Annotated in this window: 49 protein-coding genes and 1 other annotated feature (1 of these 50 only partly in view); of the genes, 23 read left to right on the forward strand and 26 right to left on the reverse strand. The window is 48.1% G+C overall.

Annotated features, from left to right (window positions below):
* A partial coding sequence (gene mutY, locus PSHG_RS27300; RefSeq protein WP_010272725.1) for an A/G-specific adenine glycosylase occupies window positions 1-985 on the reverse strand: 985 nt, incomplete at its 3' end.
* Window positions 986-1,605: 620 nt separating this feature from the next.
* On the opposite strand from mutY, the gene PSHG_RS10995 reads away from it, so the two are divergent.
* Together PSHG_RS10995 and PSHG_RS11000 are read left to right on the forward strand one after the other, a co-directional pair.
* Complete coding sequence (locus PSHG_RS10995; protein ID WP_392391987.1) at window positions 1,606-2,502, forward strand: AraC family transcriptional regulator; 897 nt, start codon at window positions 1,606-1,608, stop codon at window positions 2,500-2,502.
* A gap of 588 nt (window positions 2,503-3,090) precedes the next feature.
* The gene (locus PSHG_RS11000; RefSeq protein ID WP_010272728.1) at window positions 3,091-3,672 is read left to right on the forward strand and encodes a hypothetical protein; all 582 of its coding nucleotides are present in this window, start codon (window positions 3,091-3,093) and stop codon (window positions 3,670-3,672) included.
* A 320-nt stretch (window positions 3,673-3,992) separates the two neighbouring features.
* Here PSHG_RS11000 and PSHG_RS11005 read toward each other — a convergent pair whose 3' ends face one another.
* From PSHG_RS11005 to PSHG_RS11025, 5 genes are all read right to left on the reverse strand, one after another.
* On the reverse strand, window positions 3,993-5,567 hold the full coding sequence (locus PSHG_RS11005; RefSeq protein WP_010272729.1) for a BCCT family transporter: 1,575 nt from the start codon (window positions 5,565-5,567) through the stop codon (window positions 3,993-3,995).
* Between the two features lie 936 nt (window positions 5,568-6,503).
* Window positions 6,504-7,982 (reverse strand): glycerol kinase GlpK, encoded by a 1,479-nt coding sequence (gene glpK / locus PSHG_RS11010; protein ID WP_010272730.1) that lies wholly within the window; start codon window positions 7,980-7,982, stop codon window positions 6,504-6,506.
* Between the two features lie 357 nt (window positions 7,983-8,339).
* A complete protein-coding gene (locus PSHG_RS11015; RefSeq protein ID WP_010272731.1) occupies window positions 8,340-10,004 on the reverse strand; it encodes a glycerol-3-phosphate dehydrogenase/oxidase in 1,665 nt (554 codons plus the stop codon).
* A gap of 213 nt (window positions 10,005-10,217) precedes the next feature.
* Window positions 10,218-10,790, reverse strand: coding sequence for a glycerol-3-phosphate responsive antiterminator (locus PSHG_RS11020; RefSeq protein WP_010272732.1), 573 nt, complete (start codon window positions 10,788-10,790; stop codon window positions 10,218-10,220).
* A gap of 208 nt (window positions 10,791-10,998) precedes the next feature.
* A complete protein-coding gene (locus tag PSHG_RS11025) occupies window positions 10,999-12,483 on the reverse strand; it encodes a vWA domain-containing protein (protein WP_010272733.1) in 1,485 nt (494 codons plus the stop codon).
* 187 nt (window positions 12,484-12,670) lie between these two features.
* Between PSHG_RS11025 and PSHG_RS11030 the strand changes: the two genes are divergently transcribed.
* The gene (locus PSHG_RS11030; protein ID WP_010272735.1) at window positions 12,671-13,054 is read left to right on the forward strand and encodes a c-type cytochrome; all 384 of its coding nucleotides are present in this window, start codon (window positions 12,671-12,673) and stop codon (window positions 13,052-13,054) included.
* A 73-nt stretch (window positions 13,055-13,127) separates the two neighbouring features.
* Here PSHG_RS11030 and acpS read toward each other — a convergent pair whose 3' ends face one another.
* The 5 genes from acpS to PSHG_RS30520 all read right to left on the reverse strand — a co-directional run bounded on the left by acpS (window position 13,128) and on the right by PSHG_RS30520 (window position 16,160).
* Window positions 13,128-13,544 (reverse strand): holo-ACP synthase, encoded by a 417-nt coding sequence (gene acpS / locus PSHG_RS11035; protein WP_010272736.1) that lies wholly within the window; start codon window positions 13,542-13,544, stop codon window positions 13,128-13,130.
* Window positions 13,545-13,609: 65 nt separating this feature from the next.
* Window positions 13,610-14,422 carry an ammonia-dependent NAD(+) synthetase gene (nadE, locus tag PSHG_RS11040; protein ID WP_010272737.1) on the reverse strand — a complete coding sequence of 271 codons (813 nt, stop codon included), beginning with the start codon at window positions 14,420-14,422 and terminating at the stop codon, window positions 13,610-13,612.
* A 186-nt stretch (window positions 14,423-14,608) separates the two neighbouring features.
* On the reverse strand, window positions 14,609-15,046 hold the full coding sequence (locus PSHG_RS11045; protein ID WP_010272738.1) for a BrxA/BrxB family bacilliredoxin: 438 nt from the start codon (window positions 15,044-15,046) through the stop codon (window positions 14,609-14,611).
* Window positions 15,047-15,281: 235 nt separating this feature from the next.
* Window positions 15,282-15,971 carry a DUF3905 domain-containing protein gene (locus PSHG_RS31855; protein WP_010272739.1) on the reverse strand — a complete coding sequence of 230 codons (690 nt, stop codon included), beginning with the start codon at window positions 15,969-15,971 and terminating at the stop codon, window positions 15,282-15,284.
* Between the two features lie 18 nt (window positions 15,972-15,989).
* Window positions 15,990-16,160, reverse strand: a complete 171-nt coding sequence (locus PSHG_RS30520; RefSeq protein WP_157213447.1) for a hypothetical protein — start codon at window positions 16,158-16,160, stop codon at window positions 15,990-15,992.
* A 253-nt stretch (window positions 16,161-16,413) separates the two neighbouring features.
* Here PSHG_RS30520 and PSHG_RS11060 point away from each other — a divergent pair, with 253 nt between their 5' ends.
* Window positions 16,414-17,694, forward strand: a complete 1,281-nt coding sequence (locus PSHG_RS11060) for a BaiN/RdsA family NAD(P)/FAD-dependent oxidoreductase (RefSeq protein ID WP_010272740.1) — start codon at window positions 16,414-16,416, stop codon at window positions 17,692-17,694.
* A 301-nt stretch (window positions 17,695-17,995) separates the two neighbouring features.
* On the opposite strand, the gene PSHG_RS11065 is transcribed toward PSHG_RS11060, so the two are convergent.
* Window positions 17,996-18,541, reverse strand: a complete 546-nt coding sequence (locus tag PSHG_RS11065) for an AAA family ATPase (protein ID WP_010272742.1) — start codon at window positions 18,539-18,541, stop codon at window positions 17,996-17,998.
* A gap of 116 nt (window positions 18,542-18,657) precedes the next feature.
* Entirely contained in the window at window positions 18,658-20,298 is a 1,641-nt protein-coding gene (locus tag PSHG_RS11070) for a copper resistance CopC/CopD family protein (protein ID WP_010272743.1), read from the reverse strand.
* 476 nt (window positions 20,299-20,774) lie between these two features.
* Here PSHG_RS11070 and PSHG_RS11075 point away from each other — a divergent pair, with 476 nt between their 5' ends.
* The 8 genes from PSHG_RS11075 to PSHG_RS11110 all read left to right on the forward strand — a co-directional run bounded on the left by PSHG_RS11075 (window position 20,775) and on the right by PSHG_RS11110 (window position 30,252).
* Window positions 20,775-23,039: a helix-turn-helix domain-containing protein gene (locus PSHG_RS11075; protein ID WP_010272744.1), complete on the forward strand. Its 2,265-nt coding sequence runs from the start codon at window positions 20,775-20,777 to the stop codon at window positions 23,037-23,039.
* A 308-nt stretch (window positions 23,040-23,347) separates the two neighbouring features.
* Complete coding sequence (locus PSHG_RS11080; protein WP_010272745.1) at window positions 23,348-24,700, forward strand: ABC transporter substrate-binding protein; 1,353 nt, start codon at window positions 23,348-23,350, stop codon at window positions 24,698-24,700.
* A gap of 85 nt (window positions 24,701-24,785) precedes the next feature.
* Window positions 24,786-25,721 (forward strand): carbohydrate ABC transporter permease, encoded by a 936-nt coding sequence (locus tag PSHG_RS11085; RefSeq protein ID WP_010272746.1) that lies wholly within the window; start codon window positions 24,786-24,788, stop codon window positions 25,719-25,721.
* Entirely contained in the window at window positions 25,718-26,554 is an 837-nt protein-coding gene (locus tag PSHG_RS11090) for a carbohydrate ABC transporter permease (RefSeq protein ID WP_010272747.1), read from the forward strand. The genes PSHG_RS11085 and PSHG_RS11090 overlap by 4 nt, the downstream gene beginning before the upstream one ends.
* A gap of 140 nt (window positions 26,555-26,694) precedes the next feature.
* Complete coding sequence (locus PSHG_RS11095; protein WP_010272749.1) at window positions 26,695-27,699, forward strand: Gfo/Idh/MocA family protein; 1,005 nt, start codon at window positions 26,695-26,697, stop codon at window positions 27,697-27,699.
* 410 nt (window positions 27,700-28,109) lie between these two features.
* The gene (locus tag PSHG_RS11100; RefSeq protein WP_010272751.1) at window positions 28,110-29,261 is read left to right on the forward strand and encodes a metallophosphoesterase; all 1,152 of its coding nucleotides are present in this window, start codon (window positions 28,110-28,112) and stop codon (window positions 29,259-29,261) included.
* Window positions 29,262-29,559: 298 nt separating this feature from the next.
* On the forward strand, window positions 29,560-29,793 hold the full coding sequence (tlp, locus tag PSHG_RS11105; protein ID WP_010272752.1) for a small acid-soluble spore protein Tlp: 234 nt from the start codon (window positions 29,560-29,562) through the stop codon (window positions 29,791-29,793).
* A 27-nt stretch (window positions 29,794-29,820) separates the two neighbouring features.
* Window positions 29,821-30,252: a CBS domain-containing protein gene (locus tag PSHG_RS11110; RefSeq protein WP_010272753.1), complete on the forward strand. Its 432-nt coding sequence runs from the start codon at window positions 29,821-29,823 to the stop codon at window positions 30,250-30,252.
* A gap of 277 nt (window positions 30,253-30,529) precedes the next feature.
* Here PSHG_RS11110 and PSHG_RS11115 read toward each other — a convergent pair whose 3' ends face one another.
* The 8 genes from PSHG_RS11115 to cls form a co-directional block, all read right to left on the reverse strand.
* Entirely contained in the window at window positions 30,530-30,886 is a 357-nt protein-coding gene (locus PSHG_RS11115; protein WP_148497548.1) for a hypothetical protein, read from the reverse strand.
* A gap of 428 nt (window positions 30,887-31,314) precedes the next feature.
* A complete protein-coding gene (locus PSHG_RS11120) occupies window positions 31,315-32,124 on the reverse strand; it encodes a type II toxin-antitoxin system PemK/MazF family toxin (protein WP_010272756.1) in 810 nt (269 codons plus the stop codon).
* 70 nt (window positions 32,125-32,194) lie between these two features.
* Window positions 32,195-33,460: a threonine ammonia-lyase IlvA gene (ilvA, locus tag PSHG_RS11125; protein WP_010272757.1), complete on the reverse strand. Its 1,266-nt coding sequence runs from the start codon at window positions 33,458-33,460 to the stop codon at window positions 32,195-32,197.
* A 139-nt stretch (window positions 33,461-33,599) separates the two neighbouring features.
* Window positions 33,600-33,857, reverse strand: a binding site (T-box leader).
* Between the two features lie 55 nt (window positions 33,858-33,912).
* Window positions 33,913-34,284, reverse strand: a complete 372-nt coding sequence (locus PSHG_RS11130; protein ID WP_010272759.1) for a hypothetical protein — start codon at window positions 34,282-34,284, stop codon at window positions 33,913-33,915.
* Between the two features lie 72 nt (window positions 34,285-34,356).
* Window positions 34,357-35,595, reverse strand: a complete 1,239-nt coding sequence (locus PSHG_RS11135) for an ABC transporter permease (protein ID WP_157213448.1) — start codon at window positions 35,593-35,595, stop codon at window positions 34,357-34,359.
* Window positions 35,596-35,611: 16 nt separating this feature from the next.
* Window positions 35,612-36,394 (reverse strand): ABC transporter ATP-binding protein, encoded by a 783-nt coding sequence (locus tag PSHG_RS11140; RefSeq protein ID WP_010272761.1) that lies wholly within the window; start codon window positions 36,392-36,394, stop codon window positions 35,612-35,614.
* 106 nt (window positions 36,395-36,500) lie between these two features.
* Window positions 36,501-36,704 (reverse strand): hypothetical protein, encoded by a 204-nt coding sequence (locus PSHG_RS11145; protein ID WP_010272762.1) that lies wholly within the window; start codon window positions 36,702-36,704, stop codon window positions 36,501-36,503.
* A 120-nt stretch (window positions 36,705-36,824) separates the two neighbouring features.
* Entirely contained in the window at window positions 36,825-38,243 is a 1,419-nt protein-coding gene (cls, locus tag PSHG_RS11150; protein ID WP_010272763.1) for a cardiolipin synthase, read from the reverse strand.
* Between the two features lie 188 nt (window positions 38,244-38,431).
* Between cls and PSHG_RS27310 the strand changes: the two genes are divergently transcribed.
* The 9 genes from PSHG_RS27310 (at window position 38,432) to PSHG_RS11195 (ending at window position 47,750) form a co-directional block, all read left to right on the forward strand.
* Window positions 38,432-39,997, forward strand: coding sequence for a spore germination protein (locus PSHG_RS27310; protein WP_010272764.1), 1,566 nt, complete (start codon window positions 38,432-38,434; stop codon window positions 39,995-39,997).
* Complete coding sequence (locus PSHG_RS29330; RefSeq protein ID WP_010272765.1) at window positions 39,994-41,172, forward strand: Ger(x)C family spore germination protein; 1,179 nt, start codon at window positions 39,994-39,996, stop codon at window positions 41,170-41,172. Before PSHG_RS27310 ends, PSHG_RS29330 begins: the two co-directional genes overlap by 4 nt.
* A gap of 3 nt (window positions 41,173-41,175) precedes the next feature.
* Entirely contained in the window at window positions 41,176-41,427 is a 252-nt protein-coding gene (locus tag PSHG_RS11165; RefSeq protein WP_010272766.1) for a hypothetical protein, read from the forward strand.
* A complete protein-coding gene (locus PSHG_RS27320; RefSeq protein WP_052310061.1) occupies window positions 41,408-42,760 on the forward strand; it encodes a GerAB/ArcD/ProY family transporter in 1,353 nt (450 codons plus the stop codon). The genes PSHG_RS11165 and PSHG_RS27320 overlap by 20 nt, the downstream gene beginning before the upstream one ends.
* A gap of 122 nt (window positions 42,761-42,882) precedes the next feature.
* Window positions 42,883-44,106: a sensor histidine kinase gene (locus PSHG_RS11175; protein ID WP_026021317.1), complete on the forward strand. Its 1,224-nt coding sequence runs from the start codon at window positions 42,883-42,885 to the stop codon at window positions 44,104-44,106.
* A 4-nt stretch (window positions 44,107-44,110) separates the two neighbouring features.
* Window positions 44,111-44,782 carry a response regulator transcription factor gene (locus tag PSHG_RS11180; RefSeq protein ID WP_026021318.1) on the forward strand — a complete coding sequence of 224 codons (672 nt, stop codon included), beginning with the start codon at window positions 44,111-44,113 and terminating at the stop codon, window positions 44,780-44,782.
* A 344-nt stretch (window positions 44,783-45,126) separates the two neighbouring features.
* Window positions 45,127-46,146: an ABC transporter substrate-binding protein gene (locus PSHG_RS11185; protein WP_010272768.1), complete on the forward strand. Its 1,020-nt coding sequence runs from the start codon at window positions 45,127-45,129 to the stop codon at window positions 46,144-46,146.
* A gap of 12 nt (window positions 46,147-46,158) precedes the next feature.
* On the forward strand, window positions 46,159-47,004 hold the full coding sequence (locus PSHG_RS11190; protein WP_010272769.1) for an ABC transporter permease: 846 nt from the start codon (window positions 46,159-46,161) through the stop codon (window positions 47,002-47,004).
* Window positions 47,004-47,750: an ABC transporter ATP-binding protein gene (locus tag PSHG_RS11195; protein WP_010272770.1), complete on the forward strand. Its 747-nt coding sequence runs from the start codon at window positions 47,004-47,006 to the stop codon at window positions 47,748-47,750. The genes PSHG_RS11190 and PSHG_RS11195 overlap by 1 nt, the downstream gene beginning before the upstream one ends.
* 64 nt (window positions 47,751-47,814) lie before the next feature.
* On the opposite strand, the gene PSHG_RS11200 is transcribed toward PSHG_RS11195, so the two are convergent.
* A complete protein-coding gene (locus PSHG_RS11200; protein ID WP_010272771.1) occupies window positions 47,815-48,546 on the reverse strand; it encodes a YhcN/YlaJ family sporulation lipoprotein in 732 nt (243 codons plus the stop codon).
* 188 nt (window positions 48,547-48,734) lie between these two features.
* Window positions 48,735-49,808, reverse strand: coding sequence for a glycoside hydrolase family 15 protein (locus tag PSHG_RS11205; RefSeq protein ID WP_010272772.1), 1,074 nt, complete (start codon window positions 49,806-49,808; stop codon window positions 48,735-48,737).
* Window positions 49,809-50,305: 497 nt separating this feature from the next.
* On the opposite strand from PSHG_RS11205, the gene PSHG_RS11210 reads away from it, so the two are divergent.
* Complete coding sequence (locus tag PSHG_RS11210; RefSeq protein ID WP_010272773.1) at window positions 50,306-51,427, forward strand: MGDG synthase family glycosyltransferase; 1,122 nt, start codon at window positions 50,306-50,308, stop codon at window positions 51,425-51,427.
* Between the two features lie 274 nt (window positions 51,428-51,701).
* On the opposite strand, the gene PSHG_RS11215 is transcribed toward PSHG_RS11210, so the two are convergent.
* A complete protein-coding gene (locus tag PSHG_RS11215) occupies window positions 51,702-52,862 on the reverse strand; it encodes a Gfo/Idh/MocA family protein (protein WP_010272774.1) in 1,161 nt (386 codons plus the stop codon).
* A 390-nt stretch (window positions 52,863-53,252) separates the two neighbouring features.
* Between PSHG_RS11215 and PSHG_RS11220 the strand changes: the two genes are divergently transcribed.
* Window positions 53,253-54,440: an MGDG synthase family glycosyltransferase gene (locus tag PSHG_RS11220; protein ID WP_010272775.1), complete on the forward strand. Its 1,188-nt coding sequence runs from the start codon at window positions 53,253-53,255 to the stop codon at window positions 54,438-54,440.
* A gap of 134 nt (window positions 54,441-54,574) precedes the next feature.
* Here PSHG_RS11220 and PSHG_RS29335 read toward each other — a convergent pair whose 3' ends face one another.
* Together PSHG_RS29335 and PSHG_RS11230 are read right to left on the reverse strand one after the other, a co-directional pair.
* On the reverse strand, window positions 54,575-56,359 hold the full coding sequence (locus PSHG_RS29335; RefSeq protein ID WP_010272776.1) for an ATP-binding protein: 1,785 nt from the start codon (window positions 56,357-56,359) through the stop codon (window positions 54,575-54,577).
* A gap of 481 nt (window positions 56,360-56,840) precedes the next feature.
* Window positions 56,841-57,671, reverse strand: partial view of a flotillin family protein gene (locus PSHG_RS11230; RefSeq protein ID WP_010272777.1) — the 3' portion only. 753 nt of this gene lie beyond the right edge of the window; the window shows 831 of its 1,584 coding nt (coding positions 754-1,584); its start codon lies off the right edge, out of view; the stop codon is at window positions 56,841-56,843.

A 57,671-nucleotide genomic window follows, 5' to 3' on the forward strand; every position in this document is an offset into this window, starting at 1 on the left:
CTGCCGCGCTGCCCGCTGCTGCGCCGCCCGCCGCTGCTGCGCCGCCGCTGGCTGAGCTGTCGGTGTGGGACACCGACAGCTCAGCCATGTAGGCGGCAGCCGCTTCCGCCGCAGCCAGGTTGTCCGCTCCCACGCGGACAACCTGGCCTTTGGCGGACGGCGAAGCGGCGCTTTGCGGCACAAGCACATGCGGCAGCTCCCACATCCCAGCCAGCAGCCCTTGCTGCGGCCGGCGGCGGATGAGAAGCTTGCCGGCATGCTTTCCGGTGCCGATAATGACCGCTGCAGCCCGCGGCTCCAGCCGTGGCGGTTTAGCTTTCGCTTTGACTGGCAGCTCTGTCTCCATGCCGTTAAGCCTCGCCTGGCAGCCCTCCATAACCGGGCAGGTCAAGCAATGAGGAGAGCGCGGGGTACATAATGTCGCCCCGAATTCCATCAGCGCTTGGTTGAAATCCCCTGCGGCCCCTTCAGGAATTAGTGAGCCAGCCAGCTTTTCCATTGCCTTGCGGGTGGACGGCTTGGCAATATCATCAGTGATCAGGAAAAACCGGGACAATACCCTCATAACATTGCCGTCTACAGCTGGTTCAGGCACGTTATAGGCGATGCTGAGTATCGCACCTGCCGTGTAAGGCCCTACTCCCCTCAAGGTAGAGATGTCCTCCTTCCGTGCAGGCACTATCCCGCCGTAGCGGGCAATTACTTCTTTTGCTCCCGCTTGCAAATTCCTTGCCCGTGAATAATAACCAAGCCCCTCCCACGCTTTGACCACTTCTTCCTCCGGAGCAGCCGCCAATGCTTCCAGAGTCGGAAATTTTTCAATAAACCGATGGAAATAAGGAATGACTGTTTCTACCCGGGTTTGCTGCAGCATCACCTCTGACACCCAAATATAATAAGGGTCGCGGCTTCTTCTCCAGGGAAGATCCCGTTTAACCCGTCTATACCAAGCCAATAACTCTGCGGCAAATAAAGATTTTTCCATACCGTACCCCTTCCCTTTCAGCTGCTCACAGTACTTGACCGTTGTCCCCTTGTTATTTTTATCCTATGCCTGACAGCCGACCGGTAAAAAGGCATTCCGGATCGAACGTTCCATGCAAAACCTCAAGCCATAAACTACTATCATTTCAAAAAACGAATTAGTATCCATTTGTTCATTCAAATCTGTTTCATAATGCTGCCACGAGTGTTGTCAAAACTCCTCCACGAGGACTGCAAGGAGTCCATTTGTACGATATTCCATGCAACTAAGGAAATTTTCGCCGGGATGTTAAGTCATCACTAAATACTGCTGCTTTCGCTAACAAGCTGGTTGAAATCTTTTGACCTGAAGTGGTTGACCGTCGGTTGATTACAACTGGCTGATCACGTACTAGTATACTATAATCGGAGATACAGTCTACTTTTACGGATTTCTGCGGATATAATCAGCCGTACAGGTGAGCTTATTGGCAGCAAGCAAGAGACACAAAACGTTTTGAGCTAAACTTGTTCACAAAAAGCGTTTAAGCCTTCAAGCAAAATGCTGAAGATATGGCGGTAATTTTTTTACTGGAATTATCTATGAAACACTGCCTTTGCGTGACTTTTTAGATTCTGGAGGTGTTTACCTTGTTGACCCCAGGCGAGCTCGCCGCTTCCCTTAATAAACTCATAATTTCGCCTCTTATGATCGGCCATCAGCAAGTGGCCCCAGAATGGAAACGCGCACTTGGCCGCATACGCTATCCCTCGCTGTGGCTCATCGTCAAAGGGAAAGGCAAATTCACTATTAACGGCAGCGTCTACCCTGCCGAGCCCGGAAAGCTGTTCTTCTTCACTCCCGACATGATGGTTTCGCGGACTACCGACCCGGAGCATACTTTGGAGTATTATTTTTTGCGCTTTCAATATGCAGAATGCTATCAGGATAAGGAGGACTGGAAATTCAGCCTGGAGCCTTCCTTCCCTCTCCAAGGCATGTATACGATCCATAACCCCCCTCAATTAATTTACATTTGGGAACAGCTAGTTTCTTTATGGAAACGTAGAGGACAAATTACGGCGATGCGGCGCAAGCTATTGATTCAGGAGCTGATGCTCACTATTCTGCTCGATTTGCGTTCACAAAAAATTACGGGAGATACCAATGCCGCCATCGACAAGACCCAGGATTATATCAGCTGGCATTACCGGGAGCCGCTTACCCTTGAACTGCTTGCCCAAATGGCCGGATTAAGCGTAAGCCACTACTCCCGTTTATTCAAGAAGTCGACTGGCTACAGTCCGATTGATTACTTAACTCACATCCGGATAGACCGTGCCAAGGAGCTGCTTGTTTTGTCCGGTTACCGGTTGAAATCAATTGCCGATAGTGTCGGATACAGCGACGAGTTTTATTTCAGCCGGATTTTCAAAAAAATAGAAGGCGTATCTCCAAGAGATTACGCGAAAAAGCATCGAGCTGATGATTTAAACCAAAGCAAAGCCAAGAACGCAAATTCTACACCTTCCGAATGATGAATCCCGCTCCAAACTGAATAACCAAACACTATTATCACGCAAGTTGATAAGCCGCCACACCCGCGAGCAGGCAAATTCACTAGCCGCCAAGCAGCGAAACACCGCATGCGGGAAAAATGCAATCCTTTTAGCCAAAGTGCGGCATTTATTTTTAATCGCAATGAACCTAAAACGTTGCACCGCGGCGGATAAGAACGCTCGCAGTTGCTGTCGATTAATGTGAATAAGAGTTTACAGCAGGCAGGAAGGTCATTTGCAGCTCACTGCAAATTCTAACGCTTGCCACAGTCCCTTTTTTTTCAGAATCGCGTTTTTCGGAACTCCTCCCGTTACACCTCGGCTTGACATCTCAACCGGGGCTACCCATCCCTCTCATGAACAAAAATAGCGAACCCTTCAGTACGAAGCTCACACCTCTGGTACCTTTTTATAAGATCTCTAGAAAATACGGTTTGACTTCGATTCCGGGGAATAGTAAGCTATCGCATAGATCAATGGTTCAGAGCCAAAACAATCCCCACAAAAGGGCGATGGCATATTGTCTAACCCTATGCTTTGCGAGGACCGTAAAAAGGAGAGAGTGAATTGCAGCAAACATGGGCGGAGCTACGAACACAACTTAACCAAGCGCTGCCGGCGGTACGCCCTTACATTCCCTTACTGTATATATGGGGAATTCAATGGATATTCCAGGCCTTCATAGGCTTGCTGGATGATGGCAGCTTTCCTGCCTGGCTGTCCTTCGCCTTAGTTGCGATTGCCGCCGCCCTAAGCGCCCTAGTTATAGCTTTCGCTGGCAAACCAGAGAAACCCCTATCATTGAGCTGGACAAACATACGGCGTTTTGCCCTTCCGTATTTGCTTTTTGCCGCGATCGCGCTTTTGTTATTTAGCCTGGAAGTGGTGGAGCGGTATTTCTTTCCGCTATTTCAAGGACTGGTCCTTTCCCTGTTCTATATGAAGCTCGGCCTTGTATTCCGCAGGGTATTCCTTTATTTAGGATTGTGGCTTCTTACCTTGAGCATCGTTATTGCCTGGGCTTACTTGGGCTTCTTGCCCTTTGTCATCAGCTCGATGGGCGGCTGCAGCTTGATTGTCTGCGGCTTGTTGCTGAGACTGGACTGCCGGATCGCTGCCCGGCAAGCTAATAACAGTTCTATACGTTAATAGTTATCCGATACCCCTAAGCAAACAAAACGCCTCACATGAACACGCATGAAGGGGCCTCGGGTAATTTCGATAATCTCGGTTTCCGATAACTCGGGTAACTCCGGTAATCTCCGGTAATCTCCGGTAATCTCAAATTAAATCACATGCTTTGTACGACATTCGTTCAAAACACCAGAATACTAGCCCTCCATCTCCTTCCAAAACTTTGGCTTTTTCCATGCTGGAGTGTGCCGAAACACTACGCTTGTTTACGCGGGAGAAGTATAGGTCAAGGATGCCCCCGCCAAATCATTTGCAGGAGCATCCTTTTTTTCAACCTACCTCGCTTTGTTCCCGTCCTTTTTCTCCACCTGCTGGCTCGCCGCCTCTTCCAATTTACGAAAACGATTCAAGTCTTTTTTGCGAATGGGCAGCGACTCTTTACCGAAAAGCTTAATCACAGAAATAATTAGCAACAATAGAATTACGGTAAACGGCAGGGCTGCAATTAAGGACGCAGTCTGCAGAGCTTCCAGGCCTCCTGTATAAAGGAGGACTCCTGCGATAGCCGCCATCAGTCCTCCCCATACCATCTTGATTACGACGGTTGGATTCAAGTTTCCGGAGGTGGTCATGCTCGCTAAAATGTAAGTGGCCGAATCTGAAGATGTCACCAGAAATGTTAAAATCAGCAGGATGGAGAGGCCGGACATCAGAACCGGGAACGGCAGTTGATTAAACAGCTCGAACAAAGCGGACGTTACATCTGCGTTGACAGCCCCAGCGATGCCAGCATTTTGCTGCAAATCGTGCCATAATGCCGTTCCTCCGAAAGCAGCAATCCACAAACATGCGATGAAAGGGGGCACGACCATAACCCCGAAAATAAACTCCCGCACCGTTCTTCCCCGCGATACTCGGGCTACAAAAGCTCCGACATAAGGCGACCAAGCTATGGCCCACGCCCAATAGAAAATCGTCCAGTCCCGAACCCATGTGCCGCCGGCATAGGGCTGCAAGCGAAGGCTATATGAGATGAAGCTCGATATATAATCCCCCAATCCAAGAGTAAAAGACTCCAGAATAAAAACGGTCGGCCCGACCGCAAAAACATAAATTAGAAAAATAAGCGCAACCGCTAAATTAAAATTGCTTAAATATTTGATCCCCTTATTAATTCCAGTAAACGTTGAGGTCATATATGCGGCAAATACAAAAACTAAAATGATCATCTGAATACTGATCCGATTACCTGTTTGAAATACGCTGTTCAAGCCGCCGTTCATTTGCATCACACCAAGTCCCAGCGATGTAGCGATCCCCATAACAGTTGCTATAACAGCCAATATGTCGATGGTATTCTTAAGCGTACGCATCTCCCCGGTCACCGGCTCCAATGCCTTGGAAACAAGGCCTTCCTTTTTCTTGCGAAATTGCAAAAAAGCGATCACCAGACCAAGAATAGCAAATACTGACCACTGGCTAATGCCCCAATGGAAAAATGCGTAACCCATAGCGATTCTTGCCGCCTCTTGGGTTTCGCCAGCCAGTCCGTTAAATGGCGGTGTAAAGAAGTGACTCATCGGCTCGGCTACGCCCCAGAATACAAGTCCAACGCCGAATCCCGCAGAGAATAGCATACCTATCCAAGTAAAAAACGGATATTCAGGCTTCTCATCTTCCCGTCCTAACCGGATAGCTCCGTATTTGCTTACAGCCAGTCCAAATAAAAACACAATAATAATAAAGACAGCCAGCAAATAAAACCATCCAAAGTTAATTGTTGTAATATCATATAGTCGGTTAGCTGCTCTTTCAAAGCTTCCGGGTAAGACTGCCCCCAGTATTACTAACACCAGAACCAGCAGGCTGGAAACTATAAAAACCGGATTTTTCCAAGAGTTGTCCTTCATGCTGCTCCTCCTCGCCTTCACTTGCTGTAATCCTCTATTTTTAATTCGTCTCAGGTTTTTTCAGTATTCCTAATTACCCTCTTTTTGATGTACCGTATCAAAAAAAAGAAGGGCTGTCCGAAAAGTGGCCGTTCAGCCCGATAGCTAGAATAAGCACCCCCCAAGCAGCGGTCCCGAGACGAATTGTATGCGAAATTGTGTGCGAAAGTGTATGTGAATTGTGTGCAAAATTGTATGCCAATTGTGTGCGAAGGTGTATGTGAAAACAGTCATGCCATTGAATTCTCAGGCACAACTTCCGGCATGAAAATAGCCAAGGTTGGCGGGTTCGCGGGGTTGTCGCCTGCCTTTGTATGAAATGTTGTACAAATTCATGCGGTTGAAGAGCGAATACCGGAGATTTGTATGAAACGTCGTACAAATACAGGGGGTTGAAGGGCAATTACCCAAGATTTGTATGACAAATCGTACAAATGCATGGGATTAAGGTGCGATGACCCGAGATTTGTATGACAAATCGTACAAAAGTACCAAATGCAGGGCTTAAGCTATTAAGGAAGGAGCTCCAGCCAGTGTTTCAGACGCAATTTCGTACAAGCTCGTAATCACGTGATTAAAGGTGCGATTACCCGAGATTGATCATCATGCGGGGAGTTTACTCGGAAGGTTATTTTCACAGAAAAAGCGCACACAATCACCGCTGCAGCGGGGCCCGAGGCGGATTAAAAATAGGGATTTCAAAGACTGGATACACATCATCTTCAGTTACAAACTGAAATGCTGTTTACGCAAAACGCCTTAACACTATGTAAAAAACGCTGCCGGGTCTAATGACCATCGCAGCGTTTTCCATTCTAATATTCTCTTTAGCTTCAACCTATCTTCATTTTGTATCAGATAAACCTAAACAAGGCCATACACCGCTCAATCTAAAAACTAGCTCAATTGAAAAGACACCGCTTGTTTCCAGCCATCGTATCTGGCCTTTCGTTCTTGCTCCGTCATGGCCGGCTTGTAATGCCCGTCCTCTGACCATATATTCTGGATTTCCTCTTTGCTATTCCATATGCCTACAGCCAGCCCGGCCAAAAAAGCCGCCCCCAATGCGGTCGTTTCCTGGACCTTTGGACGGGATACTTCCGTGCCGATCAGATCGGCCTGGAACTGCATCAAAAATTCGTTCTTGACGGCTCCTCCATCTACACGAAGCTCCTGCATTGGAATACCGGATTCCTCTTCCATAACCTTAAGCACATCCACTGACTGGTAAGCAATCGCCTCCAGTGCCGCACGGACAACATGCGCCTTGGTTGTGCCCCGGCTAAGACCGGTAATCATGCCTCTTGCATGCGGATTCCAGTATGGGGTGCCCAGTCCGGTGAAGGCCGGTACAAAGTATACTCCATTCGTATCCTCCACAGACAGAGCGATACCTTCAGTTTCCTGTGCGGAATCAATAACGCCCAGCCCGTCCCGCAGCCACTGGATCACCGCGCCGGCCGTAAATACACTCCCTTCCAGGGCGTACTCGATCTGTCCGTCCAACTCCCAGGCTATCGTGGTCAGCAGTCCTTTATTCGACTCTATCGGCTGTTCTCCGGTGTTCATAAGCATGAAACAACCGGTCCCATAAGTATTTTTGGCCATCCCCTTCTTGAAGCATCCTTGGCCGAACAAGGCCGCATGCTGATCACCCGCAGATCCTGCAATCGCCAGCTCCGGCTGTTCCGGAACAAGCGAGGTGCGGCCATAAACCTCACTGCAGGAGCGGACTTCCGGCAGCATGGAACGGGGAATGCCAAACTTCTGCAGCAGCTCGTCATCCCAGTCTCGTGTATGAATGTTAAACATCATCGTGCGCGACGCATTGGAAATGTCCGTGACATGTACTTGTCCCCCGGTCAAATTCCATATCAGCCAGCTGTCGATCGTTCCGAAGAGCGCATCCCCTTGTTCCGCTTTGTCACGAATATCAGGATGATTCTCAAGAATCCATTTCAACTTGGTTGCTGAGAAGTAAGCATCGGTTACGAGCCCGGTTTTTTTCCGGATGGTCTCTCCCCATCCCTCCTGTACCAGCTGCTCGCACAGCTCCGCGGTTCTGCGGCACTGCCAAACGATAGCATGATGTAAGGGCTTTCCAGTCTGACGATCCCAAACAACCGTTGTCTCCCGCTGATTTGTAATCCCGATCCCGGCGATTTCGCCTTCACCTGCCGCGGCTGCCGCTTCCAGCATAACTTTTTTCTGCACTTCCCAAATTTCCGTGGCATCATGCTCTACCCAACCTGTCTGTGGAAAATGCTGAGTGAATTCCTGCTGCGCCAGAGACACTACTTTTCCGCTCTTATCAAACAAAATCGCCCGGCAGCTTGTTGTTCCCTGATCCAAAGAAAGAATAAATTGCTCGGCCATACTGAACCTCCCGCTAATAGTAATTCATCGTTTCTTTATCATAACACAGCACCGCCCTGAATAGGCTGTGCATATCGCTTGCTTACATTTTTTGTGAGGTTGCGGCTAAAAGCAGCCCCACAAAGCAAAGCTGCCTGACTGCCTGCTTATACACTTTGTGGGGAGCCAAAAAATCTATGAGCTATTATCCGCCCGCTCGTATTACTCGGTTTTAGTGGATGGCAAATCCGTTTGCCTTACAGCTTTATTTTGTTTGCTGCAAACCTCATTCTTTTGCCTTATAGCCTCATCTTGTTTGCTGCAGCTTCATCTTATTTGCTGCATCTTCATTCTTTTACCTATATCACTCTTTCGCAATCAAGAAGCACTGGACGGTAATGCAACCTGCGCTGCTTCAAACGCTTTAATCAATTCTTCCTCCTGCTTTGCCTTCTGCTTCTCATCCCATTGCAGCCGGTCCGCCATTAGATGGAAGACCGCTTCGGAAATTTCCTTCGCTTTGTGAATATTAAAGAACATAAGACCCGTGCGGCGAACCAGGAAGTCAACTGCAGATACCGTCATTTCATGCTCAATACAGTAATCCACTTCAGCCATTAGCGCTTTTTGCTCCACATTAAGAGCCTGCTCTTCCTTCCATTCAGCAATCCGCTTGTAGATCCACCTGGTATTAGAACCATAGCGGGAATAGAAATATTCGCCTGTCTCGAGAGAGAGTCCAACACGTTCAGCCTCATCAACGATCAGCTGCTTATATTCATTATAGCTCTTACCCTCGGTATCTCCGCCGCTCAAAACCTCCTGGTCTGTAGTGCAGCCTGGATAACTGACGTTTTCTTCATTCTGCAGCTGTTTTGCCACCAGGTCGACGACTTTCTCTGCCATTTTGCGGAAACCGGTGAGTTTACCGCCAGCAATCGTGATTAATCCGGAATCCGCAATAAAAATTTCATCCTTGCGTGATACCTCTGAAGGCGCCTTGCCTTCCTCATGAATGAGCGGACGAAGACCAGACCACATCGACTCCACATCTTCCTTTGTCAGATTAACTCCGTTAAAGGCCGCATTTACCGCATCGATCAAGTAGTCTCTATCCTTTTCCGTTATTCTCGGATCCTCAATCGCTTCCTTATAGAACGTATCCGTAGTTCCAATGTACGTCTTGCCATCACGCGGGATGACAAAGATCATTCTGCCATCTGGAACATCGAAATAGGCGGCCTGCTTAATCGGCAGACGGCTGTAATCAACCACGAGGTGAACCCCTTTGGTCAATAGCAGCTTCTTGCCTTTGACCTCATGATCCTTGGAGCGGACCCGGTCCACCCATGGTCCTGCGGCGTTCACGATTTTTTTGGCATAAATCTTGTAGGTTTGGCCGCTTACCCGGTCAAGCACTTCCACTCCAGCGACCCGCTTGCCTTCATAGATAAATCCAGTTACCTCCGCGTAATTAACAAGCTTGGCGCCATTGCGGTGAGCGCATTTGGCCACCTCAATCGTCAGCCGGGCGTCATCTGTCCGGTATTCGTAATAATAGCCTGAGCCTTTTAGATCCTTAGTTTTGAATAGCGGCTCAATCTGCATCGTTTTTTCACGGTTGAACATTTTGCGCCGCTCTTTCCGTTCTACTCCGGCCAGCCAATCATACACGTATAAGCCTACTGAAGAAGCCAAATAGCCATAGGTTCCGCCTTTGTACACAGGAAGCAGCATCGGTGCGGGAATAACAATATGAGGAGCATTGCGATGCAGCAGCGCTCTTTCCCTCCCTACCTCCATAACGAGCTTGACTTCCCCCTGTTTAAGATAACGCAGCCCGCCGTGGACAAGCTTTGTGGAACGGCTGCTTGTGCCCCAGGCGAAATCCTTCATTTCCAGCAATGCTGTTTTCATTCCCCGGCGACTGGCATCCCATGCTGTCCCGACACCAGTAATCCCCCCGCCGATAACCAGCACATCATGCTTTTGCTCCTGCATTTCTGTCAGTAATTCCTGCCGGCGTTTAGCTGAAAATTCCATGACTTAATCTCCCCTTTTATTAAATAAAGTGCGGTACATTTTTTGAATATTGCACTCTGTTTGGCTGTATAACGGAAAAAGAAAAAGAGAACCTTGAGCTGAAGGACACACCTTAAAAAAGGTGCCATCAGCAAAGGGTTCTCTTAGTATCTCCGCCCATATGCATTAGCATCATTAATTATTAATAGTATACCTCAAATCAAGCCAGAGTGTCTACAGTTGCATTTGCCACAGCGTTTCACTTCCGACGGATACGGCAAGCGCACCTGCTTCCAGCGCCTCCATCACTTCCTCTTCCGAACGAATCAGCCCCCCGGCGATAATCGGCAGATCGGTTTTTTCCGTAAGCTCATGAATGACTTTGGGCATCACTCCCGGCATAATTTCTACAGCATCGGCTCCAGAAGAGTTGACTGCCTTAAGACCGTTGCGTATAGCCGTACTATCAATAAGGAAAAGGCGTTGAATCGCCATTAGGCCGTTTTCCTTGGCCATTCCAATCAAATGACTCCTGGTAGTCAGGATCCCGTCTGGCTTCAGCTCCGTTGCTATATAATGCACACCGCTGCGGTCTGACGCTATGCCTTCAATGAAATCCATATGAATGAACACCCGCCGGCCGCTGTCTTTAATCTGATTGACCAACAGATGCAAATTGCCGATAGTTCCTGTCATTAGAAAAACGACATTAACCCGGCTGGCTGCTACCTTGCCCAGCTCCTCTTCATGCCTGACTGCCGCTATGACCTGATGCTCCACCATATCTACCATCTTATTCAATGCCATCCCCCGCTTCCTAGCGGAATTTTTGTGAACTTATGACTGCCGTGTTGCGGTGCTGCCATGCGCTGTGCTGCCGTGCGCGTGCTGCCGTGCGCTGTGCTGCCATACCTTGAACGCTGCTTCGCAGCTATTGTAACTTGCCCGCCAACGGTACTACAAGCGTTGTCATCTGTACCACCGTCATTAAATCTGATAAAAAATGTTTGTGTTTCTAATCTCTAGGTACATTCTCGTGAAACTTCTGATTTATTGCATCGATTGTTTCTTTATACGTCTTTTCATTCAGCTCGCGGAGATATTCTTCCAATTCTCTGCCATGTTCCCGAATCCTTTTCTCTTGTTCATCTTCAATACTCTCCAGTTCTAAGACCGTCTGCCTATCCAATATTTTCATTCTTTTTAAGTCCATAAAAGCATTGAGGAAATTGTGGCTTTCCGCCCGTCTTTTATCATTCCAGTCATAAGCGTACTCACGAATATCTAAAGAATGTTGAATTTTGGTTCCTAAGGATTCATGGTTGACCTGGCTTTTCCAATCCTTCCACTTGCGCGCAATTTCCTTGGCCTGCTCAAATTCCTTCTCCAGTTCCTCCTGATCCTGGATCAGCACGTAACGGCCTCCTGCAGTTTCGGCTACCTGCTTGAGCTGCCGCTGGGCATTCCCGTCCACTCCAAATCCGATGATATTTACAATCGGTGTTAGGTCAGAGTCTGCCAGCTGTTTTGCCACCTCTACCGGATCTCCTCCGCACGTCTCGATCCCGTCACTGACCAGGTAAATAATATTCGTGTTTTGCTCCCCTTTGAACGCCTGCAAATCCTGCTGCGCCTGCTCAAGGGCAAGGCCAATGGGCGTCCAGCCTGCTGGTTTGAATTGATCCAGCGCTTCGTCCAGCTTCTGCTCATCATACGCCTGGAGAGGATACATCAAATCGCTTTTGCTGCAGGAAAGCTCCTTGTCTGCTTCTGATCCCGTCCCTTCATGTCCGTATACACGCAATCCGACCTGTGCCTCAGCAGGAAGAGATGCGGCAAAAGAGCGAATTGCATCCTTCGCTGCTTCCATTCTCGTCTTGCTTCCCGTCGTGTGACCCATGCTGCCGCTAGCGTCCAGCAGGATCATTACGTTGTACTGTTCCTTGAACTGAAAGCGCGGATCGTCCATTTCCGGATCGCCAAACGAAGCCAGCTTTATCTTGTTAATCATTTCACTCGGTTCCGGATAATCTTCTGCGAACAGCCCGAGCAGGGCGAGGTAGTATAACTCCAGTATTTCCGCTTCAGGATTCTCGATGTCGGGGAATTGCTCCAGCGCCTGGATAATTTCATCACTTTGTTTATCGTAGGAGATACCGGAAAAGCGCCCCGGTTGCAGATTAAAAAACTCCGCCGCCGTTTCCGGGCGTTTGCTCAACCCTTCCGGAATGAGCGCTTTGAGCTCTTCGATTTGCTGTTCCCGGTCCACGTTTTGTTCCCCTGTCTTTTCTATCGTATCGCTGTCTTTCCTTTCAGCTCCTTCACTGTCTCCTTCCGTATTGCTGTCAGCCCCTTCCACTCCTTCACTGCCCATTGTCTGGAAAGCATCCGACGGTTCCGGTTCGGTAGAAGGCTCTTCTGCGGAACAGGCTGACAAACCAATGAAGCATACAAGAAGGATAGTCATCAGCATGTGCCTCTTTTTTATCTTTCTGTTCATCTCCATTCCTCCAATAAACCCATGTCTTCTCTGTTAATCTTAAACCTGCAGCGGATACATCACACCGCTTTTGCTGCGCATATCGCTTTGTCTGCTTCTGATCCCGTCCCTTCATGTTAGATGTATATTTGAAGTTCCTTTAGAAACACTATAATCGAGGATCATTAAGAAAGGAAGAATTTGCCTTATGAAAAAAGCGATTATGTTACTCTTCTGCCTTCTTCTGGCCGCTGCTTTGACAGCCTGCGGCAATGCCAATGATAACAAGGGAGGCAATGTACAAACACCGGCACCTCCTGGAGAAACGAATGGCGGCGAAAATGCGAACAACGGCTCCGTAACAGCTGAAGAGGCGGAAACTCTTTATCGTCAGCACTGCCTCGCCTGTCATGGAGATAACAGAGAGGGCCGCGGGGGAAATACCAATATTAGCAATGTCGGCTCGAGATTGTCCCAGGAAGAAATTGCTGCTAAAATTACGAACGGCGGAAACGGAATGCCCGCATTCGGAGGACAGCTTAGCGATGGCGAAATCAACACCTTGTCCGAATGGCTCGCGGCAATGAAATAACTTCTCTGTGGTAACAGGAAAAGCCAGGCTCTTGACAAAGTCAGAGCTTGGCTTTTTGTATTCAGACCCCAGTTTACCCGGCCTGCTTCCCATCACTGGCGGTATCCACAGCCTCCGCCACAGCAAATGCGGAAGCCATAACGTCACTGTGGGAAATACTCAAGTGGATCCGAATTGGTTTCCCTAGATTCAGCCTGCCAATCGAATCCGCAGATAAGGTACACTCCGGTTTGCCATGCAGATCAGGTAAAATTTCAATATCCTGGAATCCAACCTCGCGGCCGATTCCACAAGCTAAGGCCTTGGCCACCGCTTCCTTCGCAGCGAAGCGCCCTGACACGTACTCATACATTCTTCCGCTGCGGTTGGCTGCGAGCTCCCGTTCCTTCACGGTGAGAACTCTCGCTACAAACCGTTCTCCGGACGGTTGCTCCATCAATTTTTTGACACGGGCAATCTCAATAATATCCGTACCTACACCTATTATCATATCTCACATCCGCCTCTCCCAATTTGACGTTAATCTCGCAGGCTCTTAAGCATGTGCTTCGTCGTTTAGATTCGTGGAATCGGCTCTCTCTTGTGACGCGTCAACTCATAGCGGCTTTCGAGCTTTCGGCTTATTTCTTCGCTAATTTTTTTGCCTTCGAGATAATCACTGTTGTCTTCATAAGTGATGCCTAGTTCCTTCTCATCTGTTTGGCCAGGCCACAGCCCGGCACTTGGAGCCTTATTCAGGATCGCCTCCGGCACACCGAGTTCCTTCGCCAGCAGCCTCACCTGACGCTTGGTCAGCGTGCTGAGCGGAGTAATGTCAACAGCGCCATCCCCGTACTTCGTAAAAAAACCGGTTATCGCTTCAGAAGCGTGGTCTGTACCTACAACAAGCAGGTTCAGTTCAAAAGCAAGCGCATACTGCAGCACCATGCGTGTTCTTGCTTTGACGTTTCCTTTGCCCCCAACGCTTAAATGCTTATGAATACCGATCGACTTCAAGCCGTATTCCGCTTCCAGGCACAGTTCATCCACTGCATCCTCAATGTCGGTCTCTACCTTGTGAGTAAGCTGGAAAGCTTCCGCTACAGCATAGCTGTCTTCAATGTCCTCTTGCTCGCCAAAAGGCTGAAAAACCCCGAGCGTTATGTAATCTTGTCCGCTTTCCCGGCTCAATTCATCCGTGGCCAGCTTGCACAGCCCGGCGGCAACCGCGCTGTCTACCCCGCCGCTAATAGCGATAAGCAGCCCCTTGGCAAATGGATTCGCCTTGAGATAATCCTTTAAAAAATCGACACGCTTGCGGATTTCAGCCGGTGCATCGATAGTCGGCTGGACACCTAGCTCTTGTATAATTTGACTTTGCTTATCCAAAGTGCAGCAACCTTTCTTTTACATGGTTATTGTTAGCCAATTCTGTGGCGCAGATGCTTTCTAACGCCATCCACAACTCGTTATAGTGCTGTTGCCAACTCGCCATCCGCACCTCGTTATAGCGCAGAAGCCCCTTAGCAAAAATCCTGTTACGGCTGAAGGCCTAACAGGATTTTTATTAATATCTTATTTGCTGCAGTGCTGATTGAAGGCCTGCTTCAAGTCAGCTGCAATCATCTCAGCAGAGCGGTCTTCAATTTGATGGCGCTGAATAAAGTGAACCAGCTCGCCATCCATAAACAACGCTATGGAAGGAGATGAAGGCGGGTAGCCGGTGATGTACTCACGAGCTTTAGCCGTTGCCTCCTTGTCCTGGCCGGCAAATACGGTAAACAAGTGATCTGGAACAATCTCATTTTCTAAAGCTAGCCCCACTCCCGGCCGGCATTGTCCTGCAGCACAGCCGCAGACGGAGTTGACAACTAGCAGTGCGGTGCCTTTAGCATTTTCCAGCTTCTCCACAACCTCCTCCGGTGTGCGAAGCTCGGTAATTCCCAACTGTGTCAGCTGATCTCTCATCGGCTGAATAACATCCATCATATATGACTCAAAAGACATAGACATTCCTTAATCACTCCTGACAGGTTTGTATAAATAGTTCCTACCCCTATTATACAGTCCCGTACTTTGATTGCAAAGCTGTAATACCACAGCGGGGGAGCAGAGCCATCTCGCAGTTACATGGCAATTGCATCGCAGTTACACGGCATTTATTACGGCGATTGTGCGGCGGTTGCAGGACATTTCAGGCAATTATGCGGCGGTTGCACAACATTTTAGGACAACCATTGCCGCTTCTCTAGCGCTGGGTATCCCCTTTATTTTCCTTGGATGACCCTGTTTCTTCACCTGCAGAACCTTCATCGTTCTCACTGACTCGTCTATATTCGGTATTTTGCTCGGGATGCATAAACACTCCACCCTTTGGAAGAATGCCCTTTTCGAAAAGGTCTCGATTCTCACTTGTCAAAAATCCTACATCCTTAAAAGGATGAACCCATTGATCGCCAGCCATTACCGCAGGATCTGTGTCCTCGCTCCACTGCTCCAATGGAGAGTTCGGAGACTCATAATGATAATCGCCGATAACCACTCCGTATTGATTGATAAATGGCGCCGCCGGCCCCCGGTTCTCACGAAACTCGGGGAGAAATTCGATCTCGAAAGGGTCCAGCGCCGGATCATCATTCGTGATGGCCGGGTTATCGGCAACCGTTTCGCTGTACCGCCCCTGTGAAGGGCTGGCCGGCTGCTCGGATGCAGCTTCCCTTCCTTGCTCCTGCGAATAGTTGCCCTGCCGCTCGGATGCAGCTTCCTTTCCCTTCTCCTGCGAATAGTTGCCCTGCCGCTCGGATACAGCTTCCTTTCCCTTCTCCTGCGAATAGTTGCCCTGCCGCTCGGATGCAGCTTCCCTTCCTTGCTCCTGCTCCGGTCCCTGCTGAGGTAAAAATGCGCCTGACCTTGCAGTAGGCCGCTTATCCCTATCCATTCTAAATTCCCTTCTCATTCAAACGGATGGCCGGTTAGGCCCATCTAATTTTTTGTCTATGCTTATTCCATCATTTTTCCCGTCAGCCTCAGCCTCCACAGCTTGCTGCTCCTGCATCCGCTGCTCCAGAGAATCCGACTCTTGAGCGTTAGCGGAAGCTTGTTGGTTTTTGTTAGATTCTTGGTTCATCGTCACTAACCTCCTTGTTTTTTGCTAGTATGTGTAAAAAGGGTCATTCCTATCATAGACAAGCTTTTCATAAGTGCAGGAAATGGCTACAATATTAAGGATACAGACGGATTACTATACTTAGGAAATGAATGATCAATTAGCCGGCGGTAACGACTGAATAAATAAGACCGGGAGAGCACGATCGATTAAATTAACTATGGCCTGGTTTACGATTAATCTCACGCACAAGCAAAAAAGGAGTCTGTCCATCTTGAAAGCTGACGTAATCATTATTGGAGGCGGCCCCTCTGGTCTCATGGCTGCCATTGCCGCGAGCTCCCATGGAGCCAATGTTATTCTTCTAGATAAGGGAGACAAACTAGGAAGAAAGCTGGGAATTTCCGGGGGCGGCCGCTGTAACGTAACGAATGCCAAAGAAACCGACGAGCTGATCCGGAACATTCCAGGAAACGGGAAATTTCTGCACAGCGCTTTATCCCAATTTGGCAACCGGGATATCATCCGTTTTTTTGAAGGTTTGGGGATTCGCTTAAAGGAGGAAGACCGCGGCCGCATGTTTCCGGTGAGTGATAAAGCTCAGACTGTGGTTCAAGCCTTGCTGTCTCAAGTTCAAAAGCAGGGGGTAGACATTCGCGCCCATCACAGCGTTCAAGCAGTGCTGTACGAGAACGGTCACGTTGACGGTGTTAAGTTGAGCGATGGAAGGAAACTGAGAGCTTCAGCGGTTGTTGTTGCTACCGGGGGCAAATCCGTTCCGCATACTGGCTCTACAGGTGATGGATACATTTGGGCCAAACAAGCCGGCCATACGATTACTGAACTATACCCGACTGAGGTACCTATTACTTCCGGTGAAGCCTTAATCCAGACTCGCGAGCTGCAGGGCTTGTCCCTGCGTTCAATCGAGCTGACCGTATGGAACGCCAAGGGAAAAAAGCTGGTCACCCATGAAGGCGACATGATTTTTACGCATTTCGGAATTTCCGGTCCGGCCGCTCTGCGGTGCAGTCAATTTGTCGTGAAGGAATTGAAAAAGAGTGGACAACCAGGCGTCCTCTTAACGATAGATTTATTTCCGGAACAGGCGGCCCCTACTTTGCTGGAAAAGCTGCGGGCCAAGGCTAGAGCAGAAGCTAAGAAAGCAATTAAAAATATATTAAAGGGCATCCTTCCGGAGCGTTTGATTCCTGTTCTGCTCAGAAAAGCCGAGGTAGCGGAAGATGTGACCTATGACCATATTTCACACCAGACCTGGGAGCAGCTGGTAAAATGGATGAAGGCCTTCCCGCTGACCGCTAACGGCACGCTATCTTTGAAGGAAGCCTTCGTAACCGGGGGAGGCGTTCATCTCAAAGAGATCGATCCGAAAACGATGGCCTCCAAAAAAATGCCGGGGCTGTATTTTTGCGGAGAAATTCTTGATATCCATGGTTACACCGGAGGCTATAATATTACTGCCGCTTTCTCCACCGGATATGTCGCCGGCAAGAACGCTGCCCAGTACAGCCAAAGCTTAACTTCACTGCGCTAGTTTGCTCAGCTTCAATGCCCCCTGCGTGGTGGGCCCGAGCGTGGGCCCCTTGCGCGAAGTGCTGCGCGATGCTTGGGGAGCGATGTTCAAGCGCAAAGGCTAAAGCGCTGCACTTAGAGCGGCGCTGCTCATACACTTGCATGCTAGCGTTGATGAAAGGGAAATGATGTCGGCAGCTGCTCGCACCTCGTTTGCACTCTGCCGCAGGACGTTGCAGCCTGCGAGCGTTACTTTTATGCCAAATAAGAGCGAGGGCGAGCGTTAGAGCAGCAACCCATGCGCGGCACAGCGTGCGGTACTCTTACATTCTAACCGAAGCTTCCGGGTGCATTCGCGCAAGCAGCTCATTTACGGTATCATCTGGCGTCATATTAGTGGTGTCAAGCCACAAGCCGAGCCTCGGCGTTTCCGTTTGCAGCAGATGATTTAAATCCGCAATTTCCCATGCCCCATAGCCCTTTTTGGCGCGCACTTGCTCCCTCTCAGCAACGGCCGCTACACTTGGAGACAGTACGATAACATACAACGGTCTGCTCTGAATTAACCCAACCATCGTCTGTAAATCGGCCCCTAGAATGACATCCTGCATCACAACGTGAAAACCTGCTTCATAGTACTGATCGGCTACCATCGCAGCGGTCTTGTAACGGAGCTGCAGCTGCTTGATCGCTTCTTCTGACGGATTCGGCAGCATTTCTTCTCTGCCCGAAACGATCATCCTCCGAAAAGCATCTCCACGCAAATGAATGCTCTTTGGCTGCAATCTTTCAGCCAACCTCTGGGCAATCGTCGACTTCCCTGCTGCCATAATCCCCGTAATCAAGGTTATTCCTCTGATCGGCTGCATAGTGTAATCTCCTTTTCCCGCATTAAAAGGATGAGGGAAACTGTACGGCTATTTGATCGGCGTAACGTTATACTGTCGCCTTGTCCCATTCACACATTCACCCTTCAAATGGCAGCCTAATACACGTGCATTACTTGTCTGGCGACCGTTTCGTAATCTTCCGCATCCATCACTCTAACTTCTATTTCCCAGCGGCCTGCCATAGCAAGAGCGGAGCCTTCGTATGTGTAAACGGATTGGATATATCCAGGAAACCAGTCCTGCCCTTCTCCGGGGTCCGCTGGAGTAAGAGGAATTTCGAGCCGTTCGATCGTCTCGTCATCCAAGTAATGCATGTAAAGCTGTACCCGTTTCGGTTCGGGCTGATCGTCCGGCAGCCAGGTTTTAACGATAAATTCATTTTGGGCCCCGGGAATTTTGGGATCGATTATCACCGTAACATGTGCGCGTTCTCCCATCTCATGCCAGTTGAAGGCCTGGTTAGGCGGTAAGGGGCTCAGGTAAGTCATGACCCCGACGACAAGTAGAATGGCAGCCATTAGAGCGAAATCGACTTTTAGCCCTTTACGCAGCGCATCCTCTTTGTTTTTCTTGAGCGCCCTCCGCATAAAGCTCCCCACTCCAATAACTCCGAGGACGAGGACCATTTTGATCATCAGCATAATTCCCCATTGGGTGTACCACAAATAAGACAAATCCGGTAGGAACAGAAAGACCAGCAATCCCCCTGACAAAACGAGCAGAATCACGCTATCCAAGGCAAGATGCGAATATTGAGGCAGAAATTGTTTGATATGCTCCCGCTGATGCTTCCAGTGAACCGAGATATATAGCAGGCCTCCACCCCATACGGCAGCTGCCAATAAATGCACGAAATTGACTAAAATAGCCCCATTTTCTCCGCCGATCCCGTACGAATGTCCGATAAAGCTTTGGGTGAACAGTAAGGAGAGCAGCCAAAGGCTGTCTATAAACCGTGAGCGATGGAGCACGATAAATCCTAGAAAGGACAGGGCGAACAGGACGATCCATGCGATACCTGTCGTCGTTCCCGCAAAGGCAAGCATATCCTCCCACACGCCTAGTTCCACATAGTTGCTCAGGTGAGTTGAGACAAGCAGCAGAACGCTGATTAGAAAGAGCCTTTGCAATCCAACCGACCAGCTCTGATCAACCTGTTGTATGGCCGCTTCAGCCTTGCGGTGAAACATTCGCCAGAATACCCAGCCTGAACATAAAACAAAAGAGAGGAAAAACAGAATCCGGGAAGCGAACCGCAAGTAAGCCATGATTCCCATCTTCCAGGACAAGCCCTCGCCTGTGGTTATGCCTGTCATTCCGGCAGCATCCGCAGGGTCAGCATCTCCCACTACAAATACGTAAGAACTCCCGACAGGATGTCCGTCTGCCGAGATTACTTTATAGCTGACCGTATAAGCTCCCTCTCCGAGCACCGGAAGCTTCAAACTGATCTCGGTCTGATCACTGCTCATAATTGCTTCATTCGAAGTAACCGGCCGGCTTCGTTCATCGACAACGGTAATTTGATAAAGTCTGTTCTCCAAACGCTCGTTGAAGCGCAGCACAACCTCATTAGGTGACTGCTCCCATTGGCTGTCTGCCGCGGGAACAGCCTGCAGCAGTGTAGCATGAGCCGCTGTCTGCGCTGGAACGGATAGTAGAGCTAGAACGAAAATAACTACAATGAGCAGCGGTTTTATTACGATATTATTAATATTTAGATATGTTTTCACCATGCGGTCCCCTTCTTAATCATGTTAAGCCTTTGCTAATCTTAAGCTATAAGCGATAGCACAGGGCAGGAAGTAGCCCGGATTACCTATATCTACAACATAACGAACTTCAGGATATAAACCAATGACCCGCTCGGGCTATTATTTAATTTGCTTCCTTACATTAAAGGCTCAAAACTTAAACTAGTGGTTGACAACAAAGGAGGAAATCACTACGGGGAATGAGGGGACCTCCGATCGCTGTTGCCACCCAGATTTCTTAATCATAGCCGCCTCAGCGGTTGAAATCCGGTGGCAAAGGCGAACGCTTCGCTTCTCCAGTCTCCCTCTTCCCCTCCCCTTCTGCTATCTTATACTGTCAACCTCTAATTATTATAGTGAGCCACATTAAATTACAATTAATAATGGTCCTTGCGCTTCCGCCGCCACTATTATACTGTTTTATTAGCAATCGCGCACAACCGAAATGAGGAATGATGATGAACAAAACCTGGTTTTACCGAACATTGCTTTCCTATATTCCTGTTTTCTTTATCGTCACGTCCTTGCTATTTTTTATTTTCTTTCAGACGCTGAGCCAGGAGAGCAAGAAGGAAGCTGCCAAAGCCAATCAGTTTCTAGCTGAGCAGGCTTTGGCCACGGTAGATTCCGCCCTGCAGGCAATCGACCAAAAAATTACATTTGAAATTTTAAACAATTCCAATTTTTCCTATTTTTTTTCTTCCGAAGAAAACATAGCAGCCCGCAACATCCGGATGATTAACACCATTCATAATTTGATGGTGACAACGCCTTTAATTGACTCCATTTATATTGTGCGCTTTGATGATTCTGTCGTTCTGACGAACAGCACCTCGTATACGCTGGAAAGTTTTCCTGATCGGCCGTATATCGAGCAAATGAGAAGCGAGCCCTCCAACCGGTGGTCGGATCGCAGGAACTATACTGAATTTGCCCCTTCCGGTTCTAAGCCGGTGATCTCATTGACCAGGGGCATACCGATTCATTCGCGTGAGCATGGCATGCTGGTCATGAATGTCCGGACCGATTCCCTGCTGCCTTTGCTCAGCGGCATGTACAATCCGGAAACCAGCTATATTCATTGGCTGGATCGCCAGGGCCAGGATTTGCTGGCAGCGCCGGGCTCGGAATCCGCTGCTCCACTCCCGAGGAGCGGATCTTCTAACGAGGTGTTCGCCACCGAAACGTCCGAGTACACCGGGTGGACGGTACAGACCGGGCTTGGTCACGGCAGCATGTTTCAGCTCATTTTCTCCCTGTACAATGTCTGGTTCTTCCTCGGCATCATACTGGTAATCGCCGGCATCGGCTGGATGATCTATGTGACGAAGAAAAACTACGAGCCTATCGCGCTGATTATTTCCCGTATTCAAGCCTTTTCCAAGCGCAAGCATAACGAGCTGCCAGGCGTGCCTCCCGGCGACGAATTCAATTATATTGAAAATACGCTGGAAAACATGTTTGAGCAATCCCTTATGCTTGAACAACGATACGCAGCCGATTTGTCGATAAAAAGGAAATTTTTCTTTTATGAACTGCTGGAAGGGACACGGCAGGTCAGCATTGACGACTGGATCCAGGAAATGGATGCGTTCGAGCTTCCGAGAACATTCGGCACGCAGTTTGTTTTTGTAATTGAAATCGATAAATATACCGCGATCAAAAGCAAATACAGCGCCAAAGATGTAAGCTTGCTTAAATTCGCTTTGTCCAGTGCCTTGCAGGAAATTGCCCAGCAGCATAAGGGAACGACATGGACGCTGTGGAAAACCGGAGACCAGCTGTGCGGAGCCTGGCAGCTTCCTCTCGACACAGAGGAGCCGGATCATCAGGACGAGGAAGAGCTGCGCGCTGAAGAAGCGCTGAACAACCTGCGAGCATGGGTCGAAAAACACTTGAAATTCAAGGTTACCATAGGAATAGGCGAGTCTGTCGACTCCCCTGACGCCTTGCAAGACTCCTACAAAGAAGCGTTGGACGCCATCGGCTTTAAGACAGTACTTGGAGGCAACAAGGTCATCCGCCGAAGCAGCATTGTCGCCACCCGCGGAGAATTGTTCGAGCATCTTCAGCTCATTTATTCCCTCGTACAATTATTTCGGGTCGCGGATGAAAAGTGGAAGGAAGTGCTGGACCAGCTATTCCAGGAAATGAGGAGGAACCTGCTCAGCCGGGCCGATACCGAAAACTTGTTCAGCTTTCTCATCTATCAGCTTAACCTGACTATGGAAAGCATGGCAGCCGAGTCTGCAGAGCTGTGGAAGAAGGAGGCTCTTCCGAAGCTGCAGCAGCAGGTGAAAACCTTTGAAACGATTGCCGACCTCCAACTGCAGCTGACTTCTATACTCGACACTTTTTCCATCAAATTAAACCAGCTCCGCCAAAACCGCAACCATCATTCGGTCATTGGAGATGTACGAGCTTATATGGAGACTCATTTTGCCAATCCGGATTTATCGTTGGATATGCTGGGTGAAACATTTGGGTTAAACGGCAAATATTTGAGCAAATTATTTAAAGAGGAATACGGAGTAAAGTTTGTGGATTTCCTAATGGACCTGAGAATCTCCCACGCCAAACAGCTGCTGCTGCAAACCTCCCTGCCGGTTCAGACTGTAGCCGAGCAGTCCGGATACCTTAGTCCAATATCGTTTAACCGGGTATTCAAAAAAGCAACCGGCGTTTCTCCGGGAGACTTCCGCAGGCAAAACGAAAAAAGTTAAGCGGTGAAAAAGGTTAATATTACAGTGCTTCAACTACCGCATAAGCCGCCGGATCAAGAGAATTCATACTCGCCCCATTAAGGGCTGGTCCTCTCTGGACCGGCCTTTTTCGTTATGCTTAATCTCTTTAAATCTTGCCGTATAGGCGAAAAACGATAAGCTGCTAGCGACTTATCGTTAACTTTGCGAAAACGGTTAATTGTCTACAGCAGCAAGCTTTGAGTACAATTCAGGCAACCGTTTCTTCGGGAATGGCCAGCTTCTTTGCAAACAAACCACATAATTTGATTCAAGGGGGATGGAAACAAATGAAATCCAATATGAGAAAAGGCCTAGGCGCATCCGTATCACTTGTACTGCTATCTGGTGCAGTACTTGCCGGCTGCGGAAGTGAAAGCGGCAGCAATGGTGGCGGCAGCGGCGGTAATGAGCAGATTACCTTGACCTTTGAAACATCACTATATGCGGAAACCCCGCATAAGAGAGCAATCGATGCCCTCGTCCAAAGATACAGCGAAATTAATCCTGACGTACGCATTGTTATTCACGGCGCTGATTACGAAAATTTCTGGGATAAGCTGACGACGGAGGTTATTGCCGGCACTCAAGGCGATATTGTACAGATGTATCCGGAAAATCTCGCAACATACCACTCCTTGGCCGAAGGCGGCGCCTTTTTGAATCTCGATCAATATATTAAGGGCACTGATCTTGAAACCGATTTAATTGGTCAGGAATTAAGCACAATTGATGGTTCCTACTACGCTATCTCCAACTATGCATGGGGAAGCACCGGTATTTTTTACCGCAAATCCATGTTCGAGGAAGCCGGAATTAATGCCGAAGACATCCGCACCCTGGATGATTTGAAGGAAGCTGCTATCCAGCTTGGCGGAGACGGCAAATACGGTTTTGCCAGCGTTGTTGGCTCCCATCCATTCGTCGCATCCGAGTGGTATAGATTGGTTGCCCGCCCGATATCCGGTGGAATTTACTTCGGTGACGGCGAGGAGGGGCCTTACACTGCGGAACGTATTAACGTAAATCACCCGGCCAACGTCTTTGCAGCTGCATGGTGGCAGGAGTTTTTGAGCGATTCCAACATCACTCCACAAGGAACCCGTGACAAAAAGGTCGGGCGGGAAATGTTCTGGGATGGCACTGCTGCTATGAATATGGATGGTCCTTGGTTTATTGGCATGACCCGCGAGCGTGACGAGAGTCTGCTGGATGATCTTGGTCTCATTCCACAGCCAACTGTCGTGTATGAGGGCACAGAATATAAGCCTAATCCCCACAATAACCCTTCAATAGCTGTTATTTCGCAGAAAACAAAACATCCGGAGGAAGCTTGGGAATTTTTGAAATGGATGGCGAGCCCTGAAGCCCAGGAGCTGATCAGTGTGTCCGGGATGATTCCTTCTAACCGCAATTATATTGAAACCGATGAGTACAAAGAAAATAACGCTATGGCTTATCAATTCTATGAGTATAACGAGGGTCAGTACGATCCGGCTGTTATGGATCCGCCTATTCCGGAGCAGGGACAATTATCGCAAATTATCGTCAATGCGGCTCAGGATCTCTTTATCGGTATGCAGGATGCTCAAACAGTGCTGGATGACGCTGCAGAAAAGATGAAAGAGGTTATGTCGCGATAATTTTAACGAAATAGCAGACCTGGACTTGCTGGACAACAAAACAATTTCCGGGGCTTGGTAAGCCCCGGTCACAAGGAGGGCGCTAATGAAAACTGCACCGATGGACACCAATAAGAGCTCCTTCTTGAAACGGGAATGGAAAAGCTTGAAGAAAAACCGGACGGCCTACTTCTTTATCGCACCCTTGATGATAACCGTCATCATTATCCTGCTTTATCCTATTTTCAAGGCCGCATTAATGAGCTTTCAATATTGGTACATGGCCCGCCCGATTGGCGGACACCCTTTTGTCGGATTGGATAATTACAAACAAGTGCTGGCTTCCGATTATTTTTACAATTCCGTCTGGATCACAGCCGTTTATATTTTCTTTACCGTTATAGCCCGGTATGCGCTCGGTCTAGGCACCGCTCTCATGCTGAATCGGAATTTCCGGGGAAGAGGCTTTTTCCGCTCCCTGATTATCATTCCTTGGGCGGTTCCTGAAGTTGTTACTTGTCTCGTCTTTATTCTTATGATGGATTATCAGTATGGAACAATTAACGATATTTTAGTTAGAATGCATCTGTTATCCAGCCCGGTCGCCTTTCTCGGAAACACCGATACCGCTCTTGGGGCAGCTATGTTTGTCAACGTGTGGAAGGGATTCCCTTTTGTAGCAGTTATGCTTCTTGCCGGTCTGCAGAGTATTCCTAAGGATCTATACGAAGCGGCAACGGTCGATGGTGCATCCGCTTGGAGGCAGTTTCTCAACATAACGATGCCCAGCCTGAAGCCCGTTTCGGTAGTCGTGTTCATGCTGCTCGTCATCTGGACGATCAAGGACTTTGCTATCGTCTATGTATTGACAGGCGGAGGTCCAAGTCGGGTGACGGAAATCCTGACTATTTTCATCTACCGGCTCGGTTTTGAATCGTTCGACTTCGGAGCTGCTGCCGCAGGCGGAATGATCCTCTTGGCCATTTCCGTTATCTTCACCGTGTTTTATATAAAAGCTACGAAAGCGGGTGAATCGGCATGAGGCTGACCAAAACCATTATGCTGTACGTTGGCGTCATTGCGGTTACGCTGTTTGCCGTTCTTCCCTTCATTTGGATGATCATGACGTCGATTAAGCCGCCCAATGAAATTTACAGCAACCCGCCCAGCTTCTTCCCGAGTACTATTCAGTTGGACGGTTACAAGGCGATGCTGGATCCCGGCGCGGATGACAATGTGAACTTTATCAAATGGTTCTACAATACCGCTATTGTATCTGTATTGACGACGATATTTTCCGTTATCATCTCGGCAATGGGCGGCTACGCATTGTCCCGCTTCCGCTTCCGCGGGAGAATGGGCACCGGGTATTTGATTCTGGTTACCCAGATGCTGCCGGGGTCGCTGCTAATTATCCCGTTATACATCATTATGCGGGACCTGCAGCTGTTGAACTCTCATTTCGGTCTTGTATTGGCTTATACGACCTTTGCCGTGCCGTTCTGCACATGGATGCTCAAAGGCTATTTCGACACTATCCATCCTAGTATCGATGAGGCTGCTATGGTGGACGGGGCCAACCGCTTTACGACCTTTGCCCGCATCGTTCTGCCGCTGACGCTGCCCGGACTGGTGTCGACCGCTATCTTTGCGCTCATTACCAGCTGGAATGAATTTCTTTTTGCCTATACGTTTCTCAATGGCTACGATAAATGGACGCTCTCTGTAGGCATCGCAAGCTTTCAGGGACAGTATGTTGTTAATTGGGATTACTTGATGGCGGGCTCAGTATTTACCACACTGCCAATCGTTCTTGTGTTCTGGCTGCTGCAGAAATATATGATCAGCGGTATGACCGGCGGCGCGGTGAAATAACAGGGAATGAACCTCAGCCAGCCGGCATACCGCAGACTTTCAGAAACATGAGAATTCGGATTTAAAGGACATAGGAGCTTTGAGGGATTCCGAGCTCTGAAGATTCAGGGACATGAAGACAGACTAGGAGATGAATGGACATGATTCGTTTTGGAATCGTAGGCATGGGAATTCGCGGAAGCTTGTACGCTAACACTATCGAACAAAACCCTTATGCGGAAGTCACTGCTATTAGCGACGTCGATCCCGAGCGTCTTAAGCAGTACGGCCAGCAGTACAAGGCCAAGGGCTACACACAGGTGGATGAAATGCTAAGAGAAGAAACCCTGGATGCCATCATTATCGCGACACCCGACTTTCTTCATAAAGAGCCGGTGCTTGCGGCAGCGGCCAAGGGACTTCACATCATGATCGAGAAGCCGCTGGCTACGAATGTAGAAGAAGCCGAGGAAATGGCTGAAGCGGTTGAGCGGGCTGGCACGAAATGCCTAATTGCCTTCGAAAACCGCTGGAACTCTCCCTTTGTGGCCGCCAAGGAAGCAATCCAGCGCGGCGAACTGGGCTCCATTGTGACCATGAATGCCAGATTGAATGATACCATCTATGTACCAACGAAAATGCTTAAATGGTCCAAAGGCTCCACTCCCGGCTGGTTTTTGTTTCCGCACGCCACCGATATCGGCTGCTGGTTCAAAGGCAGCAAGCCCGTACAGGTCTATGCGGTTGGAACGAAAAAGAAGCTTGTGGCTATGGGGATCGATACGTATGATTCCATTCAAGCGGTTGTCACTTTCGAGGATCAGACGCATGCGACCTTTACTACCAGCTGGATTTTGCCTGAATCCATGCCTTTGATCTATGATTTTAAATATGAAATTATAGGCGAGGATGGCGCCCTGTATCTTGATCTCTCTGATCAAATGGTACGGCAGGCCGGAGGCAGCCAATATAAGCATGTGCACACCCTAGGCACCCCGATTAATGGAACGCTGACCTCTGCGCCCAGTTATATGCTGAATGCCTTTATCGATAACATTCGCCTGGGTACCGAGCCTGATGCCGGCGTAAGAGACGGCTTGATGAATACGAAGCTCGTCCATGCCATTCACCGCTCGGTGGAAACCGGCTCGATCGTCAAACTGTAATAGGCGGACTGATTCTTTCTCCCATTGATATTATTGAATAATGCTGCCCTTCTTGCAAAGGGTTTGGAGGCTTCCCCGTTCAGATGCGGGGGAGCTTTTAAAACACTCGACTGAAGGCACCACGCGTGGCCCGCCGATACTATAGCTAAAGTTCGTTATTATGTAACTTAGACGAAGGCAATGATAAGCTTGGCCCCATACCTCCTCCCCTTACGCGCATCCCCGCAGCTCCTCAGGCTCTACTGAATCTTCCAAGCTCATTTCAGGTAATTTTACACAGTGATGTCGGACGCTTTAACCAGCTTGTTTTCCGCCTATTAAACGTGAGAAAATATTAGATAGAACATTTTCCGATTACTAGATTTACTATTTTACAAGCTTTTTCTAACACAAGGGGGACAAGAAGCAGGATGAACACCAGATGGATTGTAATACCCTTGCTTTATTTGCTGCTTTACTCGGCTCTCCATTATTATATTGGCTGGCATGGCGCCCTTTTTATGGAGACTGTGCTGCCGCAAGTTCCCTTATGGATCTATTGGTCCGTGTTTGCCCTGTTGGCTTTTGCTTATCTGCTTGCCCGGATGGTCAAACGCTGGATTCCCCACTTCCTGTATGTTGCTCTTAAAGCAGCCGGCTCCTATTGGATGGCCATCTTCATGTATGCGGTTCTTCTGCTGCCTATAGCAGATTTGGCCGCCTGGGCGCTGCATCTGGGTGGAGTGCCCTCCGATCGGTATATTCCCCTGCTCGGATCGCTTGTGCTGGCTGCAATCGCTATCTTGCTGGCACTTGGATCTTGGAACGCATGGAAGCCGATTATTCGCCATTACGAGATAGCCGTGCAAAAGAAAACGAAGAAACGCAAAAATCTAGTGATCGCTGTTGCCTCCGATCTCCATTTGGGCACTCTGGTTCGCAAGAGCTATTTGCAAAAGCTTGTCGAGCAGATGGATCACATAAAGCCCGACCTCATTCTGCTTCCGGGTGACATTCTTGATGATGATCTGGAGCCTTTTATCGCGCAGAATATGGCCGAAACCATGCTGGAGCTGAAGCAAAAAGCACCCTTGGGGGCGTATGCTGTGCTGGGCAATCATGAGTATTATGGCGGCAAGGTGAAGGAATTTGTGGAGAAGATGGCCGAGATCGGGATCCCGGTTCTTAAAGATGAAAGCGTTCTGGTAGATGATGGGCAGCTGTACATTGTCGGGCGCAAGGACAAAGCTGCGGAAAGCTCGGATCCGGAGAGGCGGCAAACCGTAAGCGCGCTGCTGCAGGATCTGGATAAGGACAAGCCGATCATTGTCCTGGATCACCAGCCTCACCAGCTCGAGCAGGCAGCCGCTGCAGGAGCGGATATAATGCTCTCGGGCCATACCCACCGCGGCCAGCTCGCACCGAATCATTGGATTACCGGCCGCCTGTTCGAATTGGACTGGGGCTACAAGCAAAAACAGACAATGCATGCATTTGTTTCCTCGGGTTATGGCACCTGGGGGCCGCCTATTCGTATTGGAACCCGATCGGAGATTATCCGATTAGTCGTGCACTTCAATTAACTTTCCAAAAGCAGGAAGCTTAAGTGAATTCGTCAAGAACAATTCTAGGCATAAAAAATTAACATTCAAATTGGATGGGATTTTATGGACTGAGTAGTCTTTACCAGGTAAAGGCTGCTCTTTTTTGCGTCTAGCGCAGACATCGGCTTTCCATCAGAACTGGTCAAGGGATTATTTTTGCTTGAAGCTTTCTCTAAAGCCTTTCGTTTCATGGGTTGATCACTGTTTGAAATATAGAAAACATATTTTGCGCCGTAGTTGGGATACTAAATTGTAAAATGACGAAGGAGGAAAAATGATGGCTAAGCCAGATGATCGCTCAAATAATGCTGAAAGAATTGAAAATAATATTGCCCACACCCTGCAAAATATGAATGAAGCGCAGGATTATGCAAAAGCTCATGCCGATGAAATTAGTTCCGAGGAACAGCAGCAGATTGAACAAAAAAATCAACGCCGCGAACAAAGCATCGAGGGCATGCGCGAAGAATTACAAGAGGAAGTCCAAGCTCAGCAAAACGGGCAAGAATAATCTATTTTAAAAGGAGTAGACCGTCACATGAACAAAGTATCTGAAATCATGACAAAAGAAGTAGAGTTTTGCTCACCAAACGATAGCGTTGCCACCGCAGCACAAAAAATGCGCAACATAGATTGTGGTTCCCTGCCCATTTGTGAAGGAAAGACCGTTGTCGGCATTATTACGGATCGGGACATCGTGTTAAATGTCGTGGCAGACGGTAAAGACAGCACTAGCGTTACTTGCCAGGAATGTATGACCACTAGCGTTATCTCCTGCTCCCCCGATACGGATGTCCATGAATGCGCCCGGATGATGGCAGAGAACCAAATCCGCCGCATTCCGGTTGTGCAAAATGGCGAGCTGGTCGGTATTTGTGCAATTGGAGATCTGGCAACGATCAATATTTTTGTCAATGAATCTGGGGACGCCTTAAGCCGCATTTCCGAACCCCATTCTGCAAATCACTAATCCACTGGCAGAAATACGTTAAATGAAACTGCCAAACAAGTGAAACTGCCAAACAAGCGGTTTCGACTGAATACGATTTTGCGTATACATGGACGCCCGTGACGCTCGCGATGGCGCAGGTCTCAAAGCAGCTTTTAGTGCGGCCCCTTAAAAAGCCAACACCCAAGAATGTCGTATGATCAACATTCTTGGGTGTTTTGTTTTGACACCTTTACTTGGACTTTTTGGCCGGCCTCTTTTTCATTTACTTACATTTGTAGGGTACAGGTATTCTCGGTCAAACTGTTACCGTCATTATAATGCCTTTTTTCGCTTTGCCCAGCTTCAAGTGATCCCAGACGCCAGGCTCGTCCGAAATAACTTCGATTAATTCTCCTCCATCATCGTAAACAAATATAACGTTGTTCCGGTCAAATTCTGTATCACAATTCACACAATACCAATGTTTAATAGATGAAATATAATTAACATTATGCTTTTTCATACAGATAGGACACTTCTTTTCCTCTCGCGCCTTCTTCTTTTTACGGTTAGTCGGAGCAGGCGCTTGGGCATCCGCAGCACGGACTGCCGGTTTCACACTGAATTTATCCAGCCAGGACTTGACCGTTTGGGGAGTGCTTGCAATCATCATTTATTCCTCCTTTGCTGATGCAATGTCCAAATGCTCTCATGGATGGCTACAAGTTTAAAATTAAGTGTATCTTCCGAACCTTAACGTCAAATTAAAAAAATGTGACTAAATTGCACCTATTTTCTTAACATTTTATTAAGTTCGCGGCATTGGCCCAAATTGTTTTTATGCTTGACCCTCTTTTCCTATAGACAGTTTGTCCGTTTGAATTGTTTCCCTTTTTGAAAAAAATTTACTCTAATCCTTCTTCATCGTTAACGAAGTCCTTTCGATGTTGAATAACCCGGTTTTAGCGGTAACTTTTCATGCCAATCTGAAAGCTTGCTTTCGGATATCGAAATCCTGTGCTTTTCGGATATGGTTAAAAAACCACTTCGGCGGAAGGTTTTCCCCCAAAGTGGTTGTAAAGTGGTGGCACAGTATAGTTTTCAGCCCAGACCTAGATAAATCTGTTCATATAAGGAAAGAGCCGCCCGCTTCTCAGTTTCATTGCCATAGAATAAATCCTTCAGCAGTGCCTTCTTCTTTTTGATGGAAAATGGAACAAGCGGTTTGAGCAGAGGCAAATGCAGAGTACGCACATCGTTCCACAAGCGATAGGATAAGTCCAAGGTGTGCGGATCAAAGCCAATTAGACGGGAGGGGCGGAAGCGCAGCCCCGCAAAGAGGGCCAAATTTTCGGGCATCGCATTAGAGCATCTGTCACGCACGAGCGACTCGAGAGTCATTTCATTCTCAAAACTGACTGCAATCGCCTGATTAATTCTCGATTCCCAAGCCGGGTGCAGCTTTCCGTGATATGACGTGATTCTTTTCCTTGAAATGCGGGTCATGTTGGATACTAACAAAGTTGTTTCCCGGTCAGGCAATCCCCGAATGCGGCCTACGGAAAATACGTTGGGGAATTCCAGCTTGCGCTGGCTGGTGGCCGGAATAACGGTTATGTCCTCAAAATACGGATTGTCCTCCCATACTACGGCATAATGCTCGCCGCTATATTCCGACCCTACCCCCGAAAATTTACAATGCACAATGTCCCTTCTTTCGAAATGCGGCAAGTATTGGCCCTTGCGATTGCGGCTCAGTTCAACCTGCTCACATTCGGAAAATAGACGCAGCTTCACCTGCAAATCCGTGCCGATGCGATCGAATATAGTTAAAGGCAAGGGATCGGCCGGGTTAGCGGATCCGATTTCGCTCGGCTCGACGGCCTGATCGGTCAACGTCATCGGGTTCATCCTAGCGATCACTCCTTTAATACGTAGTTTAGCCGGACGGAGTGATGCTCATTCAGCAGATAAATCGCAATCAAATCAGCAAATTAAACAAGACCGGATCTTTATTCAGTTCCATAAATTCAATGCCTTTCTTCCTCATCCTTTCAATTAACGGTTCATAATCCTCCCTATTCTTCAGCTCGATGCCGACGAGCGCCGGGCCGTTGTCCTTATTATGTTTTTTTGTGTATTCAAACCTCGTAATGTCATCGTTCGGTCCCAGCACGTCATCCAGAAACTCCCTGAGCGCACCAGCACGCTGCGGGAAATTTACGGTAAAGTAATGCTTTAACCCTTCATAAATTAGAGACCGTTCTTTGATTTCCTGCATCCGGTCAATGTCATTATTGCCTCCGCTGACAACACAAACAACCGTTTTTCCGCGAATCTGTTCCTTGTACCATTCAAGAGCGGCAATGGGCAGCGCGCCCGCAGGCTCAGCTACGACCGCATTTTCATTGTACAAATCCAAAATGGTGGTACATACCTTGCCTTCTGGGACAAGCACGATGTCATCCAGCTTTTCCTGGCAAATCTGAAAGGTCAGTTCCCCTACTTTTTTCACCGCAGCGCCGTCAATAAATTTATCGATTTCATCCAATAACACAACCTCGTTATGAGAGAACGCCTTACTCATTGAAGCCGCTCCGGAGGGCTCTACACCAATCAATTGCGTAGCCGGACTGATCGTTTTCATATAAGTGCCGATTCCCGCGGCAAGTCCCCCTCCACCAACCGTTACAAAGAGATAATCCGGGGAGCTGTCAATCTCCTCAAGAATCTCCATGGCGACCGTGCCATTACCAGCAACAATAGCAGGATCGTCAAAAGGATGGATAAAGGTCATCTCCTCGCGCTCACAGCGCTTCACGGCTTCTGCGTAAGCATCGTCAAAAGTGTCTCCCGTTAAGATAACTTCTACGTATTCCCCGCCAAACAGCTTGACCTGCTTTACCTTTTGCCGCGGCGTTGTGCTGGGCATATAAATATAGCCCTGAATTTGCAGGTGATTGCAGGAATACGCCACGCCCTGAGCATGATTTCCGGCACTGGCGCAGACAATCCCCCTTTTCAGCTCCTCTGGAGTCAAGGACCGGATACAGTGGTAAGCTCCGCGAATTTTGAACGACCGGACTACCTGCAAATCTTCTCTCTTTAAATACACATCGCACTGATAGCGATCAGACAGCACTTTGTTTCTTTGCAATGGCGTCCGGACAATCACATCCTTCAGCACATGGTGCGCATATACAATGTCTTCCATCCCGACCGTCTTCCCAGACTTTTGAACATTCATGACCATACCTTCTTTCCCTAAAATTCTTTTTCCCGAAAATAGGGTGAATAACCCGGTAATAGCGGTAACTTTTCATGCCAATCAGAAAGCCGCCGTTTTCAGATATCGAAATCCTGGGATTACAAAAAAACCTCGCCCCCTAAGGGACGAGGTTTGACCTCGCGATACCACCCTGCTTCCGCATAGCTCTGCCTAAAATCAGAATAATGCGGCACTCATCAACGTACCAACATACGCGTTCCCTGTAACGGTGGACTGCCGGCAAGACTTACTACAGACGTTCAGCCTTGCTTCTCGGAGATGATTTTCGGCTGGGCTCGGAACATTGGCTTTCAGCATAGCGCCAACTCTCTGGGGAACAAAGCTTCAGCTTACTCTTTCTCTTCAACGAATTTGCAGAATAATCAAGTTACTAATTGTTATACCGCGTTTTACTGCCAGTTGTCAATGGCTCACAGATGGATGCCTGCGGAAAATTGATTGTAATCTTCTTCGGAAGGATCAAACCATTTATCTTCCTCATCCGTGTAAGCATGAATTTGATCTGAAGGCTGCCGGCTTTCAAAGGCGTGGTTCTCATGCCAAGCCACTTCCCCATCCCCTGCTGGTTTGTGCCCCCCATCCAGAATGTGCCCGTTAAGGTGGGAGGAGACGCTTATCTCACCGCCGTAAGCCTGGGCAATCTCCAAAGCGGAGGTCAGATCACCGCGACCAATGTATATATCCAAGGCCGTTTTTGTTTTATAGCCGAGCTCTTGCAAAGTGTCCGCAGCTTGTTCGGCCGCTTGAGCCGTATCAAAATGAAAGGTAATCGGTTGTTCCATAACACACCTCAAAATCTGTTTTATTCACTAGTTTACCCTTTACGCAAAGGAATCATTCCTTAAGCTGACTGGCTATAGACTGCTTGCCTTATTCTCACCGGAAGTGACCATCATCATCGGGGTCAGTAGATAACAGAGCAAGCCGCCGGCCCCAGCGAAAAGCAGCGCTCCCCACCAGGGAAAGAGCATGAGTCCGAATAGCAGGGAAACCAGCGCGGCGCCTGGCACAGCAATGAAGGCCACGGCCTTGCCCATTCCCTCGCGTACTATGGTCCCCTCAACAGAGAGTACCGATATAATCGGTATATGCTGTACGTCCTCCACTTTTAATTTCGCCATATAGAGGACGACCCAGGTAAGAAACAGCCACATCAGCCACTTCATCCAGAGCGGCACGACCAACAGCACGAACAGGGAAATACCAATCACCAGCAAGTACAATTCCACATCGGATGGAGTGCGGAAAAATAGCTTGATATAAGCTTCCGCCAAGCCATTAACCGGGTCCCGCTTCTTGAACAACCGGTTGGAGGAACGGAACAACAGCGGTCTGGCCCGAGAAGGCTTGGGCCGGATAGGCACGGCATAGCTGATCCATAAGCCTGCAATTCTTAGCTTCGCTTTGCGGTCTCGCTGAATATCCTTCTCCAGATCAACCAGGGAAGCCAACTTGTCTGTCCACAACATAAAGAAAGTTAAAGATAACGCAATTAGCCATGCAAGGCTCCACCAGCTGCTAACCGTTAGCAGCAGAAAGGCCCCGACAGCATAGATCATCCAGCCCAGGAGCCCGATTCCTAATCTCAGCAGGTACGCCTTCCAATCGGAACGCCGATCAGCCTTTTGCCGAGCAAGAATAACATTCATCGAGGTGAACAAGGTCAGTAGAGCCAAGGCTGCAATCTGCACCCCGCTATATTCTGGAAGCAGTACAGGCAATAGCAGAAAGATCAGATGAACGGTCTGTACAGTCTGGATAACTAAGGTGTAGATGAACCCCCTTAACCGCAAGCCCTTAATCCATTCTGGAGCCTTGGTCAAGACGATTTGATCTGCCGGTTCTACAAAATATCGCAGTGTCCGCATTCCCGATATGGCATACAGAAAGAGCAAAAAATAAAGAAAGGGAATCTCCTGTAAAACCAATGGCAGCTCCCGCAAGGCTTGTACATATAAAAAGCCTCCTACCAGCAAAGCGGGTACGACAATATATAAAGCCACCACCCAGTCAAAAGCCATATAGACAGCCTTCCATTGGAAGACGGTATTTTCCTTCAATCTATTGCGAAACAATCGGTTAACAGTTATCAATTTCCCGCCGCCTTTCCTACAACAGGGAGTTGAAGCATTCAAACAAGCTTCCCTGCGTGAGGCCGCATTGCTCCCGAATAGCCTGCAGGTTGCCGCTGGCGACCAGGCGCCCCTCATTCATTAACAGAAATTGATCACAGATTCGTTCAGCTGTATCCAACACATGGGTAGACATAAGCACGCCCGCTCCTTGCTGCCGCGCATCCTCCAGCAGTTCCAAAAAGTCCTTGATGGCCCTTGGGTCCAATCCGATAAAAGGCTCATCTACAATGAACACATCAGGCTTCTGCAAAAACGCTAAAATGAGCATCACCTTCTGCTGCATCCCTTTAGAAAAAGAAGAAGGCAAATGGTGCTTTACCGCCTGCATTCTGAAAATATCCAACAGCTCATTCGCCCGCTTTATAAATTGAGCATCTTCAATCTTCCAAGCAGAAGCAGCCAGCTCCAGATGCTCCCACAAAGTCAGCCGTTCATAAAGAATCGGGTGTTCAGGGATGTAAGAATATGTTCCCTGTCTCGAAAGCGTACCCTTCATGTCTTTGAGCTGGCCAAGAATCGCTTTGATCGTTGTGCTCTTGCCTGCACCGTTAGGCCCGATCAAGCCAACCCACTCGCCGGCTTCAAGCTGGAAGGCTACGTCACGGATAACGCCTCTCTTGCCCTCGTATCCGGCCTCCTCGATTTGAACCTTTAGCAAAGCTTCTTCTGCTAAAAGAGGATCGGGCAAATAATCTGTAGAATTCGCTGAGGGTTTCGCCAGGGTTTTGGCTGCAGTGTCGTTCTTGCTTTCCTGCATGGATAATGCCCCTTTCACAACTTAAGCTTGCCTCAATAATCTCCTTAGTAATACGCAGCTCTCTGCTATAGTTTTCATATTTTTAGTCCCTACTACCCGAAGGGATTTACAGCCAATTGATGATAGCGTTTACAATTCCGCCTATAAGACCAATAGCCAAGAGAGAAACCGCTCCCCCTGTAACAACAAATAAAATTCTCTGGGCAGAAGGCTGGGCAGAATGGGCGGAAGGCAAAGAGCATTTCACACACTTGCCCCTGGTCCCTACAGCTGCTCCACAGCCAGAACAATATTGTTTTTGACCACTCATACCCACTGCCCTCCATTCATCTTCATACCCTTCATTGTATAACGGCCCTTTACTACGTATGACACTTTCTTCAGCTGGATTGTTCCACTCTCTGACATAGTATTTTGGGCAAAATGCACATTAAAAAAGAGGCGATACAAGATGAGCTGCCACTTCTTTAACTTTATCCTTGAAGGGACGCTCCAGATAGCTTTCATAAGTGATTTCCTTGCTGTCAGCCAAATCCTTGTCAAAATCGTTTTGCAGACGGGAAATCGTTTGCGGGTCGAAAAACAAAGCGTTAATTTCAAAGTTTTTGAAATAACTGCGCATGTCCATATTCGCAGTGCCTACGCTGCATATGCAGTCATCAATCAGAGTAACCTTGGCATGCAAAAAGCCTTTAGCGTAATAATAAAAGCGCACCCCCGCCTGAAGAAGCTCCTTGATGTAGGAGCGGGAGGCCCAATAGATGACCCTGCTGTCTGGAATAGCCGGCAGCAAAATAGTAACCTTTACCCCGCTTAATGTAGCGAGCTTTAAGGCACTAATTATGGCCCGGTCCGGAATAAAATACGGCGTTGCAATGCGAATGGAATGCTTGGCTGCGGTAATACATGCCATCACACTCGCCTGGATTACCTCGCGGTAGCCGTCCGGCCCCCCTGCAACGATTTGTACCCATTCTATCGAATGCTGACTCACCTCAGGAAAATACGGTTTCCCGGCAAGCTTCTTTCCGGTTACATGCTTCCAATCCGCCATAAAGGTTTCCTGCAGGCTGTATACGGCCTCCCCTTCAATCTGCACGTGAGTATCCCGCCAAAATCCGAGCTTAGGATCCTTCCCTAAGTATTCGTCTCCAACATTAATTCCGCCAAAAAAACCGATTCGGCCGTCGATGACCACAATTTTACGATGGTTGCGGTAATTAATTTTGTTAGCAAATAGAGAAAGCCAGGGAGGCGAAAAGCAGCCTGTTTCCACACCATAGCGCTGCAGGCGCTCGATAAACCCTTTGGACAATTGATGGCTGCCTATACCATCATACAGCAATCTAACCTCCACGCCGTCTTTTGCTTTTTTGATCATCCGCTCGGCAAACTGTTCGCCTATACCCTGCTCACGAAATATGTAGTAGTCCAGATGGATGTGGTGTACGGCCGTTTCCATGGCCTTAAGAATAGCTTCAAAAGTGGCCTGTCCATTCGTCAAGATACGATTTTTATTGAATTTGGACATCTTGGATGGAGCCGGAAAGCGGCTTAGTAATTGAAGCAGCTTGCGGTCAACCCGGGGGCACACTTGACAAATCTCATGCCACTCTTCCTTCACCTCTTCTTGTCCGGATGAGGTTGGGATGAGCTGTTCCTCCCGGTGCCGCCTCCTGCTTCCCGGATAACGCCTTTCTATAAAAAAATACATAACTAGACCTGCCAGGGGCAACATTATAAGTACCAACAGCCAGGCGAGCGCTTTTGCCGGCTGCCGAAATTCCAGAAAAATAATAACAAGGACTTGCAATAATAGAAAAGCCAGTCCCGCAGTAATCCAGATCAAATGCTTCAGCTCCTTCTCCCCGTTCCTTTGCTAAGCGGGCGGGCTCCAATAAGCCAAACAAGCCGGGTGATAACAGTGTTTCCAAAAAAAACAAAAATAAAAAGACGGGCGAACCGGTTACCGATCTGCCATTTGTCCAAGACTTTGAAAAAGTCGATATCTCCCCTTCCCTCGATGAAAATGAAAGGATGATCAAAGAGCTGTTTAATGATTGTTCGGATATAGTTATCCGGCCCTTCACGATGAGCAACGGCACAAGAGCGATGGCCGTTCTTGTTGACGGGCTCGTCATCTCGGATATGGTCGATGATGCGCTGCGGGCCGCTATGCTGTGGAAGGGCAGCGATGGCAGAGATGCAGCCGAAGCGATGCAAGAAGTTTTTCCAGTATCCCAAATTAGTTTGGCCCATAACTACAAAGATTTGCTGCACGGAGTGCTGGGGGGAGATACGGCCATTATTATCGACAACCAGACAGAAGTTGTGCTTTGGGGCATTCGCGGCCCCACTACCCGGGGTGTTTCGGAGCCAAGCAGTGAAGAATCGGTTAGAGGACCGCGAGAAGGGTTTATCGAGCTTTTAAGAACGAACACCTCTCTGCTCCGGCGTAAAATCCGTTCACCCCGGCTAAAAATGAAGCCGATGGTTATCGGCAAACACAGCAATACGGACGTTGTCGTCTCCTATATAGAAGGGTTGACCAATCCGGATTTAGTAGAAGAAGTTGTAACCCGTCTTAAGAAGGTGGATATTGACGGGGTGTTTGAATCGGGGTATTTGGAAGAGTTCATTCAAGACAGTTCCTACTCCCCTTTCCCGCAGCTTCAGTATTCGGAAAAGCCGGATACGATTGCAGCAGCGCTGCTTCAGGGGAGGGTCGCTGTCCTCGTAGACGGAACTCCTTTTGCCCTGCTTGCGCCCACCACCTTCTTTCAGCTAATGCAGGCGTCGGAAGACTACTACGAGCGGTTTCAGATCTCCACCCTGATCCGCTGGCTAAGATACATTTTTCTTATTATGTCTCTTGTTATACCGGCCCTTTATGTCGCCATTACTACTTTTCATTCCGAGCTGCTGCCTACAGGACTATTGTTAAGCATTGCCGCCGCCAGAGAATCAATTCCTTTCCCGGCCGTAGTGGAGGCCTTGATTATGGAAGTCATTTTTGAAGCTCTGCGGGAGGCCGGCATCCGGTTGCCGCGGGCCGTGGGGTCAGCCATCGGTATTCTTGGAGCTCTCGTAATCGGGACGGCTGCTGTCGAAGCGGGAATCGTCTCCGCACCTATCGTTATCGTCGTTTCGATCACGGGCATTGCTTCCTTTACGATTCCGCACTTCAGCGGCGCTATCGCTGTAAGGATGCTTAGATTTCCGCTGTTAATTATCGCATCCATATTCGGGATCTACGGAGTTTTGGTCGGCATCCTGCTTATTTTAGGCCATATGGCCAACCTCCGCTCATTCGGGGTACCTTATCTGACCCCATTAGGCCCGACAAATTGGAAGGACATAAAAGACACTCTGATTCGCGCCCCGCAATGGCAGCTGACTACTCGCCCAAGCTTCGTGGGGGCGCAGGATAATGTCCGGGTGAATGAAGCGATATCCCGTGAAATTAGCCAGCATAATGGCCAGAAAGGTATTGGAGATGATCATAATCAATCCGGGCAGTCCCATCATGGAGCACCCTCATCAGAACAAGACCGCAGCTCCGGTTCCCGGGAAGGGAACGATGAAGGAGGAGGGCGCTCATGATTTCATGGTTCGCTTCCCGTGCCCGCCGTACAGCTATTCTGATCATTGCTCTGTCTCTCCTGCTTGCCGGCTGCTGGGATCGGATTGAGCTGAATGACATGGCTTTCGTTGTCGCTATCGGAGTAGATGTCGAGGATAACGGACAATATCGGGTCGCAGTGCAGATTCCCTTAACAGGAAAGCTGGGCGGACCTGAGGGCGGCGAAGGCGGCTCCGGAGGAAGTGGCGAGATATTTACCAATTACGCCATCGCTGATTCCTTAATGGAGGCTTATACGATGCTGCAGAACCGAATGCCAAGACGATTAAAATTCGGACATTATCGCGTGCTCGTTATGGGCGAAGAGTATGCCCGCCAAGGAATGAAAGGCTTATTCGATCTGCTGGCCCGAAAAAGCGAGAATCGTCTGTCTGTCTTTCCCCTCGTAGCCAAAGGCAAGGCGTTCGATTTGCTGCAGACCCAGCCTTCCCTCGAGAAATTTCCGAGTGAAGGGCTTAGGGAATTGGCCAAAACAGGCGAAATGACGGCCTACACGCTTAAGGATACTGCTTATTCCCTAAGCCATACCGGTGGTGATCCGGTTCTGATCTATATGGGCAGCAGCAAACTGACTCCCGAGGAAGGGGAGCCGATTGAGGATATGAAGATATTTGGCTATGCCCAATTCTCCTCGGACCGGATGATCGATATTTTTGACCGGGATGCCGCCATCGGCCTCAATTGGCTGCGCGGAATCATAAAGCCTTACACGGTTGCCGTAAACCTGGATGAAGATAACCGGGTCGTCTTCAACGTTATTTCCTCGCAAACCAAGCTGCTTCCCGAGGTGGACGACCATAACCGCTTGTCGGTTGATGTGCAGGTGACTGCCCGTTTAGAGCTGTCCGAAAACAAGAGCGATAACGACCTCATTGAAGACCACATTTTGGAGAAGGTCAAAGCAGATGCAGCGGACATTATTCATGGGCAAATTACAGAAGCTGTCAATCTGATCAAAAAAAATGGCGCAGATTCAGCGAATATCGGATTGACTCTTTACAGGAAGCAGCCGGCGAAATGGCCTAGTCTGCAGGAGGATTGGCCCGAAATTTTAAAGGCGGCCGACTTTCAAATTCAGGTGGTTACCGATATTGAGCAGGTAGGCTTAATTAGCGAGAACATAGTCAGGAGGTAAAGTATGAACCCCATTTTTGCAGTTCCATTCGTGATCGGCTATATCCTATGGATCCTTATCGATTACTCGAAGGTTAGGGACAGCGTCCGCTCCAAGATTGTGTTTATCGCTATACAAGTACTGACTGCTGTGCTTTTCGTTGCTGTATTCTTGAATTTTCGAATGCCTAACCCGGTTACCGCCATCAACGAAATCATTTATCCTTGGGCCCAATCCTTGATAGGGGAGATCTCTTATGTCAAAATTGGTGATTAGCAGCCGTCAGCTGACTTATCTGATCGCTTCTACCCTGATCACTGCAAGCATCATCAATGATCCTCAGCAATTGGCCAGAAGCACGGGACATGACGCTGTTTTTTCCTATGCTCTGGCTTTGCTCTACGGCTTGGGAATTGGCTATGTGTTCTACGCATTGGCCCGCAGGTATCCCGGCAAAAACCTGTTTGAGATCAGCTTTCTGCTCGCTGGAAAATGGGGAGGCGGCTTCATAAACCTTCTTTTAATGCTTAATATCTGGTTTGTGTTTGTCCGAGACTCGTATACGACGACTACTTTTTTGCGAACTACGCTGCTGCAAAGGACGCCACCGGAAATTTTGCTGCTGCTTTTCATTTCGGTGATCATTTATTACGGTCAAACCAGCATCGAGGTAACTGCAAGGGTAAATGAGATCGTATTTCCCTTCATTTTCATTGTGCTGATCGGGCTGCCGCTGCTGCTGCTAAATGAGATTTCCCTAACTCAATGGGAGCCTCTGTTCACTCAACCGGGAAGCCAGCTGGTGCTCGGGAATCTGTTAAACGCCGCCCGTTTTGGCGATCTTATTGTAATTGGCGCATTCCTGCACACCATTGCAAACTCCAGGCACTTGCTGACTGCTATCAGATACGGAGCTATTTTGTCCGGAATGATCTTGACGATAGTGGTTGCCACCTCCATGGCGGTATTTGGTGCCGATATCGTAGCAAGATTAAACTTTCCATTTTACTCCCTGGTTTCCCAGATCCACATTACCGATTTTCTTGACCGGCTGGATGTGTTTATGTTTAGTCTTTATTTTCCATCGGCGGTTATCAATGTTGTCTTTTCTTTCATGGCCTTTTTGGTTGGCCTTTCCGCCTTTACCGGTAAGAAGGACCATACTCCTTACAGCCGCTCCATGGGATGGTTCTTTCTGCTGGTCATTCCGATAAGCTTCCGTAACATTGTCGAGCTGACACAGTTTACTTTTTTCGCCTATCCTTTCTTTGTACTGCTGACCCAACCCGTGCTGTTAGTGTGTTTGTTCGTTCTGGGAGTTATGAGAAAACGGAGAGCTCCGATTCAGGATCATGAAGATAACACGAGCCAGCAGGCTGAATCTTCGCATCACCAGAGCGGCGGCCGTTATGGCAAAAATTCATTAAGAATATGGATGCGCTTGACCCACTTTTTCATGCTGGCAGCCTTGTTGTTGATTATAGCAGGGGTTTGGTTAGGCAAAGCTTACTCTTGGGCAGGTGCCGTCTGTTCACTAGGCTACGGCCTTTGCTTGATTGCTATCTTCATTACCTCGACATATGAGCGGCGCCAGGCAGGTGCGGGTTAGTCCACTCATTATGGGGAGTGCCTCTAATCATATGACTGCAATCACTATGGGATTGCTGGCGTTTCGGTTACAATGGTTACTAAATAGATGTTCAGAGTTATAAGTTGCGGGAGAGCGGAATCATGATAGAAAAACATAAATGGCACTGGTCGGAATGGATATTGTTGGCCCTATATGGAGGCTGGGCTGTTCTTGTAATTCTTTATTACACCCTATACGGGGAAGCGTCACTCCCCTTGTCTCCGGCCCAAACTTTTTTCCTGCTCGGGGTTATCTATATGCTTCCAGTGATTGCCTGGAGGCCAGGCTGGGTGCACCCGGTCATCTTTCCCCTTCTTATTTTGCTCGCTATCGGGCCTGCTCAAGTATATTTCGCTTACCACTTAGAAGAACAAACAGGGCTTCTGCTTGTCCCTTTAATTATCGCAGGCTTTCTTTCACGGTGGACTACGATTTGGTGGACCGTTCCAGCGTTTTTAATCCTGCCTACCATCACCTACCTGCTTCCGATTGGACAGGGGGTGCGTCTGCCGTTATTTTTTTCCGAACTAATCTTCTCCTGTTTCAGCTTTCTGATCGGACTTGGCATCCAGCGCGTGCTTCACTCTCACCTGAGAATGAAGAAGCTTTACGAGGAAAACTTGAAGCAATATGATCTTATCAGGCAGCAAAAAAACGTACTGGAGCAGTATGCAGAACAAGTGGAGAACTTAACCTTACTGGAGGAGAGAAATCGTCTCGCCCGGGAGCTGCATGACACAGTAGGCCACACCTTTACATCCGTCATAATGGGAATGGACGCCGTTTCCTATCTTGTACATAGTCATCCCGACAAAGCAGTGGAGAAGCTCGAGGTGCTTCGCAAGGTTACTCGTGAAGGGCTGGATGAGATCCGCAGAAGTATTCATCAGATTGCCCCTCTGGACGAGAGGCTCGGCCTGACAACGCAAATTTCCAGACTGGCCCATGAATTTGCGGCCCATACCGGTACTCAGGTCAAGGTCGAGACTTTGGGCGAGGAACAGGAGCTGCCCCTGCAGCTCAAGCTGACGCTTGTCCGCTGTGTCCAGGAGTCTCTGACTAATGCCAAACGGCACGGCGGGGCCCCTTTTATTCAAATTAAAATTGAATTTTATTCTGATCACATCAAATTGGTTATTAAAGATAATGGGGTCGGTACAGACAATATTAAGCTTGGGTTCGGGTTGACCTCCATGAAAGAACGGCTGGCTGCATGGCGTGGAGATCTGTCGATTCACTCAACCCCGGATTTGGGAACTACGATTACATGCACGGTCTCTTATACAACAGCGAGCTCAAGCAGTAAAGGTTTGGGAGGAGGATGAAACGGTGAAGGATATCCGATTAATGCTGGTTGATGACCAGGATCTGATTAGAGAAAGCCTGCATATTGTGCTTGATATGGATCCCGATATTCAAGTCATCGGCATGGCCGAAAACGGAGAAGTCGCCTTGGAACTATGTGAAAGCAATAGACCGAATACGGTTTTAATGGACATCCATATGCCTGTAATGGATGGAGTAGAGGCCACCCGGAGAATCAAGGAGCGCTGGCCGGAGATTCGCGTTATTATTCTGACTACCTTTCAAGATGTGGACTATGTGGTTCAAGCTTTGGATGCTGGGGCTGAAGGCTACCTGCTGAAGGCTATTCATCCGAAAGAGCTTGCAGCTGGAATTAAGTGGGTCCACGGAGGGGGCACGCTCATTCCGCAGGATATTGCACGAATGCTGGTCAGTGAAATCAAAGGGGCGGATCATCCTAACCTCCCTTCTGCCACATCAGTTCCAGAGGTCAAGCCGTTAACCTACGGTCTCAGTGACCGCGAGCTGCAGGTGCTGCAATGTATATCCGATGGGCTCAATAATCGTGAAATCGCCGAAAAACTATTTCTATCCGAAGGCACGGTCAAAAATTACATTTCCAACATTTACTCGAAGCTTGATGTCCGGGATCGGATGCAGGCTTCCAAGAAAGCCAATGATGAAGGGATTCTGTAATGATGTGCTGCCAATTCTAACCATTCTATAGTTATGCCTGTAGTGGCAAACCGCTTCCGGGGCTGTCCAGTCAGTGAAAACTGACGGTTGGACGCCCCGTTTCTGTTGTACAGCAAAAATCAGATGCACTTAGGTCCGGCTTCCGGTTGAAGAATGAGATGACCACTCCGCGATAGAGGGGGCCTCCGACCGATCGTTGTTAAAAAGGTCGCTCCTTTACGATGCCTCAATTTTCAAAGATATCTTTAACTCCCCCCTTGACGAATCCATTTTCTGTAACTATAATATTCCCATGTCTTTACTTGGATTTAATCGTTTTCCAACTTATTCAAGGGGATGTTCAGATGATTAAAACGTCTAAGCTTGTTGGCCGTCAACTGTTTACTTTCTTTCTAATTGCCATCCTTATGATCATTAGTGCTTGTTCCAACTCGTCCGGTTCCGCATCCGAGAAAAAAATCCGTATCGGCTATCTTAATGTAATGGACGATGCGCAGGCATTGCTTGCTTATGACGGCGGTTATTATAAAGCTGCCGGGCTCGATGCGGAGATGGTTCAATTCTCAAGCGGCACCGACCTGATCAAGGCCATTGTCGGAGGCCAATTAGACGCCGGTGTGCTCGGCTTTACCAATGCGGTTACCTGGGCAGCTCAAGGCGCAGACCTGAAAGTAGTCGGCGGAGCCCAGCTTGGCTTTCACAGCATATTGGTGAACAAGGACAGTGACATTCAGACCGTAGCCGATCTGAAGGGTCGTACACTGGCCTCTCAAAAGCAAGGAAGCACTGCGGATGTGGTGCTAAACGGAGTCGTTCTCGCCGAGGAAAATCTCGTTAGGGAAGATCTCAACATGGTTTATGTGGAACCGCAAAACGCCATTCAATCCCTGCATGCGGGACAGGTAGACGCGGCTTTCGTCTTTGAGCCTTTCGATAAAATCGCCCAATTGCAATTCGAAGCCCGGCAAATTTATGAAATTGGCAGCGTATGGCCATTCCCTTGTATGGTGGTCATCACTTCGGGAGAAGTGCTGGAGAAAGACCGCGATATGATTAACCGCATGCTCGATGCACAGAAGGAAGCGATCGATGTGCTCGAGAACAACTCCCAGGAAGCAGCCGAGATCTTGACCCCCCGCTTTATTGGCGGAGATACGCTCGACACACCTAATGGACCGGTATCTGCTGTTGAAGTCATCAAGGAGTCGATCGATTCGCAAATTTTCAACTGGGAGTTAACCGAAGATCAGATCAAGCGTATGCAGGAAATTTCCGATATTATGCTCGAGCAGGGCTCTTTGGAAAAAGCGGTAAATGTTGAAGATCTGCTCGATCTAACCTGGCAAAATGAGATTAAAGGCTAAGGAGCGGTCTTTGTGAAAAAGGACACGGTACCTGTACAAACTGAATCGATCGGCTCCAAAACAAGACCAAGCAGCCGGCTTACCCGGCGAATTTGGACAAAAAGCTGGCCGTATGCTGCTGCAGTGGGTACTCTCCTGCTGGTCTGGCAGCTGACGGCTATGTTTCTGAATAAGCCATTCTTGCTGCCGGATATTCCAAAGGTTATCCCTCGTTTGCTGAGTATTTTTTCAAATGAAGAATTCAGCCAGGGAATTTGGAGCAGTATATACCGGCTGTCTGTAGGTTATCCGCTCGCCTGTCTTCTCGGAGCGCTGCTCGGTTTGCTGGGCGGGGTTTCCCGCACGTTTGCTGTCTACCTGCGCAGCCTGATTTCCATTTTGCAATCTATACCGCCTATTACCTGGGTCCCTTTCTTTATGATCCTGCTTGGCTTTGGGCATCTTACGGTTATTACCATTATCACGATCGCCAGCTTCTTTCCTATGGCTCTATCCGTACTCAACGGAACGGAAGGAGTCAGCAAAACCCATCTCGAACTGGCAAGGGTATTGGGCGCTAACAAAAAGCAGCAAATCTGGAAAGTGTTCGCTCCCGAATCGCTGCCTTCCTTTATTACGGGAGCCCAAGTATCATTCGGTAATGCCTGGCGTTCCCTGATTGCCGCCGAGATGGTCGGTGGAGCCAGTGTCGGATTGGGGAGATATTTAAGCTATCGCTCGGAAATTGCCGATATGCAGGGCGTTCTGATCAGTATTATTGTAATTGGAACGATCGCGGCCATTATTGACCTGGTGCTTCTGGAGAAGCTGAAGCGCAGACTTCTGCATTGGCGGTACCTGCCGGGAGGGGATAAATAATGCAAACTCTGGAGCTTAAAGCAGTAGATAAATTTTTCGGAGAGCTGCAGGTGCTTTCCTCTATTGACATTCATGTGGAGCAAGGAGAGTTCGCCGTGATTGTTGGACCCTCCGGCTGCGGAAAAAGCACGGCATTAAGAATGCTTGCCGGCCTGGAGCATCCTACCAGCGGCGAAGTATTTGGCAATGGAGTGCCTATTACTGACCCGGATCCCAAAAGGGTGTTGATCTTTCAGGAGCATGCTCTGTACCCCTGGAGAACCGTTGAGCAGAACGTCGGCTTTGGCCTCGAGCTGGCTAACATTCCAGTCAAAGAACGGAAAAAGAGAGTTAATGAAGTGCTCGACAAGGTAGGCTTAGACGGATTTCAAAGCTATTATCCGCAGCAATTATCGGGCGGTATGAAGCAGCGGGCCTCGATAGCCAGAGCATTGGTCATGAACCCGGAAGTGCTGCTGCTGGATGAGCCTTATGGCGCATTGGATGCTATTACGCGTCTAACGATGCAAAATGAGCTGCTCAAGCTGTGGAAAGGCAGCGGCATGACTTGTGTATTGATTACTCATGACATCGACGAAGCGGTTTATCTGGCTGATTCTATTTATGTGATGAGCCCCCGGCCGGGAAAAATTTTGGAGAAAATTACGACCGGCCTCCCCCGGCCCAGAAACCGCAACAGCAGCGGTTTCGTGGAGATCCGGCAGCGGATTATGGATCATTTGGACATCGGAACTTACCATATATAATGCTTGATAAAAAAAGAGCCTGCCGATATGATGGATGGATATCTGCGGCTCTTTTTGATCTGCCTTATTTTTGCCGAACACCGGTGGAAGGACTGTACATTCCCTCTCCTCCGCCACGCGGACGGCTGACTTGACCGCTGCCGATGCTGCCTGGATAAGCGCCTGTCCCGTCCAAATCAGGGAAGTAGTTGTTAGCAATCCGGTTCAATACCTGCGCCTGTATCCACATTGATGTTTCCTGCTCGTTAGAAATAGCTCGCAGCTGCTTCATCTCTGCTGTAAACTGTTCATTGGCGGATACAAATACATGCTGGATTACAGGATCAGCTGCTTGATTGACGGTCGCGACAATCAATTGCTGCAGGAATTGAGGCATGTCTGTGGAATCTGAAATTGGATCATCAGCTGGTGCTGGTAAAGTAACCGGCGTTCTGGACACATTCTCCAATTCTACAGCGACATAGGCTTGGCTTTCGGTTACAGCTACCTGGGCCCCGCTTATTCCGTCTATAGCGGTGATCCGTTCCTCTAAGAACGGACTCCATTCCACCCTGGTATTGGTATGCAGATTGACAGGAAGGGGATCGGCAGCCGGTGCAGTATCGTTTGTCTGTATACGGCGCGGCTGCTCTGGCAGTTTTCTGAATTCGTTGCCCCGGTAACCGTTAAATTCATAGCTGCGAACCCCATCAGGGGAACCATGTGTTCCGCACCCGCTCACCGTAACGCTCCAAACAATAAGCAGCATAACGAGTATGCCTGCCTTGCAGACCGGGCTCTGATCATGTTTGCGCATAAAAAAACCTCCTGCTAAGAACAAGTTAAATTAGTTTGTCCTTAGCATGAGGAGAAATTCTAAAAATATGCCGGGCAGCACTTATACCCAAATTTTGCATAACCGATTAGCGATATGGCGTTGTCCTGGCATTAACATTTTCCAATCATCTCACGCAAAATATTGTAATGGAATTCCATTCTGCAGGATTACACTGCAGCAGGTTCATTTTTAGACTGAAAGCTAAGCAGTTCTTCTTTGGCCAAAATATACATAGCACAGCTCCAGCCGAGAGGTGTATTCGGATTCGGACGGTCGCTTCCAGCGAAATAAAGTTCGGGGAGAATGCCCGGCGACTCTTTCATCAGGCTCTCCGTACGGGCTACATACTGCTCGGCTTTATCAGGACGTCCCAGTTCCAAATGACACAAAGCGAGCCACGGCAAGCCAAATGTCCATTCTGCTTCCGTCCCGTAATAAAATTGCCTAGGCTGCACCCGTCCATGCTCGGCTTCCAGCGTACTGTAGTAGCTGTCCCCTTCGTAACGGATAACTCCCCTTTGGCGAAGAAGCTTTGTTTCAACCCGGTTAACAATCATTTCACCCAGCATGCCCTGGAAAATGCGGTATGGGTATATAAGGCTCAGTTGGGCCAGGTCGACGTCCTTGTCTTGGCTTTCCCTTGGAAAAAGCTCCAGCAGCCTGTCAATGCCTGCATTTATTAAAGGCTCCGGGACCGAAACATAAGGCTCTATCGCCTTCAGTCCGGCTGCACAGGCTCCAACCGAAGAAGCATGGATTTCTCTCCACTCTTCCCACATTCCATTATCGGGATCATTCCAATACTCCACATTTTGTAAATAATAAACCAGCTTCTGCAAAATTTCCCGGTCCTTTTCATCCCTGAGCATCGGTTTTCCTTTTGCCAGTCCGGCACCAACAGCATACAAGAATGCCCCTATCATATCATGCTGGATATGCCCCCAGTTTTCGGTATGGATTTCCTTTACGCCATCCGAGGTATACCGGGCATGCAAATATTCCCATTCCCAGGTCGGCTTCTGCCGGCACAGAATATCCAGTTTCCATTCATATTCCTTAAACAAATCAAATAAACGATGATAGGTTCTTTCATAAACGTCATCGGGTTGGTTCAAGTAAGGTAAAGAGATGTACACACAGTCCCTTATCCAGACATACCGGTAGTATTGTGAGGGGCTTGCTATATACAACCCATTGTCCAAACGAAGCCGGTTCAGCACTTCATAGCTTTCCTTCAGCATTTTTAGACTACCCCCTTATCAATCCGCGCCAAGGCGGGCTATTCCCATTGTTCCCGCAGACGGGCTCCGCTAACCCCGGAACCTCAGGCAACCCTATCCCGTATTAAATCTGCAAAGCAAATTGCCAAGTGTTGTTACTTTTAGTTTATTACCAAATTGTAAAAAGGGTCGCCCAAACCTGCGAAATGCATGCATTTTGGACAACATACAACAAAAGAGTGTATTAAGCACTAGCTTACAAGCTGTTTACATCATTAGGCAAGTCCTATTTTATGAAGTCTGGCAATGAAGTATAATAAAATTAGATTTATGAGGACATTATACAGCCCATACTCCAATACTAGAATCCATTCCGTTTAGCATTTACATAAATCCTCATGAGCTTTAATCAACTTGTGTTTAGGTCAATAGCACAGTTTCGTTTCTAAGTTGATTATTTGATATCGAAAGCAAATTATGGAAAATGCTCATGCTGGAATCATTGAAGGTGAACCGTTTTGAAGAAGAAAAGGATTCTTTTGCTTTCCGAAGGCTTCGGCCATGGACACACCCAAGCTGCTCATGCCCTCTCGATCGGTCTTAGAAGGTTATCGTCGAACATAACAACGAAAGTAATTGAGCTTGGCGCATTCCAGCATCCGTTAATCGCCCCGTGGATTTTTTCTGCTTATCGCAAAACGGTGACGGCCCAACCGAAGCTTTATGGATTCCTATATCGCTATCAATATAAAAAATCACTTAACCGCTTTGCCCAAATGGCACTGCACCGCATGTTTTACGCCAAAACTTCGCAAATCATCGAGCAGTTGAAGCCATCGGTAATCGTTTGTACCCATCCCTTCCCCAACGTCATTGTTTCCCGATTGAAGAGAGCGGGGCTCGACATTCCCTTATGTACGGTGATCACTGACTATGACGCCCATGGCACTTGGATCAGCAAGGAAGTCAACCGTTATTTTGTATCGACTGATCAGGTAAGGGACAAGCTTTTGGCCAGGCAGGTTGAAGCGGAAAAAATCAAGGTTACCGGCATTCCCGTTCACCCGGATTTTCTTGGTATCAGTGATCCTGCAGAAATTCGCTCCCGACTTGGCTGGAACGAGCTCCCTGCTGTTTTAATAATGGGAGGCGGCTGGGGGCTAATGGATGAATATGATTTGATCTCTGTCATCAAGCAGTGGAATGATCGCCTGCAGTTTATTGTCGTCGCCGGAAGCAATGAAAAGCTAAAGCAGACTTTGGAAGAAAGGCCTGAACTAAAGTCCCCTAACGTCCATATACTCGGTTTTACCAAAGGAATAGACAAGCTTATGGAGGCCGCAGACCTGTTGATTACAAAGCCTGGCGGCATGACCTGTACGGAAGGTTTGGTCAAAGGAATTCCTATGCTGTTTTATCACACGATTCCGGGGCAGGAAGAAGAAAATTTGCAGTATTTTACAGAAAACGGCTTTGCGGAAAAGATTACTGCGGAAGAAGATCTGCATAACCGTTTTCAGCAGCTGCTAGACAATTATCCCGCTTTTTTGAAGAAACGGGAGATTCTCCGCCATATGCGGGCTGATTATTCCCCTCAGCGCTGCTCCCAAGCTTTGGTCGAATATTTAGAGCAGCTTTGAAGTCCCATTGCATGGATCGCATACCAGACCAGGTATGCGATTCCTTTCATTTAGAAGCTGCTCCCCAGCATTCCGGCAATCTAATACCCGTTTGCAAACGCAAAAAAATCGCCCCCGGCAGACCTCCTGGTAAAGGCCCTAAGAAAGGGGCGACAGCTAGATCACTATACTAAATCGCTGCACCGACAACTTGAGAAGACCGTCACCGGTCCTGCACACGTTAACATTTTATCTGATTCATGACATTAAAAATGATGAAAAAAGCATTTCGAAATTAATAAGTTCCTTCGGTATCCATTGTTTTTTCGTTGGTTACTTTTACAAAAGTGGACTGCTGGATTTTTTCCTGCAGCTTATCATAGTACAAATCCTCGTCAATCGGAAGCTCAACCCAGTCGTCCAGCCATGAAGAAAGGTGCATAGCATTGGAGAGCGTCAATCCCTTGATTCCCTCCACCCCCGGAGCAAGCAAGGAAGAACCCTTCAAGATCGCATCGGTAAAATTCTGCGTAATGCCTTTGTGTCCGGTTTCCTCTCCGTTAATCGGAACTTCACATTTCCAGCATTCCGGCTGTCCGAAACCGCCTTTAAATTCGGCGTTAAACTGTCTTTCGGACACTCTCAGTCTCCAAAACGTGAGCTTATTGTCTTCAATAACAATTTTGCCCCGGTCGCCTGTAATTTCGTAGCGGTTAGTGCCTGGCGCTTCGCCTGTTGTCGTCACAAAGATTCCCGTGGCCCCATTGCTGTACTCGACATATGCCGTTACATCATCTTCAACCTCAATATTATGGTACTTGCCAAAAGCGCAAAATGCCCTCACTCTGACCGGCATCATATCGATTGTCCACTGCCATAAATCCAGCTGGTGCGGGTCCTGATTCAACAGCACGCCTCCGCCTTCCCCAGCCCACGTAGCTCGCCATCCTCCTGAATCGTAGTAGCTCTGGGGCCGATACCATGTCGTAATGATCCAATTGGTGCGGCGAATTTCCCCCAGTTCTCCCGATGTTACCAGGTCTCTCAACTTCTGATATAGAGGATTCGTTCGTTGGTTATACATGATTCCAAACAGCTTATCCGTCTTGCTGGAAGCTTCGTTCATTTCCCTAACCTGCTTTGTATAAACTCCGGCAGGCTTTTCACAAAGCACATGCAGCTGATGCTCAAAAGCTAGCATAGATAGTTTAGGATGGTCGTAGTGCGGAGTTGCAATCAGCACAGCATCCACGAGACCTGAAGCGTACATCTGTTCAGCCTGTCCGAAGAGCTGTACCCCTGCCCCCAGATTCTCCTTAGCCCATTGCAACCGCTCCGGTCTCACGTCACAGACTGCTGTCAATTCTGCGCCCTTAACCTCACCTTTGCTTAAATAATTCGCATGTGACGTACCCATGTTTCCGATACCGACAATCCCCCATCGGACTTTATTCATGTGAAACCTCCTTAGCCGTAGACTATAATTGGATTCTCCCCTATTATAAACTATGATTCCAGGGAAACAAAGCATAACCCGCCGCCTATTCGTTTCCCCTAAAACATAAAATTGTCTCTGATGTTTAATCTCCCTAACCTTAAGAAAAAATTTATAATCTTATCATAATTTCCTTAATAATTCCTGTATATAGTTAGATATATAAGGGCAGAAAAAGCTTATAAAGAGATATAGGCAAAATCTTCCTCACCTTATCCATTTCCTCGGACTTCAAGCCCTTATCATTCTCGACCAAAGTCTAGTTTAAGGACCGTCTCAAGTCAATTTTCAATCCGCAATATGTTTTATATAATATAGACAAATAAGGAATTGCAAAGAGGTGTTCCTAAAATGAAACAACAAAGAACACATAAAATATTAATTTTGTCCGGAGAATTAGGCGATGGACACAAGCAGGCAGCGATGGCGATTTTAGAGGCATCTGCTTGGTACCAGCCGAACGCTGAAGTTGAGATAGTCGACTTTATGAAATGGACTCATCCCCATCTGCACAGCTTCGGCAAGTTCTTTTATAAACAGTGGGTCCATCGGTTTCCAGGGTTGTATGGGTATTTGTTTCAAAAAACGCGCCCCGACAATTCGTTTTCCCAGCTATTTAAAAAAATTAAAATGTTCGATCTGCAAAGAATGCTGAGCCTGCTCGATGAGATCAAACCAACCGTTGTCGTCAGCACGTTTCCTTCGGCGGCTGCAGCTATGTCTGTGCTTAAATGCCAAGGATTGACCCAGGTGCCGACGGTAACTGTTATTACCGATCATACTGACCACAGCTATTGGATACATCCCGGAACCGACCAGTATATTGTAGGCTCGGATGAGGTTCGGCAGGCATTGAAAAAATATCATTTAAGCGACCAACAGATCGCCGTTACGGGTATTCCGGTCAAGCCAAAGTTCACTCAACCGTTCGACCGCCCGATGCTGCGAAAAAAATTAGGGGTTGAAGCCGATCGGCCTACTGTTCTCGTGATGGGTGGCGGATTCGGCATTATCAGCAAGGAGCTTACCTCCTTGCTCTGGTCAACCGATTACCCGGTTCCTGTGCACTTTATGGTCGTATGCGGGCGTAATGATAAGCTGCGCAGGCAGCTTATGGAACGACTGCAGCGTGAGCCGTCAAGAAATACACTAACTGTGTACGGGTATTGTGACCATGTCGATGAGCTTATGGCGGTTTCCGACCTGATTGTTACCAAGCCCGGAGGCTTGACCACCTCAGAGGCAATTACGATGGGACTGCCTATGCTGCTTCACAATACCCTTCCAGGTCAGGAACAGGACAATGCTAATTATCTTGTACGCAATGGATTGGCTGTGCTTAACTCTGAGGAAGATCATATAGAGAGCTTGCTATCCCATTTATTACGGCACCCTGTTCTTTTAGAACGAATGGCCCTAAAAGCCAAAAGCTTGCGTATGAAAAATTCTGCTTACTATGCTCTGCATGCTATACTTCGAACGGAGTCAAAATGGCAGGATGCATCGATCTGTCATCTGCCTGCCTTGAAGCATGGGTAACTGTGCCGAATCTTTGGCGAAATTGTCATTTCCCCGGAAATATTGACTGCTCGTGTCAAACTAAGCAAAAAACCAGTCTTAAAAGGTCATGGAAGATGACCTCAAGACTGGTTTTTTTAATATTGATTTGACTTTCAGCTAATCATTATTTTTCGTGCTAGCGGCAGCACAATTTTAACAATCGTTCCATGGTTAAGCTCGCTTTCCAGCTGCAGCTTGCCTTGATGTTCCTCGATGATCTTCCTGCTGATCGAGAGCCCTAACCCGGTTCCGCCTTCCTTCGTCGTGTAGAAAGGTTCATTCAAACGCTTGAGGTTCGAAGCGGCGATGCCCGTGCCCTCGTCTATGAACTCCATGATAACATTGACTTTTAGCTTTCTAACCACGATTCGGATTTTTCCTCCGTCGGGCATAGCTTCTACAGCGTTTCTTAGCAAATTAACGAACACTTTTTTCAATTGATTCGGATCACATTTGACCAGGAGAACCTTGTCTGTTGCAGTTACAATTATTTGGATGGGCGGGTTCATAACCTGGCTCTGAAACAAGTACACTACATCATTCAGTACTTCCATTAAATTATTAACTTCGAGCTTAGGCGAATTCGGTTTGGCCAGATACAAAAATTCATTCAGTATACTATTAATCCGCTTTATTTCACTCAGCATTAACTGGCTGGTTTCCTCACTATAGCCTTTTTGCTGCATGAGCTGCAAATTCCCGGATATAATCGTTAACGGGTTGCGAACCTCATGGGCAATTCCAGCCGCCAGCTGGCCGACCAGGGAGAGCTTCTCTGAATTCCGCAGCCGGGCTATCATATCTACGGTTCTTCTAATAAGAACGCCAATCAGACTGAATAAGAAAACAACCATGCCGAGGTAAGAGATTGAGAATATAACCATATTTTGGGGGAATAAATGATTGAAAAAGTCAATAACCCCCATCAAGCTGAAAAACAAAGTCCCAAGGAGAACAATTTGTGCATCCCGATTTTTTTGATAGGCCATAACCGCCACATACACGTTTAAAACGAGAAGGCTTGCCAGCATAAATATATGATATACAAACATCACTTCATCAAGCTGCAGGGTATGAACCCGAATGAAAGGAATAGTAACTACGGCAAAAATCAAGTGCAGCTTCCACAACACATTCAGTGCCCGATCCTGGGGGCGGTCTTCCCCAAACATCTGAACCAGGAAGGCGATAACGCTGGCCATTCCTCCTACCAGGGCGGCAAGCTCTACATCAGCCCATAAGAGAGGGGAATCATAGAAAAAGTTAATAATGGTAGTTCGGCAAATCGTATAGATACCAAAAAATATGCCGAATAGACCAAAAGTGAAGAATGGCTTTATTCTTAAGCGGAAATAGGAAGATAGTGAGATCATTCCTGTAAGAATATAAAAGCATCCTATGATGAGCCTATCCGATTGTTTTTTCAGAAGATCCAAAATAATTTCCGAGTGGCTGGCTAAAGTTGGATATGGATTAAATCCGATATTCTTTGAATCGGAATGGATTTCCACATATAGCATTTTTCCCATGCTGTCAGTCGGGAGAGGAACGATTCTCGGTGCATTTCCTTGATAAGGAGTCCCTTCCTTGCTAAAATCACCAAATTGGTAGATCAGCTTTTTTTCTGAGTAAATGCGGAATTTGCCATGAACTTGAATATTTAAGCTGGGATCGCTCCATTGAGTAGGCGGGAGCTGTACACGGTACCAAATTACATTTCGCGCGCCACGGTGAGGGGGATTCAAGGTAATGATCGATGAAATCCAAATATCGTTATGAATTCCCTCATAATTGCCTCCTCTTTCCCATTGGAAGTTGCCTTCCTCGTCCATCGGAAACTGCCCCCAATGATATTCCCAATTCTCAACCGATACCGGTGTGCCGGATTTTGGGATCATAGGAGATTCCGCCTGTACGAAAGAACCCGAAAGGAAACCAAGGCAGGCCACGGTTAAAAGCATGCACAAAAGCTTTGTCCATATGTTCATCGCTCAAACTCCATCATCTGAAACAAAATTTTGGTATTCAAGAAAAAAACTCGCACAAAGTTACAGGGAATTAAGACCATTCGCATACTCTCTGCCAAAATCCGACTTGGTTCGTCAAATTACTGCGTAGTAAGACTTATTTTACATTAAGTTTTGAGGTTCGTGAACAAAACTTTCCACATTTTAGAATTTAAAGTTGCAAATATAGACACTGCCCCGCATTTTAAGCTTCGTTCCACGAAATCAAATTACGTAAAATGTCCATGTAGAAAAAAAACACCTTCAAAAGGATTCGCCAACCTGTCAAACGGCTGCAATTCCTTGAAGGTGTTTTTCTGAATATGACAGGGGCGGATGCAACCGCCCCCTATGTGCAAGGTTTATTTCGATTTTATTTCGATTTGTCTTCACCAGCTTGATCTTTAGCGGGCTTTCCTTCCTGCTCTACAGGAATAGCCGGCAGTGCGAAGGCAGGAGCCTTATTTGCTTTCTTCTCAGTCTTCTGGGAGTTCTCCTCAGTATTGGATGAGGTCAAGCCTTTCACCAAAGCTTGCAGGTCAATGCCGGATACATCCTTTAACATTTCCGGAGCTGTCGCCATTAACTGCGTCACATAATTGCTTACTCTCGCAGCCCCTTCACCGTTGCCGGTATCAACTACAGTCAGTTTATCAATGGATTGCAGCGGTTCAGCCACTTTGCCAGCCAATTCAGGCAGCATTTTGACAATAATATCGAGGACAGCCGCTTCTCCGAATTTCTCGAACGCTTGGGCGAGCTTTTCTTTCGCTTCCGCTTCCGCAAAACCTTTCAGACGGATAACTTCCGCCTCGGCGGTACCTTTTGCACGCTCGGCATCCGCGAGTGCAAGACCTTCCATCCGCTTCTGTTCAGCAACAGCGCGTGCTTCGGCTTCGATCCGGTATTGCAGGGCGTCAGCCTCACGCATTTTGCGGGCCTTTTCCGCTTCGGCAGATTGCTCTACCGCATAACGGTCAGCGTCTGCTTTTTTCTTAACTTCCGCATCGTATAATTTCTCGCGGACGAGAATTTCTTTCTCCTGAATATCGATCTCCCGATTTTTACGGACGATCTCAATTTTCATCTGCTCTTCCACCGCAAGCTGCTTTGCCTTCGCCTCTTGGATGTTATAAGCCTGGTCCGCTTCCGCTTTTGCCGTATCCTGCTCTTTCTTATAAGCAGCTACTTTAAGCTCACGGTC

The sequence above is a fragment of the Paenibacillus senegalensis JC66 genome, from assembly GCF_000285515.1.
Lineage (GTDB): Bacteria > Bacillota > Bacilli > Paenibacillales > NBRC-103111 > Paenibacillus_L > Paenibacillus_L senegalensis.

What these genes read in the sequence shown, in the direction of transcription:
- PSHG_RS30520 (WP_157213447.1), bottom strand. Translation starts at nt 16,160, where the DNA reads ATGAACCAAGAATCTAACAAAAACCAACAAGCTTCCGCTAACGCTCAA.
- PSHG_RS11085 (WP_010272746.1), top strand. Translation starts at nt 24,786, where the DNA reads ATGAAAACTGCACCGATGGACACCAATAAGAGCTCCTTCTTGAAACGG.
- PSHG_RS11020 (WP_010272732.1), bottom strand. Translation starts at nt 10,790, where the DNA reads ATGGCATTGAATAAGATGGTAGATATGGTGGAGCATCAGGTCATAGCG.
- PSHG_RS11110 (WP_010272753.1), top strand. Translation starts at nt 29,821, where the DNA reads ATGAACAAAGTATCTGAAATCATGACAAAAGAAGTAGAGTTTTGCTCA.
- PSHG_RS11145 (WP_010272762.1), bottom strand. Translation starts at nt 36,704, where the DNA reads ATGAGTGGTCAAAAACAATATTGTTCTGGCTGTGGAGCAGCTGTAGGG.
- PSHG_RS11045 (WP_010272738.1), bottom strand. Translation starts at nt 15,046, where the DNA reads ATGTCTATGTCTTTTGAGTCATATATGATGGATGTTATTCAGCCGATG.
- PSHG_RS11120 (WP_010272756.1), bottom strand. Translation starts at nt 32,124, where the DNA reads ATGAACCCGATGACGTTGACCGATCAGGCCGTCGAGCCGAGCGAAATC.
- PSHG_RS11165 (WP_010272766.1), top strand. Translation starts at nt 41,176, where the DNA reads ATGAACCCCATTTTTGCAGTTCCATTCGTGATCGGCTATATCCTATGG.
- PSHG_RS11140 (WP_010272761.1), bottom strand. Translation starts at nt 36,394, where the DNA reads ATGCAGGAAAGCAAGAACGACACTGCAGCCAAAACCCTGGCGAAACCC.
- PSHG_RS11205 (WP_010272772.1), bottom strand. Translation starts at nt 49,808, where the DNA reads ATGCTGAAGGAAAGCTATGAAGTGCTGAACCGGCTTCGTTTGGACAAT.
- PSHG_RS11065 (WP_010272742.1), bottom strand. Translation starts at nt 18,541, where the DNA reads ATGCAGCCGATCAGAGGAATAACCTTGATTACGGGGATTATGGCAGCA.
- PSHG_RS11005 (WP_010272729.1), bottom strand. Translation starts at nt 5,567, where the DNA reads ATGAAGGACAACTCTTGGAAAAATCCGGTTTTTATAGTTTCCAGCCTG.
- PSHG_RS29330 (WP_010272765.1), top strand. Translation starts at nt 39,994, where the DNA reads ATGATTTCATGGTTCGCTTCCCGTGCCCGCCGTACAGCTATTCTGATC.
- PSHG_RS11215 (WP_010272774.1), bottom strand. Translation starts at nt 52,862, where the DNA reads ATGAATAAAGTCCGATGGGGGATTGTCGGTATCGGAAACATGGGTACG.
- PSHG_RS27320 (WP_052310061.1), top strand. Translation starts at nt 41,408, where the DNA reads ATGTCAAAATTGGTGATTAGCAGCCGTCAGCTGACTTATCTGATCGCT.
- PSHG_RS29335 (WP_010272776.1), bottom strand. Translation starts at nt 56,359, where the DNA reads ATGATCCCAAAATCCGGCACACCGGTATCGGTTGAGAATTGGGAATAT.
- PSHG_RS11185 (WP_010272768.1), top strand. Translation starts at nt 45,127, where the DNA reads ATGATTAAAACGTCTAAGCTTGTTGGCCGTCAACTGTTTACTTTCTTT.
- tlp (WP_010272752.1), top strand. Translation starts at nt 29,560, where the DNA reads ATGGCTAAGCCAGATGATCGCTCAAATAATGCTGAAAGAATTGAAAAT.
- PSHG_RS11095 (WP_010272749.1), top strand. Translation starts at nt 26,695, where the DNA reads ATGATTCGTTTTGGAATCGTAGGCATGGGAATTCGCGGAAGCTTGTAC.
- PSHG_RS11070 (WP_010272743.1), bottom strand. Translation starts at nt 20,298, where the DNA reads ATGGTGAAAACATATCTAAATATTAATAATATCGTAATAAAACCGCTG.
- PSHG_RS11090 (WP_010272747.1), top strand. Translation starts at nt 25,718, where the DNA reads ATGAGGCTGACCAAAACCATTATGCTGTACGTTGGCGTCATTGCGGTT.
- PSHG_RS11100 (WP_010272751.1), top strand. Translation starts at nt 28,110, where the DNA reads ATGAACACCAGATGGATTGTAATACCCTTGCTTTATTTGCTGCTTTAC.
- PSHG_RS31855 (WP_010272739.1), bottom strand. Translation starts at nt 15,971, where the DNA reads ATGGATAGGGATAAGCGGCCTACTGCAAGGTCAGGCGCATTTTTACCT.
- PSHG_RS11030 (WP_010272735.1), top strand. Translation starts at nt 12,671, where the DNA reads ATGAAAAAAGCGATTATGTTACTCTTCTGCCTTCTTCTGGCCGCTGCT.
- PSHG_RS11015 (WP_010272731.1), bottom strand. Translation starts at nt 10,004, where the DNA reads ATGGAATTTTCAGCTAAACGCCGGCAGGAATTACTGACAGAAATGCAG.
- ilvA (WP_010272757.1), bottom strand. Translation starts at nt 33,460, where the DNA reads ATGAATGTTCAAAAGTCTGGGAAGACGGTCGGGATGGAAGACATTGTA.
- PSHG_RS11200 (WP_010272771.1), bottom strand. Translation starts at nt 48,546, where the DNA reads ATGCGCAAACATGATCAGAGCCCGGTCTGCAAGGCAGGCATACTCGTT.
- PSHG_RS11080 (WP_010272745.1), top strand. Translation starts at nt 23,348, where the DNA reads ATGAAATCCAATATGAGAAAAGGCCTAGGCGCATCCGTATCACTTGTA.
- PSHG_RS11195 (WP_010272770.1), top strand. Translation starts at nt 47,004, where the DNA reads ATGCAAACTCTGGAGCTTAAAGCAGTAGATAAATTTTTCGGAGAGCTG.
- PSHG_RS11115 (WP_148497548.1), bottom strand. Translation starts at nt 30,886, where the DNA reads ATGATGATTGCAAGCACTCCCCAAACGGTCAAGTCCTGGCTGGATAAA.
- PSHG_RS11025 (WP_010272733.1), bottom strand. Translation starts at nt 12,483, where the DNA reads ATGAACAGAAAGATAAAAAAGAGGCACATGCTGATGACTATCCTTCTT.
- glpK (WP_010272730.1), bottom strand. Translation starts at nt 7,982, where the DNA reads ATGGCCGAGCAATTTATTCTTTCTTTGGATCAGGGAACAACAAGCTGC.
- PSHG_RS11220 (WP_010272775.1), top strand. Translation starts at nt 53,253, where the DNA reads ATGAAACAACAAAGAACACATAAAATATTAATTTTGTCCGGAGAATTA.
- PSHG_RS11130 (WP_010272759.1), bottom strand. Translation starts at nt 34,284, where the DNA reads ATGGAACAACCGATTACCTTTCATTTTGATACGGCTCAAGCGGCCGAA.
- acpS (WP_010272736.1), bottom strand. Translation starts at nt 13,544, where the DNA reads ATGATAATAGGTGTAGGTACGGATATTATTGAGATTGCCCGTGTCAAA.
- PSHG_RS11075 (WP_010272744.1), top strand. Translation starts at nt 20,775, where the DNA reads ATGAACAAAACCTGGTTTTACCGAACATTGCTTTCCTATATTCCTGTT.
- PSHG_RS27310 (WP_010272764.1), top strand. Translation starts at nt 38,432, where the DNA reads ATGATCAAAGAGCTGTTTAATGATTGTTCGGATATAGTTATCCGGCCC.
- PSHG_RS11175 (WP_026021317.1), top strand. Translation starts at nt 42,883, where the DNA reads ATGATAGAAAAACATAAATGGCACTGGTCGGAATGGATATTGTTGGCC.